General features: G+C 47.5%; 43 protein-coding genes and 1 tRNA gene (1 of these 44 running past the window's edge). 26 read left to right on the top strand and 18 right to left on the bottom strand.

Annotated features, from left to right (window positions below):
* The 4 genes from AAC052_RS25945 to AAC052_RS25930 all read left to right on the top strand — a co-directional run.
* A protein-coding gene (locus tag AAC052_RS25945; protein WP_339816066.1) for an orotidine 5'-phosphate decarboxylase / HUMPS family protein crosses the window boundary here: on the top strand, positions 1–314 show its final stretch. 406 nt of this gene lie to the left of the window's left edge; 314 of the gene's 720 nt are visible here — the last part of the coding sequence; the start codon falls outside the window, past its left edge; its stop codon occupies positions 312–314.
* A gap of 118 nt (positions 315–432) precedes the next feature.
* Entirely contained in the window at positions 433–1,458 is a 1,026-nt protein-coding gene (locus AAC052_RS25940) for a zinc-binding dehydrogenase (RefSeq protein ID WP_317489621.1), read from the top strand.
* Between the two features lie 2 nt (positions 1,459–1,460).
* Positions 1,461–2,264: an SDR family oxidoreductase gene (locus tag AAC052_RS25935; protein WP_339816065.1), complete on the top strand. Its 804-nt coding sequence runs from the start codon at positions 1,461–1,463 to the stop codon at positions 2,262–2,264.
* A gap of 4 nt (positions 2,265–2,268) precedes the next feature.
* Positions 2,269–3,156: a sugar phosphate isomerase/epimerase family protein gene (locus tag AAC052_RS25930; protein WP_339816064.1), complete on the top strand. Its 888-nt coding sequence runs from the start codon at positions 2,269–2,271 to the stop codon at positions 3,154–3,156.
* Between the two features lie 28 nt (positions 3,157–3,184).
* Here AAC052_RS25930 and AAC052_RS25925 read toward each other — a convergent pair whose 3' ends face one another.
* From AAC052_RS25925 to AAC052_RS25905, 5 genes are all read right to left on the bottom strand, one after another.
* The gene (locus tag AAC052_RS25925; RefSeq protein WP_339816063.1) at positions 3,185–4,306 is read right to left on the bottom strand and encodes an ATP-binding protein; all 1,122 of its coding nucleotides are present in this window, start codon (positions 4,304–4,306) and stop codon (positions 3,185–3,187) included.
* A 400-nt stretch (positions 4,307–4,706) separates the two neighbouring features.
* The gene (locus AAC052_RS25920; protein WP_339816062.1) at positions 4,707–9,506 is read right to left on the bottom strand and encodes a T9SS type A sorting domain-containing protein; all 4,800 of its coding nucleotides are present in this window, start codon (positions 9,504–9,506) and stop codon (positions 4,707–4,709) included.
* Positions 9,507–9,637: 131 nt separating this feature from the next.
* The gene (locus AAC052_RS25915; RefSeq protein ID WP_339816061.1) at positions 9,638–10,336 is read right to left on the bottom strand and encodes a response regulator; all 699 of its coding nucleotides are present in this window, start codon (positions 10,334–10,336) and stop codon (positions 9,638–9,640) included.
* A 6-nt stretch (positions 10,337–10,342) separates the two neighbouring features.
* Complete coding sequence (locus tag AAC052_RS25910) at positions 10,343–12,178, bottom strand: histidine kinase dimerization/phosphoacceptor domain -containing protein (protein ID WP_339816060.1); 1,836 nt, start codon at positions 12,176–12,178, stop codon at positions 10,343–10,345.
* A gap of 409 nt (positions 12,179–12,587) precedes the next feature.
* Positions 12,588–12,662, bottom strand: a tRNA-Val gene (locus AAC052_RS25905).
* Between the two features lie 172 nt (positions 12,663–12,834).
* Between AAC052_RS25905 and AAC052_RS25900 the strand changes: the two genes are divergently transcribed.
* Complete coding sequence (locus AAC052_RS25900; protein ID WP_339816059.1) at positions 12,835–15,300, top strand: AsmA-like C-terminal region-containing protein; 2,466 nt, start codon at positions 12,835–12,837, stop codon at positions 15,298–15,300.
* A gap of 47 nt (positions 15,301–15,347) precedes the next feature.
* Here AAC052_RS25900 and AAC052_RS25895 read toward each other — a convergent pair whose 3' ends face one another.
* From AAC052_RS25895 to AAC052_RS25885, 3 genes are all read right to left on the bottom strand, one after another.
* Positions 15,348–16,892 carry an amidohydrolase family protein gene (locus AAC052_RS25895; RefSeq protein ID WP_339816058.1) on the bottom strand — a complete coding sequence of 515 codons (1,545 nt, stop codon included), beginning with the start codon at positions 16,890–16,892 and terminating at the stop codon, positions 15,348–15,350.
* A gap of 44 nt (positions 16,893–16,936) precedes the next feature.
* Positions 16,937–17,389 (bottom strand): hypothetical protein, encoded by a 453-nt coding sequence (locus AAC052_RS25890; RefSeq protein ID WP_339816057.1) that lies wholly within the window; start codon positions 17,387–17,389, stop codon positions 16,937–16,939.
* A 103-nt stretch (positions 17,390–17,492) separates the two neighbouring features.
* A complete protein-coding gene (locus AAC052_RS25885) occupies positions 17,493–20,084 on the bottom strand; it encodes a tetratricopeptide repeat protein (protein WP_339816056.1) in 2,592 nt (863 codons plus the stop codon).
* A gap of 192 nt (positions 20,085–20,276) precedes the next feature.
* Between AAC052_RS25885 and AAC052_RS25880 the strand changes: the two genes are divergently transcribed.
* The 6 genes from AAC052_RS25880 to AAC052_RS25855 all read left to right on the top strand — a co-directional run bounded on the left by AAC052_RS25880 (position 20,277) and on the right by AAC052_RS25855 (position 27,550).
* Positions 20,277–21,692, top strand: a complete 1,416-nt coding sequence (locus AAC052_RS25880; protein WP_317489610.1) for a sugar MFS transporter — start codon at positions 20,277–20,279, stop codon at positions 21,690–21,692.
* A 92-nt stretch (positions 21,693–21,784) separates the two neighbouring features.
* A complete protein-coding gene (locus AAC052_RS25875) occupies positions 21,785–23,119 on the top strand; it encodes a Gfo/Idh/MocA family oxidoreductase (protein WP_339816055.1) in 1,335 nt (444 codons plus the stop codon).
* 23 nt (positions 23,120–23,142) lie between these two features.
* Positions 23,143–24,162 (top strand): Gfo/Idh/MocA family oxidoreductase, encoded by a 1,020-nt coding sequence (locus AAC052_RS25870; RefSeq protein WP_339816054.1) that lies wholly within the window; start codon positions 23,143–23,145, stop codon positions 24,160–24,162.
* Between the two features lie 37 nt (positions 24,163–24,199).
* Positions 24,200–25,672 (top strand): sodium:solute symporter family protein, encoded by a 1,473-nt coding sequence (locus AAC052_RS25865; protein WP_339816053.1) that lies wholly within the window; start codon positions 24,200–24,202, stop codon positions 25,670–25,672.
* Complete coding sequence (locus tag AAC052_RS25860) at positions 25,662–26,405, top strand: glucosamine-6-phosphate deaminase (protein ID WP_339816052.1); 744 nt, start codon at positions 25,662–25,664, stop codon at positions 26,403–26,405. The genes AAC052_RS25865 and AAC052_RS25860 overlap by 11 nt, the downstream gene beginning before the upstream one ends.
* On the top strand, positions 26,405–27,550 hold the full coding sequence (locus tag AAC052_RS25855) for an N-acetylglucosamine-6-phosphate deacetylase (protein WP_339816051.1): 1,146 nt from the start codon (positions 26,405–26,407) through the stop codon (positions 27,548–27,550). Before AAC052_RS25860 ends, AAC052_RS25855 begins: the two co-directional genes overlap by 1 nt.
* 53 nt (positions 27,551–27,603) lie before the next feature.
* Here AAC052_RS25855 and AAC052_RS25850 read toward each other — a convergent pair whose 3' ends face one another.
* Positions 27,604–30,570: an insulinase family protein gene (locus AAC052_RS25850; RefSeq protein WP_339816050.1), complete on the bottom strand. Its 2,967-nt coding sequence runs from the start codon at positions 30,568–30,570 to the stop codon at positions 27,604–27,606.
* Positions 30,571–30,804: 234 nt separating this feature from the next.
* On the opposite strand from AAC052_RS25850, the gene trkA reads away from it, so the two are divergent.
* The 4 genes from trkA to AAC052_RS25830 all read left to right on the top strand — a co-directional run bounded on the left by trkA (position 30,805) and on the right by AAC052_RS25830 (position 36,204).
* Complete coding sequence (gene trkA, locus AAC052_RS25845) at positions 30,805–32,145, top strand: Trk system potassium transporter TrkA (RefSeq protein ID WP_317489602.1); 1,341 nt, start codon at positions 30,805–30,807, stop codon at positions 32,143–32,145.
* A complete protein-coding gene (locus tag AAC052_RS25840; RefSeq protein ID WP_339816049.1) occupies positions 32,142–33,602 on the top strand; it encodes a potassium transporter TrkG in 1,461 nt (486 codons plus the stop codon). Before trkA ends, AAC052_RS25840 begins: the two co-directional genes overlap by 4 nt.
* A gap of 15 nt (positions 33,603–33,617) precedes the next feature.
* Positions 33,618–34,697: a prolipoprotein diacylglyceryl transferase gene (locus AAC052_RS25835; RefSeq protein WP_317489600.1), complete on the top strand. Its 1,080-nt coding sequence runs from the start codon at positions 33,618–33,620 to the stop codon at positions 34,695–34,697.
* Between the two features lie 136 nt (positions 34,698–34,833).
* Positions 34,834–36,204, top strand: coding sequence for an AGE family epimerase/isomerase (locus AAC052_RS25830; RefSeq protein WP_339816048.1), 1,371 nt, complete (start codon positions 34,834–34,836; stop codon positions 36,202–36,204).
* A gap of 71 nt (positions 36,205–36,275) precedes the next feature.
* Here AAC052_RS25830 and AAC052_RS25825 read toward each other — a convergent pair whose 3' ends face one another.
* The gene (locus tag AAC052_RS25825; protein WP_339816047.1) at positions 36,276–37,043 is read right to left on the bottom strand and encodes a DUF6503 family protein; all 768 of its coding nucleotides are present in this window, start codon (positions 37,041–37,043) and stop codon (positions 36,276–36,278) included.
* Between the two features lie 86 nt (positions 37,044–37,129).
* Here AAC052_RS25825 and AAC052_RS25820 point away from each other — a divergent pair, with 86 nt between their 5' ends.
* Entirely contained in the window at positions 37,130–37,945 is an 816-nt protein-coding gene (locus tag AAC052_RS25820; RefSeq protein ID WP_339816046.1) for a sterol desaturase family protein, read from the top strand.
* Here the strand turns inward: AAC052_RS25820 and AAC052_RS25815 are convergent.
* The 4 genes from AAC052_RS25815 to AAC052_RS25800 form a co-directional block, all read right to left on the bottom strand.
* Entirely contained in the window at positions 37,923–38,468 is a 546-nt protein-coding gene (locus AAC052_RS25815) for a hypothetical protein (RefSeq protein WP_317489596.1), read from the bottom strand. The genes AAC052_RS25820 and AAC052_RS25815 overlap by 23 nt on opposite strands.
* A 27-nt stretch (positions 38,469–38,495) precedes the next feature.
* A complete protein-coding gene (corA, locus tag AAC052_RS25810; RefSeq protein WP_339816045.1) occupies positions 38,496–39,470 on the bottom strand; it encodes a magnesium/cobalt transporter CorA in 975 nt (324 codons plus the stop codon).
* Between the two features lie 75 nt (positions 39,471–39,545).
* Positions 39,546–40,055, bottom strand: coding sequence for a hypothetical protein (locus AAC052_RS25805; protein ID WP_317489594.1), 510 nt, complete (start codon positions 40,053–40,055; stop codon positions 39,546–39,548).
* 636 nt (positions 40,056–40,691) lie between these two features.
* A complete protein-coding gene (locus AAC052_RS25800; RefSeq protein WP_339816044.1) occupies positions 40,692–40,832 on the bottom strand; it encodes a hypothetical protein in 141 nt (46 codons plus the stop codon).
* Positions 40,833–40,976: 144 nt separating this feature from the next.
* Between AAC052_RS25800 and AAC052_RS25795 the strand changes: the two genes are divergently transcribed.
* The 7 genes from AAC052_RS25795 (at position 40,977) to AAC052_RS25765 (ending at position 48,465) form a co-directional block, all read left to right on the top strand.
* Positions 40,977–43,160 carry a T9SS type A sorting domain-containing protein gene (locus AAC052_RS25795; RefSeq protein WP_339816043.1) on the top strand — a complete coding sequence of 728 codons (2,184 nt, stop codon included), beginning with the start codon at positions 40,977–40,979 and terminating at the stop codon, positions 43,158–43,160.
* Positions 43,157–43,555 (top strand): hypothetical protein, encoded by a 399-nt coding sequence (locus AAC052_RS25790; RefSeq protein ID WP_339816042.1) that lies wholly within the window; start codon positions 43,157–43,159, stop codon positions 43,553–43,555. Before AAC052_RS25795 ends, AAC052_RS25790 begins: the two co-directional genes overlap by 4 nt.
* Positions 43,556–43,681: 126 nt before the next feature.
* Complete coding sequence (locus tag AAC052_RS25785; protein ID WP_339816041.1) at positions 43,682–44,011, top strand: hypothetical protein; 330 nt, start codon at positions 43,682–43,684, stop codon at positions 44,009–44,011.
* A gap of 898 nt (positions 44,012–44,909) precedes the next feature.
* Positions 44,910–45,398: a hypothetical protein gene (locus tag AAC052_RS25780; protein ID WP_339816040.1), complete on the top strand. Its 489-nt coding sequence runs from the start codon at positions 44,910–44,912 to the stop codon at positions 45,396–45,398.
* 359 nt (positions 45,399–45,757) lie between these two features.
* Positions 45,758–46,087 (top strand): nucleotide pyrophosphohydrolase, encoded by a 330-nt coding sequence (locus AAC052_RS25775; RefSeq protein ID WP_317489589.1) that lies wholly within the window; start codon positions 45,758–45,760, stop codon positions 46,085–46,087.
* The gene (locus tag AAC052_RS25770; RefSeq protein ID WP_339816039.1) at positions 46,084–48,285 is read left to right on the top strand and encodes a DNA/RNA helicase domain-containing protein; all 2,202 of its coding nucleotides are present in this window, start codon (positions 46,084–46,086) and stop codon (positions 48,283–48,285) included. The genes AAC052_RS25775 and AAC052_RS25770 overlap by 4 nt, the downstream gene beginning before the upstream one ends.
* Positions 48,286–48,465 (top strand): hypothetical protein, encoded by a 180-nt coding sequence (locus AAC052_RS25765; RefSeq protein ID WP_317489586.1) that lies wholly within the window; start codon positions 48,286–48,288, stop codon positions 48,463–48,465. It begins immediately after the preceding gene.
* A 102-nt stretch (positions 48,466–48,567) separates the two neighbouring features.
* Here AAC052_RS25765 and AAC052_RS25760 read toward each other — a convergent pair whose 3' ends face one another.
* The 4 genes from AAC052_RS25760 to AAC052_RS25745 form a co-directional block, all read right to left on the bottom strand.
* Positions 48,568–49,578 (bottom strand): hypothetical protein, encoded by a 1,011-nt coding sequence (locus tag AAC052_RS25760; RefSeq protein WP_339816038.1) that lies wholly within the window; start codon positions 49,576–49,578, stop codon positions 48,568–48,570.
* Between the two features lie 401 nt (positions 49,579–49,979).
* The gene (locus tag AAC052_RS25755) at positions 49,980–50,165 is read right to left on the bottom strand and encodes a hypothetical protein (RefSeq protein WP_339816037.1); all 186 of its coding nucleotides are present in this window, start codon (positions 50,163–50,165) and stop codon (positions 49,980–49,982) included.
* A 2-nt stretch (positions 50,166–50,167) separates the two neighbouring features.
* Positions 50,168–50,923, bottom strand: a complete 756-nt coding sequence (locus AAC052_RS25750; RefSeq protein WP_317489583.1) for a hypothetical protein — start codon at positions 50,921–50,923, stop codon at positions 50,168–50,170.
* Positions 50,923–52,482 (bottom strand): hypothetical protein, encoded by a 1,560-nt coding sequence (locus tag AAC052_RS25745; RefSeq protein ID WP_339816036.1) that lies wholly within the window; start codon positions 52,480–52,482, stop codon positions 50,923–50,925. The genes AAC052_RS25750 and AAC052_RS25745 overlap by 1 nt, the downstream gene beginning before the upstream one ends.
* Positions 52,483–52,785: 303 nt before the next feature.
* On the opposite strand from AAC052_RS25745, the gene AAC052_RS25740 reads away from it, so the two are divergent.
* The 3 genes from AAC052_RS25740 to AAC052_RS25730 all read left to right on the top strand — a co-directional run bounded on the left by AAC052_RS25740 (position 52,786) and on the right by AAC052_RS25730 (position 57,527).
* Positions 52,786–53,118 (top strand): hypothetical protein, encoded by a 333-nt coding sequence (locus tag AAC052_RS25740; protein ID WP_339816035.1) that lies wholly within the window; start codon positions 52,786–52,788, stop codon positions 53,116–53,118.
* A gap of 146 nt (positions 53,119–53,264) precedes the next feature.
* Positions 53,265–56,555, top strand: coding sequence for a hypothetical protein (locus tag AAC052_RS25735; RefSeq protein WP_339816034.1), 3,291 nt, complete (start codon positions 53,265–53,267; stop codon positions 56,553–56,555).
* Positions 56,556–57,527, top strand: coding sequence for a hypothetical protein (locus tag AAC052_RS25730; protein WP_339816033.1), 972 nt, complete (start codon positions 56,556–56,558; stop codon positions 57,525–57,527).
* The last annotated feature ends 144 nt before the right edge of the window (positions 57,528–57,671 follow it).

The following is a 57,671-nucleotide window of genomic DNA, read 5'->3' as shown; positions in this document are numbered from 1 at the left end:
ATCACATAGGCTACGATGAACGAAGAGGCATAGCGGCGGCAGGAAAAAGGATGCCGAGTCCGCTGGACCAGCTCAGAGAAGTAGTGGAAGCAGTGAACATTCCAGTGCAGGCAGTTGGTGGATTAAGTTTGGAGCAGGCCATTCGGTGCCCTGAATTTGGAGCTCCGTTGGTGGTTTTGGGGGCGCCATTAACGATCGACGCCGACGCCTTTAAAACAGCGGATGGGAATCTAGAAAGCTCACTGAGGCTGATTTGCGAAAAAGTGCACGGTTATGGGGAGGTGGAAATCAAAACGGCAAGCAATAGACGATAGTGCAAAAGAAATACAATACCGATATAAGTACCCGGAGGCGTGTGGAGACACCCGCCCCAACCAAAGAATTAGAGGTGGCGTGTGAAGACACACACCATAACATAAAAATAAGGGAATTATGAAATCTGCGGCAGTTGTCAATTACTCAGAAGTAAAGGGATCGGTAGAAATCAGGGAGGTTGAACAGCCGGTAATCGGAGAAGACGAAGTGCTGCTCGAAGTGGCCAATGTGGGTGTTTGTGGCAGCGACCTCCACCAATGGACGTCGGACCACAGCTGGGCGGTTAACTACCCGGTGGTGCTAGGCCACGAATTTGGCGGGCACATTGCCCAGCTTGGGAAAAGAGTCACCGGCTGGAAAGAAGGAGACAGGGTAGTGAGCGAAACCGCTGCGGTAATAGATCAAAACAACCCCATGTCAAGAAGAGGTTTTTACAACCTTGACCCTAATCGCAAGGGCTTTGGCTATGGTGTGAATGGCGCTATGACAAAGTATGTGAAGGTGCCCGCCCGTTGCCTCCACAATGTGCCCACTCAGCTATCCTTCGAAGAGGCTTGTCTTACAGAACCTTGCTGCGTGGCATACAACGCCGTGGTGGAAAACAGCCGCATCAAACCAGGTGACAGAGTGGTCGTAATTGGCCCGGGAACCATTGGTATCCTTTGCGCCGCTGTGGCTCAACTTTGTGGGGCTGATGTAGCCATTATTGGGCTGGAAGCAGATAAAAAGAGGCTGGAGATCGCAAAAAAATACGGCCTTCAAACAATTATTGGAGACGCCGCCGAATGGGCGAAAAAGGTCGATGGCATGGGGGCCGATTGTGTGGTGGATGCAGCTGGTGTCAGCGACTCTCTTCAAATCGCTCTTGATTTGGTACGGCCTAAGGGCCAAATTACGAAAGTCGGCTGGGGGCCTACCCCTCTTGGCTTTTCACTAGATCCTATTGTGCAAAAGAATGTAACACTGCAGGGAAGCTTCAGCCACAACTGGCCGGTTTGGGAGCGGGTTATCGCCTTACTGGCTAGCGGCTCGCTCAATGTAAAACCTATCATCGGCGGTGTGTGGCCCGTCACCAATTGGCTGGAAGCATTTGAAAAAATGCACCACCACGAAATTGTGAAAAGTGTTTTGAAACCTGTTTAAACATGAGACTACAGGACAAGGTAATAATTGTAACAGGGAGCACCACAGGCATAGGCAAAGCCATTGCGTTGCGCTGTGTGGCTGAAGGCGCATCGGTCATCCTTCATGGGTTGGAGAAGGACTGGGGCGAAGCTGTGCTAAAGGCCCTTGGCAAGGAGCATGCGAGACTGCACATAGAAGACATCAGCAAGGAAGGAGCGCCGCAGCGGCTGGTAGATTTTGCCATCAAATCGTTTGACAAACTCGACGCCGTGGTGAACAACGCAGCCAGTGTTGTCTCTTCCAACATTCACACGACCGACGCTGCCTTTCTTCGCAAAGTGATCGAAGTCAATACCATCGCACCATTTAATTTGATCAAAGCCGCTTTGCCAGAGCTGAGAATGAACAGAGGCTGTGCACTTAATATTGGCTCGGTGAATGCCTGGAGTGGCGAACCAAATCTCCTTGCATACAGCATTTCCAAAGGAGCGCTAATGACCATGACCCGCAACCTGGGCGACACACTCCACCGGGAGGATGGAGTGAGAGTGAACCAGATCAATCCTGGGTGGGTGCTCACAGAAGTTGAAACCATCCGCAAGCGTGAGCACGGCCTGGCCGACGACTGGTACAAAGACCTGCCAGAAGTGTATGCGCCGGCAGGAAGAATACTGGCGCCGGCTGAAATTGCCGCTGCCGCCATTTACTGGCTTGCTGATGAAAGCGGGCCTATCAGCGGACAGGTGGTGGACCTGGAGCAGTATCCCTTCATGGGCAGAAACCCACCTAAAGACACAACCACCATTAAGCCGAAGAAAAAATAAGCTTATGCCTCAACTCGCAGCCTTCCCCAAAGCCTTTATGCAAGCCCTTTGCAAAGACGGAACAATGACGGTTTCGGAATGGATTGAACTGGCTTCCAAACTTGATATCGACGGGCTGGAGTGGTACGCTGGCTTTCTGGAGATGAATGACCAGAAAAACTGGCCTAAGTTCCGGAAGCAGGTTGAAGGGTATGGGAAGGTGATTCCGATGATGTGCTGCTCGCCCGACTTCACCCATCCTGACACGGCCTTTCGGGAGAAGGAAATCGTGAAACAAAAGAATTGGATTGACATGACCTATGCCCTGGGGGGAAGCTACTGCCGTGTTCTTTCCGGACAAAAAAGGCCCGGGCTAACCATTGATGAAGGTGTGAAGCTGGCTGCCGATTGCATTGAAGCCTGCCTGCCCTATGCGCAGGAAAGAGGCATTACGCTGATCATTGAGAATCACTATAAAGACGATTTCTGGGAGTATCCCGAATTTGCACAAAAGGCTGATGTTTTTTGTCAATTAGTTGAAAGCATTGATCATCCTTGCTTTGGCGTCAACTACGACCCGAGCAACACCTACCTGGCCGGGGAAGACCCCATCGAGCTACTGAAGCGGGTCTCTCACCGGGTGGTGACGATGCATGCCAGCGACCGATATTTGAAGTATGGCTCCATTGATGATTTACGAAATGAAGAAGGAGGAGCCATTGGGTATGCCAAGCGACTAAGTCATGGAGAAATTGGCAAAGGGCTGAACGACTATGACGCCATTTTTACTGAATTGAAAAGAGTAGGCTTCGATGGGTGGATCAGTATTGAAGATGGCGTAGACGGCATGGATCAACTGGAAAGGAGCGTGGCTTTTGTGAGGAGAAAGATGAGAGAATACTGGGGAAAGTGATGACCTGGCCAAAGGTTAGTGTTCTTGGTCACAGATTTTGCAGCCAGCGCATAAGTAAAGTATCGTGCAAGGTATATCTTCCATCATTTACAATGACGAATTCCTTTTTTGTCAGCGCCTGTAAGGCCGAACTCACTGAGCTTGCCGCTCCAAAGCCATGTTTGCCCAAAAACTCCTGAGAAAGTGGATTCTCCACCTCTTCAGATTTAGCAATAGCAATCAGCAATTTCCATTGAAAGGCTGTAAGCAATTGCTGGTACGTAGAAAAAATTGGCACCTCCTGATAAATAATTTCTGCAAGCACTTCATCAAGTACCTTCTGGTCGACAACATTACTCCTTCCATACAGCTTGTTACAAATCAGCTGTACATAGTAGGTTTGCCGCCTCGTCCACTCAAAAATACTATCGATAAAAGCCGTGTCAATCGCCTTCCCAGCGTTGCTAAATCGAACCAAAATAAAATCTGAATACTCTGCAAACGGAAGAGCCTCTAGTTTCAGCATTTGGGCACTTCTATAAAAAGGCCTCGATGCTTCACTGAACATCGATTCCATCATCTGCCGATGGCTTCCACTGAATACGAAGCGTACCATCGGAAATTCCTGCATCCAGGTGCGAAACGTGGCCTCTGCGTGCTCCTCTTGATAATTGACTACTTGTTGAAATTCGTCAATGCAGATCATTACGGGTTTCTTCCTTGCTTCAAGGTATTTGCCCATAGCTTCTAAAGAGGATGGCACAGACTGATCTGGAACAAGGCCAAATGTAACCTGAGGGGTTCCACTAAGTGGATCAACACCAAAAGTGGCGCCAATAGAGCCAATGAATTTGAGCAAACCCGCTCCTATTCCTTTGCTGGTATCATTTAGTTGATGGACTATGGCAGTTGCAATCCGCTTGTTAGCTTCACCCAGTGTTGAGGTTCCCAAAAGATCAACAAATACGGTGTCTGCCTTTTTGTTCATATTCAAGTGGTAGAAAAAATGCCTGATTAACGACGTCTTCCCCATGCGACGCCACGAATAAAGCACTGTGTTTCTCTCGTTATCAAATTGCTCCATCATCCAGGCTAACTCCTGAGCCCGGTCACAGAAGTGCTCAGGGCTATGATAACCCGAAACAATAAAAGGGTTCGCTGATGGCCTCATACTTCTCTATTCATTACGAATCATTCGTTACGTAAAGTTCGTTACGTAAAGTTCGTAATAAAGATAAGAAATACCAAATAGCTGGATATAGAAGTGAAAATGTGTTTGGTGTGGTGAAGCGCAGATGCGGGATCAAGCGGAAAATTTGGGGGATTACCTTCTAACCCCAATATCTCGAGTCGCCATAAAAAAGCAAAAGATCCAAGCCTGTCCGACTGGAGAAGCCCGGCCGGGCGAGACGCATTAAACCGGTTTTGCTTTTTTATTTAACCACACAGGAAACATCCAACACCCCAGAAATACAGATTGATCCCAGATGTGGGCTATTTTATTAAAGGCAAAAAAAAGAAGGTGTTCTACCAGAACACCCCTTTCAACGCTGCCTATTCGCACAGTATTTCTACTCTACGATCAAACGGCTAATATTTTTAACACCTCCGGGCGTCCTCACTATGAGGAGATAAGTACCCGAAGGTGTTGAGGCAAGGTCGATTGCGTTGTCGTCGGATATAATGTCTTGTTGCAAGATCAGGCTGCCTGCTAAGTTTCTTATTTCTAACTGGCCTCCCATCGGTTCATTCCACTCAACTGTAAGCAGCTCATTCGCAGGATTGGGATAGAATTTTAGGTTGCCTTTGGAAATTTTCACTCCGGTTGCGAACGAAGAGCTGGTCACGGAAAATTCGACGACCACTACCGGAGCGGCATTATAGTTATCATTTCCAGCCTGAGAAGCTGTTATGGTTATGGTTCCAAAATCTGTCGGAGTCAATTCCACACCGTCAAGTGTAGCAGGGCCGTCCACAGCAAAACTTACCCCGAGGCCACTTGAAGCAGTGGCCTCTAAAAAAATCGGGGTAACACCATTATCCAGGTCAAAGTCATCTATGCTGGAAAAGGTAATTGTTTGATCTGCTTTACTGACAACAAGGGTTCGTTCAACACTTTCAGCTGCCATGTAGTTGTCGTTTCCGGCTTGGCTGGCGGTGATTGTGGCCGTCCCGGCACCCGTAATGGTTACAGTTGTGCCGGATATCGTCGCTACCTCATCATCAGACGATGTGAACAAAACGGCCATACCAGAAGCCCCTCCAGTAGCAGGAAGCTCAAAGGCTGCAGCGCCAAATGTTTTAGATGGAATTTCTTCGAAACTAATCGCTTGAGCAGCCTTAACCACAATCAGGGTTTGTTCCACCGACGTTGCTGCCTGATAAGTATCATCGCCAGCCTGGCTGGCAGTAATAGTAGTGGAGCCGGCACCTACAATGGTAACAGTTGCACCTGAAACTGTTGCAACGGTTTCGTCACCAGAAGCATAGGTTAGTGGCAATCCTGAATCTCCTCCAGTGGCAGTCAAATCAAAGTCTGCATCACCAAATGTTTTGGTTTCAATTTCACCGAAAGTAATCGCCTGAGGTAGTTTCGCTATTGCCGCAACCGTGAGCACCCGCTCCACCGGTTCGGCTGCTTCATAATTATTGTCACCTTCCTGGCTGGCGGTTATCGTAGTTGTTCCAACGCCAACGATGGTCACCGTGCTACCTGATACTGTCGCAACAAGCCCGTCGGATGACGAAAAAGTAACGGGGTTGGCTGAGGCTCCGCCTGTAGCGTCTAATTCAAAGGGATCGTCTCCAATCGTCTTTTCTAAGAGTTCATTAAACGTGATGGATTGTTCGGCTTTATTCACAGTAAATGTTCGCTGTATTACGGCAGTGGCGTAATCGTCGTCTCCGTCCTGGCTGGCCGTAATGGTGGTTGTGCCAGCGCCGACAACTGTTACAGTCGAGCCAGAAATTGTTGCTACCGTGCCATCGGAGGACTCAAAAACTACCGTATTACCTGTGGCTCCAGCTGTGAAGGTGAGATCAAATGCACCATCTCCGTAAACTTTTGAGGCTGGCGTATCGAAAATAAGCCCCTGACTGGCCTTTGAAACGCTAAAGGTGCGAGTTACAGACGGTGCCGGATCATAATCAATATTACCTGCCTGGGTAGCCTTCACCTGGACAGTCCCTGCTCCTGTAATCGTCAAAGTTGTACCATCTACTGTAGCTGGGCCGGAAACAACTTCGAACGCTACTGCGAGTGAAGATGTGGCGCTGGCAGTGAGCTCAAAGGCCGGATCACCAAAGGCCTTGTCGGCTATTTCAGGAAAATCGATGGTCTGTTGCTCTTTATGGAAAGTCCAGCCGATAACATTGCCGTTGTTTACCGAATTGTAGGCATTAAAAGTGGCTCCGCCAGTGGCAGTGATGTCCTGCAACTCCAAAAAATAGGCGTCGACAGTACCTGACGATTTGCTGATGGTCGATGTCAAACCACTGTTGACGGAAATAAGTACTATAGGGTCGTCGGCAGTACCTACTGCCACCAGGTCGTCAACTGTTAACGTAGCTCCTGTTTGAATTTTCAGCTTCTTGCCGGCTTCTATGCTAAGGGTCGCCAAAGTAAGATTTCCATAAACTGAAGATTCGTCGCTGAAAGTGAGAAACTCGAAAGACACATTGCCAAGACTAATGTCGTTGGTCAAGTTATCATAGAAATCAAGCTGAGAGCTCACCTTCAATTCAGCATCTGCGCCATCGAAAGAAAGGTTTGTGGCAGAACCGACAGCTAAAGTCCGTGTAGTGAAATCAGAGGTGCCCAGTAGCATTGTTTTGTTTTCACTCCCGAAAAAATAAAGGGCAAAATCAATCCAAATATCTTTGCTGTTGAAGTCGATCGTGCCACTATGGTGATGGAGTTCTCTTGTAAAAAGTGCAGATTGAAGCTCCCAGGATCCTGCCCCCGTGAAGTACATGTAAGAATTGTTTCCGGGAGCGGTGGCACTGGCAGTAATGGTCTCTGCTTCGTCCGACAGAAAATAGTAGTTCTTTACATTCACGATCATTCCGTCGTCCAGCGTAAGTGAACCGTAAATGTTCATTGTTTTGGTTGTCCCAATAAATGATGGGCTGCTGGTTACGCCCGTCCATGTCATGTCGTGGAAGTTGGCATTTTGATCCAGCGTGACCGTTTGTCCGCCGGAGGTGAATGAATTTTCATCAAATATCACATCGTCCAACACACCAGGGACCGTGGTTTGAAAGGTACTTCCGCCAGAAGTGGTTGCCCAATGGTTGGCGAAGTCCGACCAGTTGCCTCCGTCTCCCACCCAGTAGTATTCAGACCCGGTCAGTTCTGAGATGTTCCAACCTGTGTTATTCCCGTTGTCAATGGTTTCGGCCGCATTGAAGGTTGCTCCACCAGTAGCGGCGATGTCCTTCAGCACCAGGTAGGTGGCGTCTACCGTACCGGAAGACATAGAAACAGTTGCCTGAGAACCGGAAAGATCGGAGCTAAAGTTGATCGGGCTGGCCTTGGTGCCACTCATGTTGAGCGCCTGATTAACCGTTTGAGTAGTACCCGACTGAAGTGCTATCGATGCACCAGCTTCAATAGTTAGTGTCTCAAAACTATTAGAACCTTTGATCGTGCTGTTTCCATTAAAAATCACTTGGTTTAGCTCAATACCATAGCCATAAAAATCACGCTCTACTGTAATTGTGGAGGTGCCGACGTTGACTACTGGAGAGGAAGAAGAATTGACAGACAGGTCTCGGCAACTGATGCTCGAGCTACCCAGGTTCAATTCAACTGCTGCGCCGCCATTACCGATGCTGTAGTCTATAGAGCAATCGATGACAACGTCACCATAGTTAACTGTACCTTTGTAGTGATTGAAGCTACCGGTACTAATATCATCCATGAGGGTATAGCTGCCTGTGCCATTGAAAGTCACATAGCTGTTGTAACCGGTGCTTGCTGCGGTAAAAGTGAGCCCTGTTTCCTCTCCAATAAAGTTGATAGAGTACACATTTTTGTTCATCCCATCGTCAAAAGTCACCGAACCGTGGGCGTAAATCGGGTATGAATAAGGAGCGCTGAAAGTAGGCAGGTTGGTCACACCTGTCCAGTCCATATCGTGAAAGTGTGCAGTATTCAGGTCATTCAGAACGGTTTGCCCGGTAGTGGTAAATGAATTGGCATCAAAAAACACATCGTCCAGTGGCCCGGGATAGTCGCTATGCATAGATGATCCACCAGAGGTGGTTGCCCAGTGGTTGCTGTAGTCGGTCCAATCGCCTCCATTTCCAACCCAGAAGTAATCTGACCCCGTTACATCGTTGATTGTCCACCCGGTATTGTTGCCATTGTCCACAGCATCGTTGGCTGTAAATGTGGCGCTGCCAGATGTATGGATGTCTTTCAGTTCAACCCAGGAAACAGTTACCGAACCAGAAGCTTTATTTAATGTCGCCTCTGAACCTGCAGATGTTGTTTCAAAAATAATAGGCTCATGTTTTGTGCCGTCCGCAACAAGGCTACTCAGGGTAAAAGTATCTCCACTTCTCAATTCAACCTCCAGGCCTGCCGGGACAGTAATTTCATTGAAGGCAGAAGGATACCTCAGATCTGCGTAATTAAAAAACTCAATGTCGTGGTACGTGTAGGGGCCCGCACCTGTCATGTCGCTATAAAACGAAGAGACAATGATTTTTGAAGTACCTGCGTTAATGGTCAGGTTAGTGCCGTTCATCCACCACCTTTCCGAGGTTATTTCTGATGAGCCAAGGTTGAGCACCTTTGTGGCAGCACCGTCGGTTTGAAAGTAGGCACCTGAGTTAATATTGTTGTTATTTGTGTTCAGAGTGCCCGCTAGCATATACAAGTTGTAGGTGTTAAAGTTGTCCTGAAAACTCCATTCTCCACCAATACCATTGAACCGGGTGATAGAAATTGAGCCCAGCGAAGTGCCATTGGTTGTGATGGTGTTGCCTGAGGTGGTCGACTCAAACTCTACATATTTGAAATTGGCCGTCATGTCAGGAGACAGTGTCAAAGAGCCGAAAATGTTGAGTGTGTTGCCGTTGCCGACAATGGAAGGGAAGCTTGTCACGCCGGTCCAGTTCATCGACAAACAATTGGCTTCGGCATCGAGGGTTACGGCCTGCCCTGAGCCGGAAAATGAATTAGCGTCGAAGAATACGTTGTTAGCAGAAGTGGGCGACTGGGTGTGAAAAGTTGAACCACCCGAAGAGGTGGCCCAGTGATTAGCATAGTCAGACCAATTGCCGGAGCCACCCACCCAATAATAACTCTGCGAAAAGGCAGCGAGAGAGGAAAAGGTAAAGATTAACGTGGCCAGGAACTTCATCGAACAGCTTTTAAAAAATCTTAGAATACATTTAACTATTCTAAGTTGCCCAAATGAATGTTGCGCCGGTAGCGCTATTTAGTCAACGACACTATTTTTTTAGTGATCGACAACCCCGGCATGAGAAATGTCTAGAGCATGGATATTTTTGCCATAAAATCAGTCTTAAAGGCTCGCCCGATTGGCACTTTCATTTTTCCAAAAAAAATATAGCCTTCACTGATCATGGTGATTTTTGCAAAGTTAACCAGATACGACTTGTGGACACGCTCAAACCCAAAGTTCAATAGCTTGTCCTCAATGCTTTTCAAAGTGTGGCTGATAATATAAGCCTGGCCGGCAGAGTAGATTTTCGCATAGTTATCAAACGCCTCCACGTAGTCGATCTCGTCAGGATCTATTGACACCAATCCCTCTTTGTCCTTGATAAAAAATTTTTCTGGTTTGGTCTGGCGGGAGGATAGTATTTTATGAAACGCCATTTCCACGTTGACCTGAATATCCTGCTGATTAAATGGCTTCAGTATATAAGCGACAGGTGCCACTTCTTTGGCCCTGTTAAGGGTGTCAGCATCGTAATAAGAAGTGATGAATATAAAAGGAGTCGGGTTGGTTCGGTTGATGAACCGGGCAACGTCAATTCCATCTTTTTCGCCGGAAAGGTTGACATCAAGCAACACCAGATCAAACTGATGCTCTGTGAGCTTCTTCAAAGCATCTTCATATTTAAGAGATATTTTGATGTCGCTGACGCCAAGATCCTGCAGATGAAAAGAAAGGTCATCGGCTATAAGCGGTTCATCCTCTACTATAAGCACCTTTTTCTCCATGATCTTTTAAGCCAACTTAAAACTAGAAATAAGCAAAGACGCTTCTGTGCCTTTATCGAAACTAAAGCTAACAGTGGCTTCCAGTTTCATTGCAAGTGATCTGATCATACGGATTCCAAAAGAATCAGACTTATTAATATCCTTTTTACTACCCACTCCGTTGTCACAAACCTTCAATTCAAGCTGGTTGTTGGCTCTTTTCAACGCAATCGAGATGTTTCCTTCCTTATCGTTGGGGAAGGCGTGCTTGAATGAATTGCTTATCAATTCGTTCAGGATTAGCCCGATGGGTATGATGGTATCTACATCAATGTTAAGGTTTTCGATATCATAGGTCACCGACACCCGCTCAGCCCCGACACCATAGGAGGAGCGGAGCGTGCTGGTGAGATTTTCAATGTAATCCAGGGCTTCTACACCGGCCAGGTTTTCGTTTTGATAGAGCTTCTGATGAATAAGCGCCATTGACTTTACCCTGTTCTGCCCTTCATTCACTGCATCCTTGGCTCCTTTGTCCTCGATGTACCTCGATTGCAAACTCAACAGGCTCGAAATAATCTGCAGGTTGTTTTTGACCCGATGGTGAATCTCCTTCAGAAGCAGTTCCTTATCCTTCAATGACTTGGATATTAACTTATTAGATTTTGTCTTGGACCGAATGAGCACTCCAAGAAAAACTGCCCCGACAATTACTATCAGTGTAACAAAAAGATAAATATTCCGCTGATTGACCGACTGCTGATTTTCAAGCTTGAGCTCTGTAATCTCCTGCGCTTTCTTCTCGTTCTCATACCTGGCTTCCAATTCTGCCAGCGCCTTCACCGATTTCTCATTGATGAGCGAATCATTCAAAGCCACGTATTGATTCAGGTATTTGTTGGCTGTTTTATAATCCCCAGTGGCTTGATACGATTGATACAGAAGCTGTGTAGCGTCCACCGCAGAGGGAAGTGTTGCCGTTTCATTCGCAAGGCTCATGAGCCTCTCCGCATAGTCTATCGCTTTCACAAAATCTTCGAGTATCAAAAGTATCTGACTTGCGTTTTTCAGCGAGGTAGTTTTGATATCAACATCAGGGTTTGTGCCTTGCAGCATCTCATCATATAGCGACAATGCCTGGGTCAGCTCGCCCCTATTTTCATACAGTTTTGCCAAATTAACCTTATTATAATCTCTCAGGTAAGGATCGCTATTCTCCCTTTCCATTAACAAAGAAGCTAATTGATGATACTCAAGTGCTTTTTCATATTCTTTCGTCTTGTTATAAATTAAGGCCAGGCCAACATAGCTGTATTCCATTTGCGCCGTGTCACTGATCGATTTTGCATGCTCAAGCCCACGCAGGCTGTATTGCTCGGCTTTCTCATTGTCGCCCATGCTGAAGTAGATGCTTGCCAGGTTGGCAATAATGGAACCTTCAAAGCTTTGGCTCATAAAGTCTGATTTGCCTTCCACAGCCTTCAATGCATTTTGAAAGCTCTCAAATGCCATCTCATTATTTCCCTTTTGCCGGCTTACGTTGCCTATACCGTTATAAGCCCTGGATTTAAGCAAATGCTGCGACTCACTTCCGAATTGCAGCGCCTGGTTGAAGAAGTATATTGAAGAGTCGGCTTTCCCGGAAATGCCATAGGTAATGCCACATCGGAGAAAGAATTCAGCTTTAACGGAGTCGTCCCCCTCCTTCTGGAGTAGGTTTTCTCCAAGTTTAATAAGCTTCAGTTTATCTCCGGGGTTTTGAATGGTGTCTATCTGACTGATCACTTCAGGAAGCGATTCCTGTGCATTGGCGATAGTGCAGCTAAGCAGCAACAGTGCTAAGAAGTGAGCTTTCTTTAACATATAATAAAGGCAGTCGGTCGATTGAGTCATTCTGAAGAATCTCTCAGCAGCGCCTAAGATAGTAAATTTGAGTTTTAGAGGATCAAGCAATATTTCTGGGGATTGTTTTTTTTTGCAAGAGTATCTTCTCATTACATAAAGAAGCAAAAGGTCCAAGCCTAACCCGGCCGGGCGAGACGCATTGAACCAGTTTTGCTTCTTTATTGTCTATCATTCGCCAAATGGTACAACGTTATTTCAGCGTCTTACTCCCCAGATTTTCCGCTTGATCCGCCATAAGCGGCGGCGGCCCGTCGTTAAATAGCAAGCCTGTCCCAGATTTTCCGCTTGATTCGGTTTTCCGTTTGATCCAAAAGTGGCAGGTCATGGGTGAAAATAAAAAAAGTCACCCATTTCTGAGTGACTTTTGTGGGCCCACAAGGATTCGAACCTTGGACCCCCTGCTTGTAAGGCAGGTGCTCTGAACCAGCTGAGCTATGAGCCCCTTTTCAAAAAAGCCTGCTGTTTTCACAACCTGCTTCCCGGTTAGGGAGTGCAAATGTAGTACCCTTTTGTATTTTTGCAAATAGGTTAATAAAAAATATTTCTTCTGTCATAAAATTTATATCGTCAGCGTTGTATCGTAGAAACGCCTTTGATTTGTTTAATTTTATCCTGTGAAAATTCCAAGGCTAGCCGCACTGATACTTACCGGAGTAATTGCTTTTGTCACTGCCACGCTATTGGCTTGCCTGCTGTACATTCAAATCAACCGTGATGAGTTTATTCAATACTTTCTGGACAATGTGAACGAGAGACTCACCACGCCGGTAAAGGTGGGCCACATAGACATTTCGTATTGGGACAGTTTCCCCAACATATCGATTGTCTTGCAAAAAGTTGAAGCGGGCACACCCGAAAGCCCATTGGTAAGCATTGGGCGATTATCGTTCAGTTTTCACCTTTGGAACTTCCTTGATAAAAATTACCACATTCGTCAGCTCAATGTGGACAAAGCCGAGATCAACCTGCTGATAGATGAAAATGGAATCAGAAATTTCGACGTGTTTAAAAAGAAGGTGGTGGATGAGGAGTCGCCTCAGCTAACGATTGGTAAGGTGAGAATTTCCAACAGCAAAATCCGCTACGAAGACATACCTGCGGAGCTACTAAGCTATTGGGAGTTCAGCCAGGCGCACTTCGATATCCAATCCATCAATAGCCCTCAGCTTTTCTCGGGACATTGGAAAGGCACCAATCTGAAAACGGTTTATCAGGGCTTTCCCTACCTGGAGGGAAGATTGCTGGAAATAGAACTTCTGGGAGTGAGGATCGACAAGGGGCATTTGGCCGAAATCAAGGCTTGGGAGCTAAAGGAGGCCAGCCATAACCTGACCGGCACGCTGTCGTCATCAAGCCCAGACGACCTGCTTCTGGAGTGGGCTGGCAACACAAAATCACTGGCAGATCTACTTAGCAATATACCTGCCGGATGGCCAGCTGACTGGGCCAGTTACGATTTAGAAGGCGAAGCGACATTCACAGGAAGCTATACAAAGCAAAATGGGAAGCCCACCCTGGTCACGGACTTTAGCGGACAGCATGTCCGGTTCCTTTACCCTAGTCGCCCGCTAGCCTTTTCGGACTTTAGTTTGGATGGTCGGCTGACAACGAACCTTCAGTCGGAAGGCACGAGCCTCCAATTGAAAAACCTGTCAGGCACGATGAACAGCTTTCCACTGAAAGGCAATGCTACCATCACCAATATGGCCACCATGCACACCAGGGCTGAGCTGGAGGGCAATATGACGCTGGCACAGTTTGAGAAAATTGTACCCGAGTGGGGTATCAAAAGCGAAAGCGGCACGCTGAGCTACCTGCTTGGCTTTGAGGGAAGGCTGGATGAAAAAGCAACAGGCGATTGGCTGATAGATGGAGAAACAACTATCCAGGATGCTACTTTTTCATGGCAAAGTTACCCGCTGTTATTCCGGGAGTGGAGTGGAATTTTACTATTCAACGACCGTGATGTTGCTTTTACAGAAACTACCGGCAAGCTGGGAAACAGTGATCTGAGAATTAATGGGCTGCTACGAAACTTTCATTTTTTCTACGAGGGCAAAAACAACCTTCTGTTGGTAGAAGGGAAGGTGTCCGCCAACAGGCTCGACCTTAACGAATTGCTAGCCAATAAAAATACCACCAACGGAGAAGACGGCGCTTACTCTCTTACAGTAAGTCCAAGGTTGCGTGTGAAACTAACGGCAGAGGCTGAAACAGTTGTTTTTGACCGTTTTACTGGCAAAAATGTAAATGCCGAAGTGCTTATTCAAAACCGTCAGGTATATGTTAAAAAACTTGATTTCTCCACCATGGGAGGCGATATCAAGCTCACCGGCAACTTGTCGGATCAGCCCGGCGACACGCTCCTTACCTACTTCTCAGGAGAAGTGAAAAACCTCTACATCGACAGCGTCTTCTATGTTTTTCATGACTTCGGACAAAGCTGGATGCAAAGCAAGCACATTAAAGGACAGCTCTTTGCCGACTTTGATGTAGACATGGGTGTGCGTAACAACCTTAGTTTCCTCCCAGACCTTTTCAGGGCTCGGATAAATGCCCGTGGCGTCAACGGAGAACTCATCAACTTCGAGCCAATGCAGGAACTCTCCAGGCTTGTAAGAGAAGACAAGCTGGGCCATTTAACCTTCGGTGAAATCACCAACCAGTTCCTTATCGAAAACAGGAGAATCCTGATTCCCAGCATGGATATCAAATCTAATGTATCCAATATCACCCTTAGCGGCACCCACACTTTCGATCAGCAAATCGACTACCGCCTGAAGGTTCCTTTATTCAACAGGCAACGCCGGCGTGACAATGATGAAAGCTTTGGTGCTATAGAAGAAGACGAAAGGGGGAACATTTACGCCCACGTGAAGATCGCTGGCACAACTGACGACTATCGGGTAAGTTATGACGCCCGCAGCGCCGCAAAAAGTCTGATTGAAAACATTAAAGAAGAAGGCAAGGTTCTGCTTGAGGAAATCAGGAAGGATCCGGCAAAAAAGCCTGGCACTTTACAGTTAAAGAAGGATGAATTTTTCGAGTTTGAGGCCGACACTACAAAAAAGGGGAATTAGTAGCGACGAAACCACTCTCCGGCAAAGCCAGTGAACAGCTTTTCCGGCTACTCCCTCCTTAGTAGTTTTCCGGTTCGTTCTTCCGCAAACTCTCCATTGCTTCTCGCCAGCTTACCATTGACCAAAACAAAATCGACACCCTCAGTGAGGTGGTGCGGATGCTGGAAGTCGGCCTTTACCTTGACGTTAGCCGGATCGAAAATTGCGACGTCAGCTTTGTAGCCCACCTTCAGTAGCCCTCTGTCTTTCAGCCCGATTACTTCAGCGGTTTGTCCGCTCATTTTATGAACGATTTGTTCAAGCGTAAAATAATCACCTTTCACAGTGTAAGTCTCAATCATTTTACCAAAGCTGCCATAGCCTCTCGGGTGTCTCATGCCAGGGCTGCCGTCGGACGACACCACCACATAGTCGCTTTTCATCAAAGCCACCTGGAGCGAATCGTTCATCACAAAATAAGCCGCACTTGCTCCCCTCGGCCCAATATCATCAATCAGTATGTCTTCAAACGGTTTGTCGAGCTCTTTTTCAAGGTCGGCCAGCGTTTTTCCTGCATAGGGAGCTGTGCCGAAGAGGGTCGCAGCCGGCCCATTTCTTTGAGCAATCTTATTTCGCAGAAACTCCTCCAATTCACCCCTTCTCGTCTTTTTAACCTTGTTGAAATTGGCCGGAGGAATAGCCCAGTCGGGGAACACAATACCGATGCCTGTGAAGCTGGCCATGTAGGGATAGACATCAGCGCTTACCCTGTAGCCAAGCAATTCATACTTCGCAAGAATGGAAGTAATTTCCAGGGCTCTCTTGGCCCCCTCGCCGTATACAGACTTGAGGTGGGACACGTGCACAGGAGCCCATTGGCCCAGGCTCAAAAACTCATCTAACGAGTCCTCCAGCTTGTCGTTGTCTTCGTTGCGAATGTGTGCCATTAACACACCCTGGTAGCTGCCCACTATTTTTGCCAGCGCCTGCAATTCCTTTTCTCCTGAGTATCTGCCTGGCACATACTCCAGCCCCATGGTCAGGCCGAAGCTACCCAATTGAAGCTGATGATCCAGTTCAGTAGCCATCATCGCCATGTCCTCCTCACTTATCACCTCGTCAAACGGTGTTTCTATCGCCATTCGCAATGAACCATGACCAGTGAACGGAGCAATATTAAGTGCCGGCCCAACGCTATCGACAGAAGCCTGCCATGCGCCAAACTCACCCTCTGAATCACTTGACCCATCCTGCCCCAGGCAAATGGTAGTAACCCCCTGGGCAACAAAGTTGTAAAACTGAGGTGTTTTGATGGGGTCGCCATGTGCGTGAGCATCGATAAAGCCAGGCGTAACCACCTTACCGTTGGCATCTATCTCAAGCGTGGCAGTTCTGGTGGAGTCCAGCTGACCAATAAAAGCAATTGTGTCGGCTTGAATGATGATTGACGCTGGATACCCGGGCTTGCCTGAACCGTCCACCACCAAACCATTTTTTATAATGACGTCAAATTTCTGAAGTGCCTGAAGATTTTCGGGCAATGAGCTTCTGGTGGTACACGAATGCAATACAGCGCATGCAAACAAAATCAGCAACGCTCCTTTAAACTTCATTTCTTATAACATTCGAGTTTCATCAAAGGAAGTGGAACCCAAGCTTAGAACCTGAACAACCGAGCTGATTCTGACCAGGGGATTCTTGAAAGAATCAGTATCAATGCGATGCCGAAAAATATTGCCTGAAGCTTGAATTTCTTCTTATCAACAGAAGTTTTCTTCACCCGGATACTTCCAATTTGGGCGACGATCACGGCCACTATCATTATTGAGATATGTTCAACAGCCCAATATCTCACAGCACCCACTTTCATGGCGATCTTCATATTATCCATTGCTGTAGTAGTGATGGGGCTATATACGAAATAAAGCAGCAACCCAATCAGCAGCTGAAGGTGAAGCGTTCCTATCAAGGAGGTCGTCAGTGTCTTGTCCTTTTTTAAGTATTCCTTGCCTCCATTCATTCCGCCAAGGGAGTTAAAAAGCACGACAGCAAAAAGAATAAGGGTGACCCAACGAAGCCAGGAGTGAGTAAAAAGAAGTATTTCGTACATTATTCGAGTTATTTGGCGGAAAGGTAATTACTATTTGCCTATAGATCAAAAAAGTAGTGTATTGCTGCGACAGGCCGCCACGCAACATGGGCCATCAGATCATTCAAGCTGACACTGCCTGCCCGGAGTCCACACAGTCCGGAATTTCGACGATAAACCTGCTCCCTTTGTCATAAGCTGTTTCTACACGCACCGTGGCAGACAGCTTTTCAGCGGCCTTCGAAACGATATAGAGGCCAAGGCCATTCCCTTTCGACTTCTCAGTCGCTTTGAAATACATAGCAAAAATGTTCATTTTATGGTCGTCGGGAATTCCATGGCCATTGTCTTCCACTTCAATCACCAGGCTGTCTCCCTTCAGGTAAGCATTGACTTTTACATATGGTTCCGATCTGCTGGAGAAATTCAAGGCATTCTCAATAAGGTTGTCCATAATGATTGAAACAAGTACGGGATACGTGGTAATAGCCCCTTCCACCTGAACATTCAGGATGACATCAACACCCAAATCCTCTATTTCTTGCGCATGTTTTTCGAGGCAGTTTTCAACAAGATCCCGCACAATCACATTTTTATAGGACAACTCCATAGCTCCTATGTCAGATATGGACTGCAACTTATACAGCATCTTGTCCAGGTTCTCGGCAGTCACCCTCACCATTTTGAACAATTCGATGGCTTGCTCGTCTTTGACAGTAATTTTGGCAACATCGGCCAGGCCCATCAGCGTTGTAAGTGGCCTTCTGAAATCATGCGATGATCTGTAAAAAAAGGTGTCGAGCTCAGCGTACGCTTGCCGAAGCTGACTCGTACGCTCATTTACTTTTTGTTCCAGATTGTCATTGGCATCCGACACGGTAAGGTTTGCCTCTTTCAACTGGCTATTGACCAGGGCAAGATTGGTTTGCGTTTGATTGAGCTTCCGGTATAGGAATATCATAATTGCTACAAACACGGAAACAACAAAAAGGAAAAAGATTGCAATATAAATCTGCAACTTCTGATCTCTGATTTCTGCATTGCGAAGCTGCAAAAGGTTTTCTTGTAACACCCTTTGCTTTTTCAAAGCTTCAATCTCGTTTTCTTTTTGCCTGAGATCATATGTCGCCTGCAATTCCGCTATTTTGGCCGTACTTTTGTCTGTAAAAATACTATCATCAAGCACTTGATATTTCTTTCCGTAATCCAGCGCCAATTTGAAATTGCCCTTTGCTTCGTGGAGCAAAGAGTACATATGATAGGTGTTTCGCAGAGAAAGTTTTGAAAAGACCTTACTGTCCAATTCGAGCGCTTTGTCCAAGAAGTCTTCCGCCTCATTGTATCTTTTCAATTTCATCAGCAACTGTGCCGCCCCTCTGTAGAGATAGGCAAAACTGAGCGAATTTTTTATCGGTTTGGCTTGCTCGATAGCCACCATTAGTTGGCCCAGCGCTTTTTCATTTTCACCAAGTTTTTCTAAAGCAAGCGCTTCATTAAATATTGTAGCCACCACACCTCTGGTGTGGTTAATCTCTCTTCTTATTTTTAGCGATTTCTGAAACTCCCTGATTGACTCCCTGTATTTTTCCTGGAGAAAATAGACAAGACCAATCGTGTTTTGCACATACGAGATGCCATAGGCACTACCCAATTTTTCATTTAGCTCCATCGACCGCCTGGCGTACTCCATTGCAAGATCAAGTTTTCTTTCTTCCTTGAAGACCCACGCAATTTTCGCATAGATCATGGCCGTTTCTGCTTCGAGCCCGATAGCCTCACTAATTTCCAGTGCTTTGAAAAAATACTCAAGCGAAAGGTCAAACTCACCCAGATTTATATAAACATCTCCAGCCTGGAAATAAATTTTTGCTTGCTGTGCCGGATAGTAGTAGGCTTTAGTAATTTCCATAGCGCTTCGGATCCTTTCCAAAGCCTCTAGAAAGTTTCCACGTTGGTGGTAGAATTCAGCGTGCTGCAAATCGCATTTTATACGGTGGTACCTGTCTTTTAACAACTCTGCAATGGAGCACATTTCATTTAGCGCAGCCTGCGACTTATCAAATTGTAGCACGTTGCTGTATACCTCTCCGAAAAGTGCCAATAGCTCCAGGCGACGATAGTCAATTTGCGACGAATCAATTAGCCTGTCGGCACTGTCCAGATAGACGATGCCTTCCTCATTTCGCCACTGGTTTATAGCAATTCTGGCCATTCCAAGGTAAACCCTTGGCAGCCAATAGGAGTTAGTTTCTTTAGCCAGAGGAAGAGTTTGTTGAAAAACACGTCTCGACTCAGAATATTTTGCGGTTGCAGTCAGGCACTCCCCAATTAACGCCATTGCATAAACGTCATTCTCCCGGCTACCGGCATCTTCAATGGCCAACGATTCATCAAACTTAACAATTGCTGAATCGTACCTCCCTCCTCCATAGAACCCAAGACCGACAAGCAGAGTGGAATATTTAACTCCTGATGAGTAATTTATCTTTTTGCCAAGCGCCAGTGCTTGCTGCGCATAAGAGATTGCAACCGTATCGTTGAAGTCAAAATAATTGTAAGATAGCTCATTCATCAAGTCTACTCGCTTCTGACTATCAGTCTCGATCGTTAGCTTATTAATCAAGTCCATTCTCAAGCTGTCGGGAGCAATAATTGCCCGGACATTAAAGCTTAGCGCAAGCAGACAAGCAGCAACTATGTATTTAGGTTGGGTCAAAATGTCTCCAGGGTGATTAATGGATTGGATAATTTACCAAAAAAATATCAATTTTAAAAGTGCGGGGGCGACAGAGCTACTGATATGCCCCCCGACTTAACTGCGATTCAAATTCAGCTTATGTACATTTGATAATCTTCTCAGCAAAACAGTATATTAGCCCACTTTTGCAACACCTAACAAACTACCATAGTGGCTTCAATCTCCGTAAATTCTACTTCAGGCACATCTCAGGGAGCACCCTCCGGCGGCCAGCTTCAGGCTCAAATTTCGCTCTTCTCACTATTCTTCATGTGGGGTTTTATCACCTGCCTTAATGATATCCTGATTCCTTATCTGCGGGGGGTATTCACACTCACCATCTTCCAGGCAACACTTGTGCAGTTTGCCTTCTTCGGCGCCTACTTTCTCGGAGCTTTGTTTTACTTTCTGTTTTCGGTGCGATTTGGCGACCCTATCAACCGCATTGGATATAAAAATGGAATCATTATCGGGCTGGTTGTGGCTGGTGCTGGCTGTTTTCTTTTCTATCCGGCAGCCATATTTCTACAGTACGGTTTATTCCTCGGCGCCTTATTTTGTCTGGGTTTGGGCCTCACTATGCTGCAAATTGCCGCCAACCCATATGTCGCCTTGCTTGGCAGGCCAGAATCCGCCAGCAGCCGCCTAAACCTGGCACAAGGGTTCAACTCATTCGGAACAACCATTGCGCCGGTCATTGGGGGCTTCTTCATCTTTCAGTACTTTGTAACCGATGCCTCTGCAGGTGAAGTGGCAGTGAAAATTCCTTACATCGTATTGGCCAGTCTTTTCTGGCTCCTGGCTGTGGTTATCTTCTTTATCAAACTGCCAAAATTTGCCAATGAAGATGTGATCGAAAAGGGAGCAAAAGTACTTGGCTTCAGTCATTTGAGAGGAGGCATCTTTGCCATTTTTGCCTATGTGGGTGCTGAGGTAGCTATTGGTAGTCTGCTCATCAACTTTATGGGGCTTGAAAACATTACTGGGCTGGAAGAAGGGGCTGCCAGCAAATTGCTTTCCTTCTATTGGGGCGGGGCCATGATTGGTCGCTTCATGGGGGCTATTATGATGAGCGACAAATCTACGGCCGGTAAGAAACTAGTGGGCATGTTTGCATTAGGTGTTGCCGGCTACGCCATTGTTTCACTCATCGCTGGGGTCGACTTCATGGACTCGTTACCCTATCTAATTGGCCTGGCACTGAACTATGTTATCTTCATGATCTTCGGTGCACATCCTAACAAAGTGCTGGCTGCTTTCTCTTTGTCAGCGATTGTGTTGCTGCTGATTGCTGTGTTCATGAATGGGGCCATATCTATGTGGGTGTTGCTGTTCATTGGCCTTTTCAACTCTATCATGTGGTCGAATATCTTTACTCTTGCCATCAAAGACTTAGGTCGATACACCAGTCAGGGCTCTTCGCTGCTTGTAATGGCAGTGCTGGGTGGCGCTGTGGTGCCACCGGTTCAAGGGCTTTTGGCCGATGAGTTTGGCATACAAATGTCCTTCCTGCTTCCTGTCGTTTGTTACATCTACCTGTTCTATTATGGATGGAAGGGCTATGAAGTAAAACAAAAGGGCACCTAAGCCTGCTTTGCATGGTCAACTGCTTGATAAACGGCCATGATTTTGGATGACCTTTTCAGTATATTGTTGACATCTACTAATACTACAATATTATGTCAGCAAATCAGAACAGAAGAGACTTCCTGAAAAAAACCACGGCAGCCAGTGTTGGCATTGGCTTGCTGGGCAGTAATGGCTACAACGCCTTTAGTACACCAGCCAGCGACAAGCTGGTGGTTGGCATTATGGGTGTCAACTCACGAGGCTCTGCACTGGCGACGGGGTTCACCAAAACACCAGGGATAGAAGTCGCCTACATCTGCGATGTGGACGACAATGCCATGGCCAATGGGCTGAAAGCCGTAGCAAACGCTGGCCAGAAGAAAGCCCCCAAAGCTGTCAAAGATTTTCGCAAAATACTCGATGATAAAGGGGTGGATGCGCTGGTCATCGCAGCGCCCGACCACTGGCATGCACCAGCCTCACTACTGGCACTAAGTGCGGGGAAAAATGTTTACGTAGAAAAGCCCGGAAGCCACAACCCTTATGAGGGAGAAATGGTCGCTTCGGCTTCGATGAAATATGGTAAGGTTGTGAAAATGGGCAACCAGCGCCGTTCGTGGCCTTTTGTGGCTGAAGCACTTGGAGAGCTCAAAAACGGTATCATTGGCAATGTGTACCTGGCCAAAGGCTGGTATGCCAACACCCGTGCTTCTATTGGCTATGGCAAAGTAGCCCCGATTCCCACCGGCCTCGACTACGACATGTGGCAGGGCCCGGCACCACGAATGCCCTATAAAGACAACCTCATTCACTACAACTGGCATTGGTTCTGGCATTGGGGCACCGGCGAGCTGCTCAACAACGGCACGCACTTCGTCGATTTGTGCCGCCTGGGGCTTGGCGTGGAATTTCCAACAAAGGTTAGCTCACAAGGCGGCCGGTATGCCTACAAAGACGACTGGCAAACACCCGACACACAGATGACACTGTGGGACTTCGCTGGCAACAAAACAATCTCCTGGGAAGGGAGAAGCTGCAACGGCCACAAGCTCGAAGGTGAATCCGCCGGTGTTTCCTTTCATGGAGAAAATGGAACTTTGGTGATTGACGGCAACAGCTACGTGGTGTATGACAACCAGGACAAGCTTGTAAAAAGAGCGAGTGCCGAAACCACAGGCAAACCACTGGATGCCACAGGGCCGGGCTTCGACCTGGATGCTGATCATATTGCCGACTTCTACAAATCCATCAAAGAAGGTAAAACGCCCGTTTCAGATTACAAAGATTCCAGAAAAAGTGTGTTACTCTGCCACCTCGGCAATATTTCCCAAAGGGTGGGCCGGTCATTGAACTGCAATCCTGAGAACGGAAATGTGATTGGTGCCGATGAAGCCATGGCCCTGTGGAAACGCAGCTATGAGCCGGGCTGGGAACCAAAAGTTTAACTTTCACGAAAGACTTCCTTTTTATGACACCCCTCAATAGAAGAACATTTTTAAAGAAATCAGCCGTGGCCGGCGTTGGTTTTGGCATTTTAGCCAACGAGGCTGTAGCCTTTAGTCCCGACCAAACAAAGCCAGTGCGGGTTGGTATTATCGGCCTCGACACCTCGCATAGCGTGGCTTTTACCAAACTACTCAACGACCCGGAGGTGGCCGCTGACCTGGCTGGTTACCGGGTAGTGGCAGCTTACCCCCATGGCAGCGCCGATATTGAATCGAGTGTGAGCCGCATTCCAGGATACATTGAAGATGTGAAAAAGCTGGGCGTAGAAATCACCAGCTCCATCAAAGAGCTACTCGAAAAAACCGACGTCATTCTCCTTGAAACAAATGATGGGAGGCTTCACCTTGAGCAGGCCAGGCAAGTAATCAAGGCGAAAAAGCCCATGTTCGTTGACAAGCCAGTGGCAGCCTCGCTTAAAGATTGCCTCACCATTTACAAAGAAGCGGAAGCAGCCGGAGTTCCCATCTTCTCTGCCTCCTCACTTCGTTATATGAAGGACGCCAATGAGGCCAGAGAAGGGAAGCTCGTGGGCAAGGTACAAGGGGCAGACACTTACAGTCCGGCACATTTGGAGCCTCATCATCCCGACTTTTTCTGGTATGGTATTCATGGAGTGGAATCGCTTTTTACCGTGATGGGAGCAGGCTGCAAAGAAGTGACCAGGACGCAAACACCCGACACCGACATGGTGGTTGGTGTATGGAACGACAACCGGATTGGAACATTCAGAGGGATGCGCAAAGAAAAAACTGGTTACGGTGGCACCGTCTTCGGCGAAAATGGCATTGCGCCGGTTGGGCCTTACGACGGATACCGACCCTTGCTGGTGGAGGTCATCAAGTTCTTCAAAACAGGAAAAGCACCGGTTAGCCCGGAGGAAACCCTGGAGATATACGCCTTTATGGAAGCCGCCGATGAGAGCAAACGACGTGGTGGCAGCAAGGTGACCCTGGCGGAAGTAATGAATAAAGCGAGAGGTTAATGACAACAGAATCCTTTCACCCTAATCAACCGCTACTTTGCAACTAAGCACTCCTGACTTTATCGTAATTGGCCTATTCTTCGTGCTTATGCTGGTCATTGGCCTGTGGTCGATGGCCAGGAACAAAACAGCCGAAGACTATTTCGTGGCCAGTGGCCAGCTGCCCTGGTGGCTATCGGGCATTTCGCATCACGTTTCGGGCTACAGTGGTGCCGTATTTGTGGCGTACGCCAGCCTCGCCTACACGCACGGGTTCTCTATTTATGTATGGTGGGCCTTTACTATCGGCATTACTGTTCTTCTGAGTGCCCGGCTATTTCCCGTCCTCTGGGTGCGGCTGCGAAAGCGGCTGCAGATACAGTCGCCGCTGGAATACCTAACGGTTCGCTACAATCTTCTCACTCAACAAATCATGGCCTGGAGCGGGGTGCTGTTAAAGCTTTTTGATGTGGGTGCCAAGTGGACAGCCATCGCTGTGTTGCTCAACGTTTTTACGGGGCTTCCGCTGATTTATGGCATTCTTATTTCCGGAGGTGTTTCTCTCATTTACGTCACCTTCGGTGGCCTGTGGGCAGTAATAATCACAGACTTCGCTCAGTTTATTGTGCAAATTTTGGCTGGTCTTATTATGCTAATCATGGTCGTTCGGCACCTGGGCGGATGGAATGAGATTCTCACCTTTTGGAACGACCTACCAGAAGGCAACAGTCAACCTTTTAATAGTCCATATACTGTTGGTTTTGCACTAGCGTTTCTTTGTATCAATTTCCTCAGCTACAACGGCGGCACCTGGAACCTGGCCACCCGCTACATTTCGTCACCGGATGAAACCCAGGCCAAAAGAGCGGCCTACTTGTCCGGCAGTCTGTACCTGATCTGGCCCTTGATTTTGTTCCTCCCAATGTGGGCAGCACCTCTTATTTTGCCCGGCCTGCAAGACCCAAGTCAATCATATGGATTGCTAACACTAAAGCTCCTACCCGCTGGTTTGGTGGGCCTGGTGGTGGCGTCTCTCTTTGCCAACACCATGACCATGACCTCTTCAGACATTAACACCATTTCGGCGGTGCTCACCCGAGACATACTGCCTGTGCTATCAAAGAGGTTGAAAGAAAAGCGGGCTTCGCTGGTGGTAGCCAGAGCCACCACCTTCATCTTCACGCTGATGACACTGGTGGTGGCCTCCCAAAACGAACGATTTGGAGGCGTGTTTGGTCTTATTGTCACCTGGTTTGGCGCTTTGGTAGGCCCTATTGCCGTGCCCATGTTGTTTGGCATGTTACCTGTGTTCAGGCACTGCGGGTCTTTGGCTGCAATTGGATCAATTGCGGCGGGCTTTGTTACTTTCATTGTCACCAAGAACATTGAAATCACCAGCCTGGCACTTGCTGTGGCCTTGCCATTGATTGTATCTTTATTTGTGTTTATCGGCTTCGGGCTGCTGAACCGGAGCAAACCGGTTTCAGAGGCTGTTAGCGGTCTGTTAAAATCGTTGGAGCATGAAGGTTAAAGTATACAAAAACAGAACGGAGATGGGGGTTGCTGCGGGGAAGGCAGTAGAACTAGAGATACTGAACCTACTGAAAAAACAAGACGAAGTACGGATGATATTTGCCGCTGCTCCTTCACAAAATGAGGTGCTGGACTTTCTGAAAAAGAGTGAATTTATTCCGTGGCAAAAGGTGGTGGCTTTCCACATGGATGAGTACATCGGGTTGCCTGCCGGATCGCAGCAGTCTTTTGGCTACTTCCTGAGTAATCATTTGTTTGACCATGTCCCTTTAAAGCAAATCAACCTCCTCGACGGAAACGGAGGGGACAATGAACTAGCAAGATACACCCAACTTTTGGCTGAGAAACCCATTGACATCGTCTGCCTGGGCATAGGAGAAAACGGTCACATTGCCTTCAACGACCCGCCCGTGGCTAATTTCAACGACCCGGAAACAGTGAAGGTGGTGAAATTGGATGTTCCGTGCCGGCAACAGCAGGTCAACGACGGGTGTTTCCCATCTTTCGACGCCGTGCCTACGCATGCACTTACGCTTACTATTCCCACGCTGATGGCTGGAAAGAATCTGTTTTGCGTAGTGCCCGGATTGAGCAAACGAAATGCCGTGACCGATGCGCTGATTGGACCTATTTCTACAAGCTGCCCGGCCTCTATTCTGAGAAACCACGGCGGCTGCCAGCTTTTTCTCGATCCTGATTCCTTCGGCGAAAACTACATTCCATCTGCTTGATGAAAGAAGCGTCATTTATCGAAGCTATCGACTGCCTTAATGGTCGCCACGTAACAGTGAATGCCATCAACGGAATATCGGCTTTATCAAAATCAAGTTCCGTGTCTGACCAGGTTTTGTTTGTGGGGCCAGGCCTTGTGGACCTCCAGGTGAACGGCGTTAACGGCATCGACTTCAATGATACCTCTCTAACCGCAGACGATCTTTGGAATGCAGCTAAATACCTGTTGAGCCAGGGCGTAACCACTTTCTTCCCTACTATCATTACCAATTCCGACGAAAACATTTGCCAACTGCTGGCCACCATCAACGAAGCCTGCCGTCATCATGATTTGCTTGGCCAGTGCATTGGCGGCATCCATCTTGAAGGGCCTTTCATTTCGAAAGAAGAGGGGGCCAGAGGGGCCCATGATAAAAAATATGTGAAAGCACCAGACTGGGAGCTGTTCATGCGTTTTCAGAAAGCTGCCGGCAACCGGATCAAGATGATTACCCTTTCCCCTGAGTGGGACAACTCGGCAGCGTTTATTTCCAGCGCAGTAAAAAGTAGAGTGCTGGTGTCAATAGGTCATAGCCTGGCTTCACCCGAACAAATTCAAAAAGCAGTTGACGCCGGGGCCACCATGTCAACACATATAGGCAATGCGGTTCCACTCATGTTGCCCAGACACCCCAACATCATTTGGGAGCAACTGGCACAGGATAGGCTCTGCCCGAGCATTATCGCAGACGGTTTCCATCTTCCCGATAGCTTCATGAAAGTTGTCATGAAGGCAAAAGGAAAAAACTGTTTCCTGGTAAGCGATGCCACCCTATTTACTGGCATGAAGCCTGGTGTTTACAACACTCATATTGGTGGCCAGGTGAAGCTCGAACCTAATGGTCGACTGAGTATGGAGGGTGGAAACGGACTGCTTGCCGGTGCCGCCATGACATTGCTTCAGAATGTGGGATATCTGGTAACACATCAAGTGGCAAGCTTAAGCCAGGCCTGGAAAATGGCATCGGTCATTCCAGACAGCCTGATGAACATCTACAGAGAGCCCAATAAAATAGCCTGGGAAGACGCTGTTATCTTTACTTTTGAGGAAAAGATTGCAATTCAAAAGGTCTACAAGTGCGGAGCATTGGCTTTTGAAACATAAAAAACCGGAGCTCCCGACCAGGCTGGCCGAAAGCTCCGGCAATCAAAAATGCTTTACTGAATATTAATCTTCTCTACTTTGTCATAGCCAAATAGCTCTTCCAGGGTCAGCTGCTTCACTTCACCATATTGCTGAAGGCCTTTGAAGTCGATCTTGTCCTTGTCGCCCAGCACCATCATGTTATACTTCTTCCCTTTCACATACTGCTTCTGAAAGGCTACCACATCCTCCATGGTCATGGTCGGAATCTTTTCATAAATATCTTTTCTGATATCGTGATCCAGCTCCATATCCCTAGCACTCTCATAGTTAAAAAGCTTGCTCCAGCGGGTGATGCGCTCGCTCTCGATCTGGCTCATGATCGACTTTTTGGCAGTTGCCAAACCAGTCTCTGACTCAGGAAGGTCCTCAATGATATTGAGCAAAGCCGGCACCGCCTGATTTTGCTTGTCGGCCTGTGTGCCCACGTAAGCAAAGAAGTGATTGTTTTTACCCACCTCATCTGCTGTGGAATAGTTGGCCCAAACCGAGTAAGCCAACCCCTGTGCTTCTCTTATCTCCTGAAAAACAATAGAGCCCATGTTGCCGCCAAAATACTCATTGTAGAGCTCCGTTTCAGGCATCAGGTTCACGTCGAATTCTTCGCCCCTGGTTAAGAACAGTATTTCTTCCTGCACCATGTCATAATCGGCCCAAAAAACTTTTGGCTTGTCAACTTCCTGCTTGGCGAACTCCTTCGGCTCAGGAAGCGGTAACATGGTTTCAGGCAGTTTGTGGTTCGTATTTAAGATGGCTACGAGCTTTTTTGACTCTACCGGGCCATAATACATCACTTTGTGAGTGGTCTTCGTGAAGTTCCGGGTAAGATCAAGCAGCTCCTCCGAATTGAGATTCATCAGGTCCGTGTTCGACACCACATTGGTGAATGGCGACTGAGCACCATAGAGTCCGTAGTTCATCAGTCCGCTGAAAAGTATGGCTGATTTGTTCTTTTTCTGGTCTTCTCTTTCTTTCAGTATCCTGTCTTTCAGTTTGGCAAGTGCCTCCTCGTCCGGCTGGGCATTGGCCAGCAAATCCTCAAAGATCACCATCGCTTTTTCCATGTTTTCAGAAAGGCCCGTTAGCATTACATAGCTTTCTTCGGCAGAAGAAAATACCGAGAAGTTGCACCCCAGTTTGAAAAGCTCCTTCTGTATTTCCTCGGCTGTGTAAGTCGGTGTGCCTACAAACTCGAGGTAGTCAACAGCTACTTTTATTTTCGGGTCGATATTCGTACCAAAGTCTGCCTTGTAGTATAGCCTGAACAAGTCGTTCTCATCATTTTGCGTGTAAAGCACTTCCAGGTCATTCTTCATTGTCAATTTCTCAATGTCCTTGTCGTAGTCCACAAACAATGGCTTCAACTTCGGCGGTTCACTATTGATAATCGCTTCATGAAAAGGTGATTTGGCCTCCCTGTTGAGCTCCACTTTGGTGATCTCCGGCTTTTCCACCTGCAGCGCATTCGGATCCTTGCCCGTCCGCTTGTAAACGAGCGCATAGTTGTCGCCAAAGTTGGCTTTGGCGTAGCCCATCACGTCTTCCTTTGTCACTTTCGACATCCGGTCGAACTCCGACACAAAGTCGCCCCAGGGCATGTTGCTGGTGAAAGCCACGACCAGGTCGTTGGACCTTGCCCAATTGTACTGGTGCTGATTGAGCTGGTTCTTTTTCAAGTCATTCACCACAGCAGAAATCAGCCAGTCATCGAAGTTTCCTGTTTTGATTTTCTCAAGCTCCTCCAGAAAAAGGTCTCGAAGCTGATCAAGCGTTTGGCCATCTTTGGGGCTTGCCATCAGCACTTGCATGCTGTAGTCGTTCATGTCGTACACGAAGGTGGATGCCTCCAACACCTTCTGCTGTTTCACCAGGTCGAGGTCTACCAAACCAGCCTGACTATTGCTCAGTATATTGTCGATGAGTCTGACCATGATATAGTCTCTACTCGACCTCCCTGGCAACCGGAAGCCCATCATGATGCGTTCCGCATCGGGCCCCAACACCTCTGTCACAATTGGCGCTGTGAGAGGCGCTTCCTGCACTGGCGTCCATGTGGGCAGTGTTTCATTAGGCTTCCAGCTTCCAAAGTATTTGTCGATCAATGTGATGGTGGCATCGAGGTCCAAATCACCACTTAGGCAAATGCCCACATTGTTGGGGACATAGTATTTATAGAAATAATTTTTGATCTCAGTAATGGAGGGGTTCTTAAGGTGATCAATAGTACCAATCACCGTTTGGGTACCGTAGGGATGCTCTTTAAACAAAGCACTTAGCATCGCCTCAAACCCCTTCCAAATATCGCTGTCAAGGCTGCGATTTTTCTCCTCATACACTGCTTCCAGTTCCGTATGAAAAAGGCGATTGACAATCATTTGAAACCTATTGGATTCAATTTTCAGCCAGTTTTCCAGCTGGTTAGCTGGTATGTCGTTGATATAAACTGTGCGATCATTTGTCGTATAAGCGTTAGTGCCTTTGGCGCCAATGCCCGAAACCATCTTATCATATTCGTTGGCAATGGCATATTTGGATGCTTCAATGGACACCTGGTCAATGATGCGGTAGTGCTTTTTACGTTCTTCTGGGTCGGAAATTTCTTTATATTGATTAAAAAGTGCCTCCACACTGTCGACCAGCACGCTTTCGGTTTCCCAGTCTTGCGTGCCGAAAGTGGCCGTGCCCTTGAACATCATATGCTCCAGGTAGTGAGCCAGGCCAGTATTGTCGGCCGGGTCATTTTTGCCACCCGCTTTCACGGCTATGGCTGTTTGAATGCGGGGCTCATTCTTGTAGTCACTCAAGTAGACTTTGAGCCCATTGCTCAGGGTATAAATTCTGGTTTTTAAAGGATCGCCGTCAACGTATTCATACGTGAAGCCGCCGCTCTCCGCCTTTTTTATTTCGTAATTTGTTTCCTTGTTTTGCGTGCAAGCTGCCAGGGCCAACAGGCAAATAATAATTCCAAGCTTGGTTTTCATGGATTTTTATTTGGTTAATGAATGAGTATTTGAATGTAGAGTGTTCTGAAAAAAGTAATTTTTGTCACGTGCTAAACCATGAAGATAATATTTTCTGAACTATTATTAGTCAATTAATGTCCCGTACAGACTGGTTCGCACTGGCTCAAATGCGCCACATTAACAATCAAAAGGTTTTACACAGGCTATGGTTTATTTTCTATATTTGCAGTCACTTTTTGATCAGAGTATCAAATGAGAATAATAATAGCAGGGGCAGGAGACGTAGGATTTCACTTAGCAAAGCTGCTCGCCTACGAAGAACAAGACATCATTCTGATTGATCTTGACCAGGAAAAACTAAAGTATGCTGCCAACCATCTGGACGTGGCAACTATCAGGGGAAGTTCGACCTCCTACAGTGTTTTACTGGATGCCAACATAAGCAAAGCAGACCTCCTGATTTCGGTTACTTCCAATGAGGAAACCAATATTGCCACATGCATTATCGGCAAAAACCTTGGTGCCAAGCGCACTGTCGCCCGGATCAGCAACATTGAGTTTCTTCTAGGCAAAGACATCCTCGACCTCAAAACAATAGGCATTGACGAAATCATTTCTCCTGAATCGTTAGCTGCAAAGGAAATCAAACGACTCCTTCGTGAGTCGGCCCTCACCGACACATTCGACTTCGACAACGGCCTGCTTTCGCTTGTCGGCATTACTATCGACGACAATGGAGAGCTGGCTGAGAAAACACTGAGCGAAACCGCTTACCTCAACCCCGACAACAGCTTTACCACGGTGGCCATTTTGAGGAACAACGAGACCATTATTCCTCATGGTGAAAATGCCTTCAAAGCCAATGACCACGCCTATTTTATCGCTCAGCCCGACGGCGTCGACAGGGTAATGGATCTTTCGGGCAAAAAGCGGACAGACATTAAGAATATCATGATACTTGGTGGCTCCAAAGTAGGTATCAACACCGCCAGGCGCCTTTCTAAAAAGTATAATATCAAGCTGATTGAGCAGGACAAGGAGAAGTGCTTTGAGCTGGCCGACATGCTGCCCGACACCCTGATCATCAATGGTGACGGACGTGATATCGACTTGCTGATGGAAGAAGGCATCACCGATATGGATGCTTTTATAGCCGTAACAGGGAACTCCGAAACCAATATTATTTCTTGTCTTGTGGCCAAAAACCATGGCGTGACCAAGACAATTGCCCTGGTAGAAAACATCGACTATATCCACCTTTCGCAGAATATCGGTGTGGATACGATGATCAATAAAAAGCTGATTGCTGCCAACTTTATTTTCCGGTACATCAGAAAAGGAGAAGTGCTCAACCTAACGAGTATTCATGGAGTGGATGCGGAAATCCTGGAGTTTGAAGTAAAGCCAGAAAGCAAGATATTGGCAGATGAATTGCGCAATCTTGACTTTCCTAAATCTGCCGTTGTGGGTGGTGTGATCAGAAGAGGAAGAGGACACACTGTGAGAGGTTCCTTCCGTTTCGAGCCCAAAGATCGGGTCGTTGTTTTGATTCGTCCCGAATGTCTTCATAAAGTAGAAAGCTTCTTTAAATGAGATTCAATGTACCGGTGATGGCGAATATCCTGAGCGTTTTGCTCATTATGAACGGGATATTGATGCTACTGTGTATTCCGATTTCGCTTTCTTACAATGAGGGCGACCTGGCCGGTATATCGCTGGCCAGTGCCATCACACTTGGCACGGGCTTTATGATGTGGTTTTCGACCCGGAAAATCAAAGACAAAGAGCTAAAAAAACGAGACGGCTATCTCATAGTAACGCTGGGCTGGTTTTTGATGTCCCTTTTTGGCTCCCTTCCCTACATCCTTAGCGGCGCCATTCCCAATTTCACCAACGCCTTCTTTGAAACTATCTCGGGCTACTCTACCACAGGAGCCTCCATTCTCACTGACATTGAGTCGGTACACAAAGGCATTCTTTTCTGGCGAAGCCTCACTCAGTGGATCGGTGGCATGGGAATTATTGTGCTAGCCGTGGCCGTTTTGCCTATATTGGGTATTGGCGGTATGCAGCTATTTGTAGCGGAAGCTCCGGGCATTTCTCCTGACAAGCTGCAACCCCGCATCAAGGAAACTGCCAAGCGCCTCTGGCTGATTTACATCGGACTTACCGGTATAGAAACAGTGTTGCTTTGGGTAGGAGGCATGACCTTCTACGACGCCATCAACCATGCCCTGACAACCATGGCCACCGGTGGCTTTTCTACCAAAAACGCCAGCATCGCCTATTACACTTCACCTTTTATACAGTATGTGATTATTGTGTTCATGTTTTTGGCGGGCACCAATTTCACAATGACATACTTTATTTTTAAAGGATACTTCAAAAAGGTTTTTTCCAACGAAGAGTTTAAATACTATGTGCTGTTTTGCTCTTTCAATGCACTCCTGGTGGCGTTTACCATCTATTTTGTCAGCGATTCCTCTTTTGAAAAGTCCTTTCGTGACGGGCTCTTCCAGGTAGTGTCGGTGGTGACAACCACCGGCTATGTATCAGCGGACTACACCTCATGGACACCGTTTCTCACCGTGCTCTTCTTTGTGCTAATGTTCTTCGGTGCCTCGGCCGGTTCCACAGCTGGCGGAGTAAAAATTGTGCGCCATGTGATCCTTTTCAAGAACAGCGTGCTTGAGCTAAAAAGACAAATTCACCCATCGGCAGTTATTCCTGTACGGTTCAATAAAAAGGCCGTCACCCGAGACATCACCTTCAACATCCTGGCCTTTATCATGATCTATATCAGCGTGTTTGGTGTTGGGTCGGTGGTTATTGCCGCCACCGGAGTCGACTTCATGACTGCCATTGGCTCGGTGGCCACCTGCCTGGGTAATATTGGCCCAGGACTGGGTACCGTTGGGCCGGTCGACAATTTCGCTCACCTGCCCGTCGTTGCTAAGTGGATACTTTCGTTTTTAATGCTTGTGGGCAGGTTGGAATTGTTTACTGTTCTTATGTTATTTACGCCCTACTTTTGGAGAAAACACAGTTAAATCAATATCGAAAGAATGCTATCATACCTTATTTGGAATCCCGACCCGGCCATTTTTAATATTGGAAGTTTTGACGTGCGCTGGTACGGATTGCTCTTCGCACTCGGCTTCATTGTGAGCCAGCAGGTGATGTACAAGGTGTTCAAAGCCGACGGCCGGGATGAGAAAGAAGTAGACACGCTTACCCTTTACATGGTGGTGGCCACGATCGTTGGTGCGAGATTAGGGCATGTGCTTTTTTATGACCCGGTGGAATACTTAAGTGACCCCATCAGAATACTTTATATACGAGAAGGCGGACTGGCCAGCCACGGTGGTGCCATCGGCATTTTCATCGCTTTGTGGCTGTTTGCCAGAAAAATGAAGGGCATGTCCTACTATTGGATCCTCGACAGGGTGGCCATTGTAACGGCACTGACAGGAGCGTTTATTCGGTTTGGTAACTTTACAAACTCCGAAATTCTTGGCGAGCCAACAGAGTCCAATTACGGGGTTGTGTTTGCCACGCCGGCGGCAGATTTCCTCAAGCAGTACATTGTTCGCTCTGAAGAAATAGACATCAGCCGCACCACAAAAATCACCAGCGACGTGCCTGGCAGAGCGCCTATCGATGTGCTGGTGAAATACAACGAGGTGCCGGTGGACGAACAGGTAGCCCACAGCTTCTACCAAACAAAAATGCCTACAATTCTCGGCAACTCCGGTTATCTGAGCGAATACATTTGGCACAACCCCGGCGATGGCCTGAAATACGAACTCTACAAAGCCAATGGCACTACCTATGCCGAATTCTACACCTATGGCATTGTGCGGCATCCGGCTCAGCTCTATGAGTCCATTTTTTGCGTGTTTCTCACCATATTCCTCTATTATCTCTGGAATAAAAAGAGAGCCAAAATGCCGGAAGGGCTCCTTTTCGGTATATTCATGACGCTGCTCTTCACGTCCCGCTTTCTGATCGAGTTTGTGAAGGTGTGGCAGGAGGAATTTAATAATCCGCTACCGATCAACATGGGACAAATTCTGTCTATCCCAATGATACTGGCGGGACTGATAATTATCTGGAGGGTGACGAGAAAGAAGAACCTGGCCTAGCATCCTGAAATAAGACCTCATTTTTCCGACCCGCCTGACAATTGTCCGGCGGTGTATTATGCTTTCCCTGTGTGTTCATATGCGCAATAGTCTTAGTATATTCACTTACCTAAGCAATACTCTGACTACAATGACAATGAAATTTCATCTTCCCAAAGCGCTGTTCGCCCCATTTGTATGGCTCCTGTGCTTGTATTCCTGTTCTTCCCCCGACCCCATCCAAAAAGAAAAGCTTGAAATTGCTGATGCAATGGAGAAGTCGCTTACTACCGAGCTGCTCGACAAATGGTACCCGATGGATGTCGACAAGGAAGACGGCGGTTTCCTGAGCAGCCTCACCTATGACTTCAAGCCGGGAGAAAATCAGGACAAAATGATTGTGACGCAGGCCCGCCATGTATGGACCAATGCCAAGGCTTTTCAGCGCTACCCTGAGAAAGCCTATTATAAAACAGGCGCCGAGCATGGTTTCAAGTTCCTTCGTGATAAGATGTGGGACAAAGAAATGGGCGGTTTCTACCAGCTGGTAGACAAACAAGGAAACCCCAAAACCATGGACAAAACTGCGTACGGCAATGCGTTTGGCATCTACGGTCTGGCTGCGTATTACATGGCTACCAAAGATGAGGAAGGCCTGGAGCTGGCAAAGAAAGCTTTCTACTGGCTTGAGGAGCATAGCCATGACCCCGATAAGCTCGGCTACTTCCAACACCTGGAGCGTGATGGCACCCCGGTGGTGAGGCCTGACACCATACCCTCCACCTCTGACCTGGGCTACAAAGACCAGAACAGCAGCATTCACTTGCTGGAAGCAATGACAGAGCTCTACCAGGTGTGGCCCGACCCGCTGGTAAAAGAACGATTGGCCGAGCTGCTCTACCTGATCAGAGACACCATTACCAACCCGAAAGGCTATCTGGTACTTTTCCTCACGCCGGACTGGCAGCCCATTTCTTTCAAAGACTCGACGGAAGAGGTAATCCTTCGCCATCACAACCTCGACCATGTGTCGTTTGGGCACGATGTGGAAACAGCCTTCCTGATGCTTGAAGCAGAGCATGTGCTGGGCGTGCACGACGATCCAAAAACGCTGGCACTGGCCAAAACCATGGTCGATCACGCACTGAGTATTGGCTGGGACAATGAGGTCGGCGGGTTTTACGACGAAGGCTATTATTTCAATGATGGCTTCCGCATTATCCGGGACACCAAAAACTGGTGGGCGCAGGCGGAAGGACTTAATGCACTGCTGATGATGTCGCAGCTATTTCCCGAGGATGAGCACCAATACTATGAAAAATTCAAGCTGTTGTGGTCGTACGTCGACACCTACCTGATCGACCACGAAAACGGTGGCTGGTACTCTGGCGGCCTCGACAAGCAGCCCGACATGAAGCCACGTGGCAAAGGCAATATCTGGAAATCTGCCTACCACAATTTCAGAGGCATGTCGAATTCAGTGGATATGCTGAGAGGGAAGAACTTGCTGGAATCAACGCAGCATTAAAAGGCCAAAGCTGTCATATCGCAGAGCCCAGGTTTAAACCCTGGGCTTTGTTTTATGAAAGTGAGTCACCATCACTTCAAACTCTCCAGTTTCTCATTTTCTATCCTGGAAAGCTCTTTTAGCAACCCCTTTTCAAGCTGTTCGTCCGTTTGGTGAACACTGATGGTTGAATCTATTGGTTCATAATTGACATAATCCTGGAAAAGAATGCCGTCGACAGTCTGTCGGTTGTACGCCTCCCGGAAGCGGATACCTGTTTCGTCGGTATTATAGTAGTAAGCCAGGTAATCCAGCTGATAGGTGTCCTTATCGAACCAGTAAATGAAGACATCTTCGAAGTCTTTACCACCACCCTCCTGCTGGAAAGTGATCTGTACTTTGTGATAAGACTTGCCTTTGATAGTCACCTCACCCAGATATTTTTTTATGACTGCGGCATCGTTGAGGCCGTAGGGCAGGAGAGCGAAGTAGAGTACTGAATTCACTGAGTTGGCATATTTGAATGCCCATTCGTCGGTGAGCTCCACTGTGTCGCCATCCACCGTGCGGGTAAGCCGGGTGCTATTGATTAGCACATCTTCCACATAGCCAATGGAGTCCTGCCACGACCGGGTGTAGACGTATCGGTCAGGAAACCTCTGAACAGTGTAATGCTTTTCCCGGAAGTCGAAACCCACGGCAGCAGATTCGTAGGCAGCGCCGCCATGCTTTGCGATAGCTTTGTCTACGATCTCCTGTGCTTTTGGGTCAGCGTTGGATTGCGCTTGCTCCAACCTGGTAGAACAGGATGTCACGTAAAGTGAGATAATCAGGCTTACGGCTAGTGTATTTCTAAACATTCTTTTTTCTTTCTTAACGGAAACGTTTCGGGTCAAATTTAGTTAAGTAGTTATAGTCTTGCAGCAGACAAACCGTATTTCTTCCAGTGGACGAACGACTTCAAATCATCGACTTTAGCCAACCTAAGGAGGTAATAGGTTTCACGCTATTATTATTCCTGATCGTTTTTATCCGTTATGTGATCGTCTCTGCCATCTTTTTTGGAGTCTTCTACCGATTGGGTGGGCAGAAGTTTGCCGCCAGAAAAATATCCATAGGCACCTGGAAGAAAGGTCAGTTCAAAAAAGAAATCATTTATTCGGCCCTTACCTCATTTGTCTTTGCCCTCTCAGGCGTGGGCATGCTGTGGGCATGGCAAGCCGGGAAAACAGCCATTTACACTGATCTCTCAACCTACGGTTATTGGTATTTGCCCGTTAGTTTGCTCATTGCTCTGTTTATACATGAGACTTACTACTACTGGGCGCACAGGCTGATGCACCTGCCGGGGCTCTTCAAAGCCGTTCACAAAACGCACCACGAAAGCCTGATTTCCTCTCCGTGGACTGCATTCTCTTTTCATCCGTGGGAAAGTCTGCTTCAGGCCATCATTGTGCCGTTGATCGTGTGGTTTCTGCCCATGCACATCTATGTCATCCTTGCCATGTTAGTGGTCATGACGGTGAGCGCAGTTGTGAACCACCTTGATATTGAGATTTTTCCTCAGAATTTTGATCAGCATTGGCTGGGCAAATGGCTGATTGGTGCTACCCATCACAGCCTGCACCATTCGGAGTTCAACACCAACTATGGATTGTACTTCACCTTTTGGGACAAATGGATGCACACCGAAAGCGGGAAATACGAAAGGCTTTTCAGAGAAAAAACATCAAAAAAAACTAGCGTGGCCTCTCACCAATAAAGGTGACGCAAGGGAAGGAATTCCACGAACATGGTTTGTGAAAAGTAACACTCAGTGGCTCATTGGCCTCCGCCGAAACCTCAAACACCAGGTTGGCTTCTGCCACCCATTTATCCAGGCAGGCTTTATCCACAGCCGTATAATTCTCTGTCTTCTCAGCAAAATTCGACATCATGTAGTTGTACGAGGCTTTGTCCACTCTTTTCTCGTCTACCATTACATAAAACCCTGGTTCCAGGTTGACCGAAAACTCCCCTCTTTCGTCTGCCGTCACCTCAGCCACCACCGGTGCCTCCGGGTCGTTGGCCTTTCCTGACTTTATGTAAATGACTTTCCCGGCAAGTGGTTTTGGTATTTTCATTTGGGCCAACCTGTCTTCACTTGGCGCAGCCCCTCCGCAATACGACTGCGTTTCGAATACTGTGCCTGTGACGACAACGGCATTTGATTGTTTTGCCGCCGGGCGTTTGCAACCAAAAATAGACAGCGCTAACGCCAGGGAGAGAATTTTGAAGAATTGCATGGCCTCAAGATACTAAAATAGATCGCTTTACAACCACTTTTTGTGTTTCATGTACACCACCATCACCACACTGCTCACAATCATAAAAGTCCACAGCATTGGGTAGCCATAGGGCGAATCAAGCTCCGGCATGTACTTGAAATTCATGCCATACACCCCGGCGATAAAGGTGAGTGGAATGAAAATAGCGGCCACCACCGTCAGGGTTTTCATTACCTTGTTCATGTCGTTGCTGAGGTTGGACAGGTGCAGGTCCATGATGTCTTTCAGCATTTCACGGGAAGTTTCAAAAGAGCTGATCAGGTAGTGAATGTGGTCGGCAACGTCCTGAAAATAATTCACAGAAGTTTTCTGGATGAAGTGAGAGCCCTCCACCCTCATCTTATTGAGGGCATCCCGCAGCGGCAAGGTGTATTTCCTCAGCGTGTTGATCTCCTTTTTGATCTCCATGATCTCCTCCACCACATGGAAAGAAGGGTCTTTGATAATCTCAGCTTCCAGCTTCTCTATTTTGTCACGCAGGCGCTCCATAATAGCCATGTAATTGTCCACCACAGAGTCGATGATGTTGTAAAACAGGTAGTCGGCACCGTACTTTCTGATTCGCCCCTTGGCCAGTGCTATGCGATTTCTTAGCTCATCAAACACGTCGCCGGGCAACCCTTCCTGAAAGGTGATGATGAGGTCTTCGCCCATCACAATGCTGAGATGCTCCTGGGTTATTTTATTGGATTCAGGGTTAAATACCAGCATCTTCAAAGTAAAGAAAAGGTACTTATCAAACACCTCGAACTTTGGCAGCTGTTCCAGGTTTTGAATATCCTCAGCCATCAGGTGATGGATACCAAAGAACTGAGCGGTGTCTTCCACCAGGATCTTATTGGTGATTTCCACATCAAACCAGTTGATGTGATCGGGCTTTACCAGCTTTGAGGCTTCGGCGGGGCTAAGCCCATCCCTTGTGGTGTAGCCAGGGTCGTTGTATTGAATGAGTGTTATCAAGGTTGGTGAGATTAGGCTGTTAATTTACACCAACGATTTGGAATCCGTGCTAGCCACTATTCCTCCGGGTGTAATTTATTTTTGCGCCCTTTGCAGGGGCTGGCATTTGTAGAATTGACAATCAGAAAAATCGTCAAGTACCTCATCTTCATCTATATAGATTTTCCACTCCCCGTCAATCCGTTTAAGGGTGGCGTGAAACATTCCATAAAGCACCTGAGGGGGGCTCTGGGGCTTGTGCAGACTGACACGATAATAACCGACCTCATAGGCTATGGCACCTTCTACCAGCCGGTCAACAAACCGAATCTCCAGATTTCTTTCCCAGTCTTTCGATTGAGAAATCGCATTACGCCGATACTCATTTTTCCGGTAGGCCGTACCCACCATGATCTGGCTACTCTCCCTTTTTACCCTGATTACATCCGGCGTGTGCAAAGCCATGAAGGCCCGGGTGTTAAATTCATTGTAGGCCTTGATATAGGGTATCCACAACTGTTCATCAATTTGCTCAAATACTCTGTCCTGTTGCGCCCAAACGTCAACGGAAAGTATACATAGCAAGACCAATACCGTGCTCTTCATTCTTTCCTCCTTCTTCTGCCTGTGTGTTCTACAACAATTAAAGGACGTAAAGTCAGCACAATACAACCCATCGGACTGGGGGGAATTTTAGGGGGATATGTGGAGGAGAGGATTTGCGGCCTCGAATTGAGGATTCTGAAAGCCCGGATGGGGCTTCACCGCCATCCTCTGGCTATTCCGCCCCTACAGGGCTTTGAGGAGTCTGCATGGCCGCTAGCCACACTGCAAGTGCCGTTTATTAACCTTGGTGTCTTCGTGTCTTCGTGGCTCCAGAAATGGTCGTTAAGGTGCCGTGTCTTCACGCAACTTGTCCGGATGGAACAAAACGCCTTTTGAGGTCTCTCGCAGAGGACCCTGAAAGAGCGTTTTACCCTTTTTCGGATGGGGCTTCACCGCCATCCTCTGGCTATTCCGCCCCTACAGGGCTTTGAGGAGTCTGCATGGCCGCTAGCCACACTGCAAGTGCCGTTTACTAACCTTGGTGGCTTCGTGGCTTCGTGGCTCCAAAAATGGTCGTTAAGGTGCCATGCCTTCACGCACCTTGTACGGATGGAACAAAACGCCTTTTGGGGTCTCTCGCAGAGGACCCTGAAAGAGCGTTTTACCCTTGTACGGGGCATCATTTTACCACCATCGCTAGCCCACCGCAACCCTCAGCATAGGTGGGCGGCTGACGGCTCCAACGCTACTGGCCCCTTGCCGTACCAACGCCTCCAGCTCCTGTCTTCGGCCTTCCGTCTCCTCTCCGAACCTCCGAACGTCTGTATATCCGAACATCTGAGTGTCCGAGTGTCTGAATATCTAAACGTCCGAACATCCGATCGTCCAACCCGCCTCCCACTTTCCTACCCCGCCCTTTCTTTTAAAACTAATTCCTCCCCATTTTTGTCTTAACCAAAAGCAAACTCACTCAAAACCCTTTTGCGCCTTAGTTTTCTCCATATCATACTCATAGCCCTGCTCGCCCTGGCAGAAACCGTCGTAGCCCAGGACATCCCTGTTTTCCGGCCGACGGAGGATCTCACACTGACCGCCAAAGGCATTCAGCTGCGCCAGCCCTTCGCTGGTGGCATGCACTCCGGACAGTTTTTTATGCTTGATGTCAATGCCGATGGCGACGAAGACCTCGTCGTTTTCGACCGGGCAGGCGACGTCGTTAAAGTGTTCACCACCGAAGCCGGGCAGTATGTGTACCAGCCCGACCTTGCTCAGTTTTTCCCGTCTGACCTTGAGAACTGGATCATTCTGATCGACTACAATTGCGACGGACAAAAAGACCTGTTTACCTATTCTTCGTTCGGTGTTCGTGTCTTCACGAACACCTCCAACGCCGGCGAGTACCCTGCCTGGGAGCTGACAGAAGATCCGCTCTTCACGCAATCGGGTAATAACACCGTGAACCTCCTGGTCAATCCGTCAGACATCCCCTCCATTCAGGACATCGATGGCGACGGCGATGTCGACATCCTTGCCTTCAACTTCAGCTCGGGGCAAACGGCGGAGCTGTATGAAAACCGCAGCGTCGACAACACAGGCAACTGCGGTCTCGACTACGTACGTACTAACCAGCGCTGGGGCGGCTTTTCTGAGTGCAATTGCGGCAACTATCAGTTTGAGCCCTTCACCTGCGCCGACCCGTCCAGCCGGACGATGCACATCGAAGGAAAGGCCTTCCTGGTTGCCGACATCAACGGCGACGGGAAACGGGATGCGCTCATTGGCCAGGAGACCTGCGAAGGATTGACCTACCTGATCAATCAGGGTACCGATGCCGATCCCAGCTTCGTGGAGCGGAACCTGTACCTGCCTGATTTCTCTCCCAGCCAGGGTGCCTTTTTCCCCTCTACTTTTCTCGCCGACTTCAACAAAGATGGCCTGGCCGACCTGATCCTCTCCTCCAACCACCGGGAAGACCTGACAGGCCTCGACTATAGGCAGTCGAGCTTTCTGCTTGCCAACAACGGCACCAGCGCAGTGCCTGACTTCGCCGCCCCGGAGCCTTTTTTGCAAAATGAAATGTTTGATGTGGGCGAAAATGCAGTGCCCGTTGCTTATGACGCCACCGGAGACGGACGGCCTGACCTTCTCATCGCCAACAAAGGCCTGCCTGCCACCGACGGCAGTTTCCGGTCAACCATCACCCTGCTCCAAAACAAATGCAATGGCAGCTTTGAGCTAAATACCTCCGACTGGATGGCCCTCAGCCAGCTGGGCCTCACCAACCTCAGCTTTCAGCTGGTGGACATGAACGGAGACGGTCACGCCGACCTGGTGCTCAAAGGGTATGGCCTCAATACTTTCGGACTCAAAATCTTCTGGATTCCTAGCCAAGACGACACCTTCAGCGCTTCTGCTGCCCTGCCTCTCGCCATCGAAATCAACGCCACCGACTACCCCTATTTCTACGACATCAATGGCAATGGCAGGCTGGACCTGCTCCTGGGCCAAAGCAACGGCCGTCTCTCGCTGTGGCTCAACAGCGGAAGCAATACCTCCCCTAGCTTCAACACCAAAACTGACGCCTACCTGGGCATCGACCGCACGCCTGACCGCACCTTTCTCGTGCCTATAGTGGTCAATGAAGATGGCAACGGCTCGCCCGACCTCCTCCTGGCCGACAACTCCGGTGGGCTGCGGCTGATTCACGACTTTAACGTAGCGGGCACCACAGCACCGCAGGTCATCCAGCTTTACAATGCCACGCTCGACGCCACCCAGCTGCTGAAAGCCGGCCGCAGGCTGTGGCCAGCCCTCACCGACCTCACCGGCGACAATGCCAACGAGCTGATCATCGGCACCGCCCAGGGCGGACTTTTGGCCTTCACCGCCACCAACGAGCAGGGCAATCCCGGTGAGGAAGTAAAGCTTCAGGTCAATGTATTCCCCAACCCGCTTGAAACACTCCGAACACTCCGACTAACCACCAACCTCAATGCCGTGGGCATACTGTACAACGTGTCAGGCCAGCGATTAAGTGGGGAGCTGGCCTTCAGCCGCACTGCCACGGCGGAGATTGACCTGAGCAACTTTCCCACTGGCCTCTACTTGCTAAGGATCAGGTCTGGCAGCCAGGCCATAACCAAACGCATCATTGTAGGGCCATGACGAAAGCACTGTTTTACATTCAGCTGGGCGCCAGGGAGCAAATTGGCTTCGGCCACCCCTTTGGCCCGTTGCCAGCCTGGCAGGTGTACGACCTCGACAACCACGCCGACGCTACCACCCTAAAATATGCCAGCCGGTTGCTCGGTGAAGCCGAAGAAGTAGTGCTGGTATTCAAACAACACGGGCCATACCAATCCCTGGGTGGCATCACCGGTTTTCTGGAAAGTGTGATGCGAAGTAAAAAGGCAAACCCAACCGCCTACTCGTTGGGGCCGGTCACGCTGCCCGTTCTTGTCAATAAAAGGTTTGGGGTGCAGGAAAAGGATATTAAAAGCATAAAAGCACTGCTCGATAAACCTCTCGAACCGCCACAAAACACACCGTCCGCCCCTTAAAACAAAGACTGCAGCGCTAATTTTTGCAATAAGCCAAAGAATGGTACATCTGTAGAAAGTACAGCACTTCTCCGAAAAAGGCCGAAACGAGGCCTGTTAACTTTGTCATACACCAAAGGAAAGCACATGAAGGTAACCTATACCTTACTCACACTTCTTATCGCTACTCAGTTGTCATTCGGCCAGAACATGGCTGCCGAAGCTGTCCAACCCGACGCTCTGCCCGTGGCTCCCCATACCAACGCCACCGCCGCCCAGGAAGATGACCAGAGCGCAAAAACGATTGACTACAGCCGCTATAGCATGCCGAAGAAGGCAGCTGCCGAAGAAACCGTCACCCTAAGCCGCCAGGGAAAACGAAGGGCCATTCAGACACAGGAACGCTACGCCATTGCCCACTCTAAAACTTCACATAAGAAAAACAAAAAGAAGAAAAAGCAAGGAGCGATAAGATAAACGGCTTGCATGCCGATCGATTACCCGTCGGTTGCTGCCACCCCTAAAAGTAGCCGACCAGCCCTCGCCATTCGAAGCAACCCCCTTCCGCAACGCCATCAAATTAAAGAGGTTAATCTCTGCGCCCCTGCAAGTAGTAACCTCTTTAATCTCAACGCAAACGAAATAAAGAGGCTCTGCGCTTCCGTAACGCTATCAAATTAAAGAGGTTACTCTCTACGCCCCCGCAAGTAGTAACCTCTTTAATCTTAACGCAATCGAACTAAAGAGGCTCTGCGTTTCCGCAACGCTATCAAATGAAAGAGGTTACTCTCTACGCCCCTGCAAGTAGTAACCTCTTTAATCTTCCCCGACGAAATGAAAAGTTGCACTCCAATCCCTCCATCACCCAATCAAAAAATACTTCAATTGCTTTGGGCGTGCCCCCTTTGCCGCCGGAGTGCTAGCACTCTCCCGATAATCCGTGCCGTCGGCAGGGGTCGGGCCTTCACCAGTCGCCGCCCAACGCACAAAACACCAACAGCGGGCTCCAACAATGGCTCTGTCCCTCACGCAAGGAGGCACCGGTGGAAAAAGATGGAATTAGAGAAGCGATCGCATGGACGTTTCATTATCAACAATATTCCATATTACGATATGGAATAATCCGTCTGTGTCCGAAACGGAATCACCAGTCAGCGAAGCGTTTTCGCAGCCTTAGCGGAGAAATCCCCTAAGACAAGAAGAACCTGTAGACCAACTGCCATTACTTCGAAGTGACGTCGGAGTGGGCCGACGTAGAACTCGACGAAGGAATGAAGCCCCCTTCCATAGCACATTCTCTCCCTAGCTGCATTGTTACAATTCCTCGCTTTTTTCTGCCACTTAGGCTTATATTACCACCGAAAAACCGCTATCCGTGACACCTGCCAAATTCATCAAGCGTTGTAACCTCGCCATCTTCTTCATTGCCTTCCCCTTTGTGCTGGAGCAGGTGCTCCCCCTTTCCAAAACTGACGCAGAAGTCACCAAAACCTCCCGCCCGGCTAACTATGTAAGGCACAAAATCAAGTATTCAAGTGAAGAAGTCATCATCCACACCTCTGAAGGCAATATCAGAGTGCCGCCCAACCATCTCAATATCATTAGACAAGGTGACGACGTCGTGGTATACAAAACGGTGTTCTTCAGAAAGCTGAAGCGGATTCACCTGCTGAGACAAGACAAAACCATCGACAGCATCAACCTGCTCTATCGCTGGTTTATCTTTTTACCCGTGGTCATGACCATCCTCGCCGTCGCCACGGTTCGGGTTGCCGACAATGAATTGGCAATGAACCTCGGCTCCGGCAACCTTGTGATAGGCCTCGTAGCCCTTTATATGCTGCTGAGAGACTATGTCAGTTGATTGAAACACGTTGATTCTTCCCTCCCGTTAAAATGTATGCCTTCACACAGATTGACACCAACACAAATGGGGCGAGTCTTCGCTAATCGAAGCAAGCACCGCCACCAGACAGTCATTCTCTTGGCCTTAGGTGGCCTCGTGCGGGTGAGAAGTCTCTAACTACTAGCGATAATACTCTTTGATTGTTTTCAACGACGATGCAAAAAAGTAAAGTGAGTCTTACGACACAAAGCACATGGCCACTTTCGATAAATCCACGAGTCAAAGTATCGACATTGCTCCTCAAATATTTACTTAAGAGATTCTTTGCGGTATATTTAAAAACGTAAAGAATCGTATTGCTTCCAACTAATAAGTCAATGGCAGAAATTCAAAAAATTATCAGCGAATTGATTCAATTCAGAGATGAAAGAGACTGGGCCCAATTTCACAACCCAAAGGATTTAGCTCTTGCAATTAATGTGGAAGCTGGAGAATTGTTGGAACTATTTCTTTGGAAGACTCCGGAAAATGCTAACAGGAATAAGGTTAAGGAGGAATTAGCAGATATTCTTGCTTATGCTTTTCTGCTTGCTGAAAAATACGAGTTTGATGTCAAGGAAATTGTCCTTGAGAAAATCAAGATCAATGGTCAGAAATACCCTGTGGATAAGGCAAAGGGAAATGCAAAGAAATACAATGAGCTATGATATTACCCAATAGCTTCGAAATCAAGCGATACGAATTTTCTTCAGATTTAACTAGAGTTCTAAGCAGTGAATACTTCGCTAAAGACCTTTGGCCAATTGTTTACATTATAAGTGATGATAACGTCAAAGAAGCCTATGTGGGGGAAACTACTGACGTGGACGCACGAATGACTGCCCATTTAAAAAATCAGAGAAAAAAGACGCTTACCACTGTTCACTTAATATCAAGCGTCAAGTTTAATAAATCTGCCACACTTGACATTGAATCAAATCTCATCAAATACATCTCAGGAGATGGTGTATACACATTACTTAATGGCAATCTGGGATTGGCAAATCACAACTACTTCCAGAAAAGAGAACTTTACTGGGATACCTTCAGGTCGATTTGGAATAAACTACGGGGAGAGGGAATAACAGAACATTCTATTGAATACATCGACAATTCAGACTTATTCAAATATTCTCCCTATAAGACGCTTAACAAAGACCAAAAGGATGGGCTACTGGCAATAATTAATAGCTTGCTCAGCGAGACCTACAAAAACACGATTGTTCAGGGCGGGGCTGGGACAGGAAAGACCATCTTAGCTTTGTTCCTTTCTAAAATTCTAAAATCACCTGACAACTCGTTCAATTTTAGGGAATTTCAGGAAGTAGAGGAGTTTACTGACCCTTTAAGCGAATTGAGAGTCAAGTTCCCCGATCCAAAAATTGGACTTGTTGTTCCAATGGCTTCATTTCGCAACACCCTAAAGAAAGTTTTCAAGAATGTAAAGGGACTCAATTCGTCAATGGTCATTGGGCCCGCAGAAGTTGTAAAACAGAAGTATGATATTTTGATTGTTGACGAGGCACATCGATTACGCCGAAGAGTCAACTTGGGTACGTATTTTGGCTCATTTGATTCAGCATGCGAAAAATTGGGACTCGACAAAGCGAGTTGCAGTGAATTAGACTGGGTGCTCCTTCAATCAAGGAAGTGTATACTTTTCTACGATGAGGCGCAGTCGATCAAGCCTTCGGATGTAAAAACAGAAGACTTCCAAAAGTTGAAGAACAGCCCAGACACCACTTTCTTAGGGTTGAAATCGCAGCTGAGGGTAAATGGAGGGAATGACTACGTCGAGTTTGTCAGTGACTTGTTAGACTGTCGGCTAGCGACTATTAATCAGTTTCAGAACAACGAGGAATTTGAGGTCTTGCTTTTCGAAAGTATAGATGATCTTGTAAGCGAAATAAAAGCCAAAGAATCACAATACGGTCTGTCTCGCCTGGTCGCCGGCTATTCCTGGGAATGGGTATCCAAGGGTGATGACACTAGAACCATGACTGATATCGAGATTGAGGGCACCAAGCTTCGTTGGAATAGTGTCGCATCCGACTGGATAACTTCCGAAGGTGCTATCGACGAGGTGGGCTGTATTCATACGACCCAGGGATATGACTTGAATTACATTGGAGTGATTTTTGGAAACGAAATCACCTACAATCCAATCAAGAAAGAGATCGAGGTAATAAAAGAAAATTATTTCGATCGAAACGGCAAAATGTCAATCAACAATATCGAGCAGCTGAAGGCATACATTATCAATATCTACAAGACTATTATGCTAAGGGGAATTAGAGGTGCTTATATATTTATCTGTGATGCTGAACTCCGAAAATATATGGCTCAGTACATTCCAGAGGCCCTTCACCATAAAAAATCGCCCCTGAGAATATTGACACAAGATGAAGCCAAGCCGTTTGAAAACTGCATCCCGATTTACAATCTGAGAGCAGCGGCTGGCAACTTCAGTGAATCCCAAATAGTGGACGAGTTAGATTGGCTTGAGTTGCCTTCAGATTTGCGCCCGAAAACGGATATGTTCGCATGTCAGGTTGTAGGCCGGTCAATGAACGTTGTAATACCTGATGGCGCCATATGTTTGTTTCGTAGATACCAGGGCGGATCGAGAAACGGAAAGATTGTGCTTGTCGAAAGCACTTCCCTCCAAGATGCTGACACAGGCTCTAACTATACCGTCAAAGAATACCATAGCGGCAAAACCATCGACGGAGATGGTTGGCAACACAATTCTATTACCCTAAAACCGTTGTCCGACGATCCTAACTATTCTGATATTGTACTGACCGCAGATGCCGCCCAACAGCTTAGAGTGATTGGAGTCTTTGATCGGGTTTTGGATAGTTGAATGAACATCAGCAGCAAAGGCTACGACACGCCTGATGAGGTAGGTAACTACAGCATAAAGCGCAACAAGATCAGTTTCTTGCCCAGTGCAGAGATGAGAGAGAATATGGGAAGAGTTAGCTACTCCAAGTATGTGGACACTACTGCTCCTCTATTGTTCAACGAACCTGATGAAGTATGAGAAGTACCCTTAGGGGTAAAAACCCAACCTAGAATCCCGCATGCGAGTGCGGGATTTTTTTTTGTGGTTGTGCTCCTCCGTACGCCGGCGGACACGGAGTATTTATACCGGCGCTTCTTTCTTCTTCTTCTTCCGACCTTTCCACCATCCCACCAGGAAGGTAACAATGGGGATGATAATGGATGTCAAAGCCCATTCCGGGTTCTCTCTTATAAACACCCACACGTTAACGAAAAAGCTACTGGCCTTTACGCCCACCTCTATCTCTCTGCGCTGAGCGGGGATCCTCTGTAGCCATTCCCCGTTGCTGCCCAGATTCTCCAGCACAAACACCAGCTGCTTATTGGAACCGGGGCGCAGCGGCTTGATGTACCAATCAAACCACTCTTCCCTGTCCTCAGAAAGTGTTCGCTCAAAGCTTTTGGCCTCACTCAACAATTCGAAATCAGCCGGATCGAACTCAACGGAAAGGCGAATTTTGTCTGTGAGCACGACCCTAAAGGCAGTGGTATTGTCAGCCGATTCATCGATAGTAATATTTTGAGCCGTCGCAATAGCCCCAATTATCTCCTGACGGTTTAATACCTTGCTCACTACTGCAGTAATAGTTTCCGGCACTGTCTCCAGCATTGTCGAAGGGCAATTCACCAATAGCTCTCCATCAAATTCCACCTCGCTTAATTCGCTGATCTGCTGTCTAAGGCCCATTTGCCTGGCAGCCAGTGTGTCTGCCAGGTGTTGCTCCTGCCTGCTAATTTCGCCATTAGCCACCACGTATCGCTGCCGGTAGAGCCTGGAAACAGCCAGCAGGGAATCATACACCTCATCTATTGGGTTGCGGGCAACTATTGGTTCTGCCAATTCATTTCTAAAGCGCTCCATCATTGCCCTTGCCTCGTCTAATTCCGCTTCAGTGGCTAAAAGCATGGCCTCAACCGCCGCTTTTTCAGTTTTAGCAGCATCAAGCTCAATCAAACGAATGGAATCGTTCTCCATAAGGAATCGGAGGTCTTTCGCATGCGCCTCGCTCACATCTCTCTGCATTCTGGGGCTTGCACAGCCGATTAGCAGCAAGGGCAGCAAGGCACGTGTAAACAGTTGTGACAATTTCATAGCTGTAGTGATTTTAGGTTATCAATTTGCAAACGAACGCACACCTGCAACAGGCTAACAGAATGGTATTGGTTTGGTGTGTTTACCCAGGACAAACCGCCTTATCCCAATGGGTACAGTGACATAAAAATAACGTCTCTTCTAAATCGACCCAGGGCCAGACTCATGGGTTCGATCAATTGCTTATCAACCAGGCATTTCCGAATTTGAAATGAAAATACAAAATATTCAAAACTTGACAGTGGCCTTCGCTGCAAGATCAGTCCCCTCCCCAGGAATTTCGCCAGGGCATTGGAACGGATCCGCAGTTCACAGTCAATAAGACAGACGGCCCCCCGACACCTGCCGACGACATTCTCCGCTTTGCTGCCCCATCCCTCACTTTCCCATGCCCAATAACCTCACATGCACACATAGGTTACCTTGCCGTCAGGCCCCACCACCCTTACCTTTGTCTGGCCTTCCGGGCATTCAACCGCTGCAGTGGCTCCTGCTTTCTTTTTTCTGGATTGTACCACAGCTACGCTGCTGATACCATGCTTTTCCAGTAGTTTTTTGTAATCTTTGATTAGCGCTTCCATGTTCATGGTCATTCAGTTTTTAGCTTTACATATACTTTTAGCGAGTCTTTTACATTTTCAAGCTCGTTGCCGGCAGCGTCGAGGGCGGTAGCCACCAGCCATATATACTGATCGGGCGAAATAGTTCCGGGGGAATAGATGGCAGAGACTTTTGACTCTCCGTCACTGTTGAGCGACTCTGCCCTGAACGAACCACCCGGACTGCCGCCAAAGTCTTCGAAGTAGTCCATCAACTGCACTTTTGTGCCCTTGTCCACCCCGTTGCCCTCTTCGTTTCGCAGCCGGCCCGATAAGGTGAGCTCACTATCAAAGTTGGTATAAACGCTGAAAGCATCGGCCGTTAGAGAAATAGTTTTGGGAGGAGAAGCAACCACGGCGATGGTGTCGCTTACCACGTAAAGCCCTCCAAACTCAGGCAGCTCAGGTTCGGCCCAAATGCCCACTTTGCCTGATGAAGCTGGCGCCCGCCAGAATACCTCTGCCAGTACTTTTTCATTTCTCTTGATGGCCTTCGTAGAAATCTTGATCCCCTCACCATCGACAAAGCTGCCTCCAGTGGACTTTACCACTACCGTTCGCAGTGTGGGATCGGTATCGGCATTTAGCTCAAGAGTAACTTTTACGGTGGATGACCCATCGGCCTTCACCTCCGACTTTGAGAGCTTCATGGTGATGACGTCACTGATGGCTGGTGCCTCGTCCTCAACACAAGCGGTGGCGAGCACGCAAAATAACATCATGGGGTAGTATATATTCTTTTTCATCAGAGACCGAATTTTCCTGTTAGTTTCGAAAGTTGTGCGCCAAAATCCACATCGAGGCTAATACCTGCATAGTATCGCATCACCAGGTCGTTGTCGATAATGAGAGGAATTGGGTTTTTCTTGTTGAGCAAGGCCACGCCGGTGGTGAATGAGAGTGAACGAGTCAGTTTATAGTTGGCACCCCCCAGTAATGACATTTTGCTATAGAAGTCGCTATACTGATCATCTTTTATTTCAATGGCAGAAAGCGCAAGGCTAAATGAAAAGCGGTGCAAAAATTGGTTTTTCAGGTGCTTATAGGGAATCTCCTTGTTGACTTGCCTCAGGTAGAAAGATACACCAAACGTGGGCCTGACAAATAGCTGGTCGGCATTGGTGCCATTGGCAAAGATGCTTACCAAGCCTATTTCCGGAATAATGAAATAGGTGCCTCTTGTTTTCAAGCTTAGCACTTCATTGGTGCCCGAAAACCAGGTGGTATAGCGAATCTGGTCGCTTGAGTCCAGTATCTCCATCAGGTCCCCGTTGAGGTCGGACAAAAACTTTTTGTTGGATGTCATCTGCACAATGATCGCCCGTAAATCAGTGAGCAGGCCGGTGTACACTGAGGTGTTGACGTTGTCTCTCAACTGAAGCCACTCAGTCATCGCCCTCAGCTCGTTGAAATATTTCAGGGAGCTGGAGAGGTTGCCTATTCGCTTTTCAAGTTCGTAAATTTTGGCTGGCTGCCCACCGGTGCTATTGATGGGGCCATAGCTACCCTCGTAAACCCCTGGAAGCTTGCCGGCATCGAAAAGACTCCAGAGCAATGCCACCAGCTCGGGGCTAAGCTTTCTGAGCGCAGCATCTTTTTCAACAATGGCGAGATTACCTTTATTCAGGTGGCTAACCGCTGGTGAAAAAGTGGCGGAATATAAAGAATTGAAGGCGGGCGCAATATTGGCACTGTAGAAGTCCTTGATTGCTTTGTGATAGGCCTTGCGCAACTCCTGACCTCTTGCCTCAGGCGAAAGGTTCAGTTGGGCCACTTCCCGGTTGGCGTCAGTTATCCACGTTGATCCAAATGATGTGACAGGGGCATCTTTAAAGGTAGGTTGTAATTTTGTAAGAAGGGCATTCAACTTTTTGTATGCCTTATCGTCCTCACCATTCTTGAATTCATTAAAAACGCCATAAAGCTCCATGAGGGGGTCTTTCCTGAACTTATGTATCAATCTGACCTCCAGTGTGAGGTCTGGAGGAAGCGCTTCAATATCCAGGAAGGCATAATTTTCAAAATGCCTGGCCTCTTTCTGGTAAAAGGGCTCAACGGTCTGGGGTTTTATTTGAATTAGGGGATTCTTTTCGTCGGTTAGTTCGCCATTTTTATAATATCGTCGATATAGCAAGACCTTCTCGATTGACTGGTGCTTGTCTTGTACTTTTAAAATAAAAGGTTCATCAAATGGCAGCTGTCCCTTTACAGTTTTTGTGAGCGAGTCCACTACATACACTTTCTGTCCGGGCGAAAGCAGTGGCAGAAGCAAAAGGGTAAATAAATAGGTTAGCGCTGGTTTCATTTTTTACCTTTAAGATACTGGGAGTTCCTTTCAAGGTCAATACTCATTATTCTGTATTTAATTGAGACCCAGCTGAATTGATGGCCAAAAGGCGCTTCTATTTCGATTGGCTCGGGTTGACAAGGCATCGTTCCCTCTTCTGTTGCGCCAGGTGGCGCTTCTATATGCCGTACCTACGGCACTCGCTCTGCGTTGCTTCTCTGCTTTTGGCGTTACCGCCATGCCGTCCCTAACGGGACTGGTAGTGCTGCTATGGCAGGTCGAATTCGAGCCCTGAAGAGGCCCGGACGGAGTGCAATAACCATGCGAAGGGTGCTAGCCCTTCGCACCAAAGCAGCCACACCAAGGCGATACTTTATATGCCGTACCTACGGCACTCGCTCTACTGCCTTACTCGGCTTTTGGCGTTACCGCCGTGCCGTCCCTAACTGGACTGGCGATGCTATTGCATGCAGGTCGCATTCGAGCCCTGAGCCGGGCGCCCCTAAGCAGGACACCCCTGTAAGGGCCCGGACGGAGTGTAATATCCCTGCGATGGGTGCCAGCCCTTCGCACCAAAGCACCATCACCTCAAACCTCACCTACCGTTTTTATCGCTACTTTCTCTCTCAAAACCTAACTCCTATTTGCAAATAAAAAATAAGTACGTATTTTAATATCTCATTATATTATTTCAGCCTAGAACCTATTTTTAGCCGGATGGAGTTAGTTTTTCAAGGGGTTTTGTATAAATCATTTTTTAAAATAGCGGGATACTATCTATTAATTTCATCTCCCCTGGCATGATATCGAAGGTATATATCCCTGTATTTTACCTGATTTTATGGGTGCTTCTGCTGGCAATTGTGCCTCAAAGCCATGCCCAGCAGCCTTCAGTTCCCCCACAAGAAGGCGACACCCTCGACAATGTCACCATATCGGAGGACGAAGCCCGCAACATCATGAAGGGCCTGTTCGACCTGCCCCGGCTCACGCACTCCCTGGCCCTGGGCCGCATTGCTAAGGACGAGCGACTCACAGCCTTCACCGACGGCTTTATGCAGCGCAACAATATCCAGGTGCTCACCATCGGCTACATCGAGAGCGACGAGTTCTGGCCCAGGATTTTCCGGCAGCAGCGGCTTAACAAAATCAACAAGGCCGACATCGACAACCTGCTGGCCGCCAAAATCATCTTTGTGCCTGTGGCCACCGATGGCCCCCCAACGGGCTATACCACCACCCTGGAGCTAACGGGCAAAACATCACAGGTCTACGAGCTGCTCAGTATCAGCCAGGCCGAAGTAGATTCCATTGCCGCCTCCACCAGTCAGCAGCAGCTGGGCAACACCGCCTTCGCCACGCCCAACGAAGCCAAAGAAACCGTGGTGAGTGCGCTGATAGCGGCGCTGCAAAGGGTGGAGCTCAAAGCCTCGCCGCAGGATGCCCTGGCACTGGTGACTTTTCAGGCAGCTCCAGCGGGTGAAGACGGCCTGCCGACTTACGGATTTGACCAGATGGTATACGAGCAACTGGCAGCTGACTACCCCACAGCGACCATAGCCGGCCAAACAGTTCGCACCGCCTGGAAGTCGCTGAAAAGCAATGCACCCGACAAAGTAATAGCCGTGGCAGGCGGCGACGTCACACCTGTCTTCCAAATGGATGGCGCAACCCTGGCCGCCACCCCAGGGAATGCCAATACCTATAAAGTATCGCTGATGGGCGCCAGCGACGGCACCACCAGCGAGGTGCTGGCCCTCACCTCGGCCGACAACGGATTAACCATGGGCTTGCTCAATACCATCAGCTATGATGAGGAGCACACAAGTGTAAAGATTGTGCCGGTAAATGGGGCCGGAAGCACGATAACGCAAGCCGCCTTGCAGCAAGCATTGAACGACATCTACGCCTCAGCAGTAGCCAGCTGGGATGTGGAGGTGCTCCCCGGCGTGCAGCTTGGGATGGCGTGGGATGAAGACGGCGACGGCAAGCTGAACGATGGCGAAACGGGTATGCTCTCCAACTACACCGGCGAGATGAATGCCATGATCGCTGAGTTTCGAAAAAACCACAACAGGGAAAAGGATGCTTATTACATTTTCCTGGTAGACAAGCCGAAAACAGCAAACAAGCTGGGGTATATGCCTCGCAAGAAGCAGTGGGGGTTTGTGTTTGATGGCAACCACACCAACACCGAAGCCCTCACCAAAACCATTGCCCACGAGCTGGGCCACGGTGTGTTCCGCCTTGAGCACACGTTCAGCGAGAAGGGCCTGCCCCAAAGCCAGACCACCAACCTGATGGACTATGCCCCTACCACCACGGCCCTCTACAAATACCAGTGGGACTACGTGCACGACCCGGTGAATGTGATGACGCTGTTTGATGATGATGAGGAGGGGGCTTTGGTTGATGATTTTGAGTCACCCAACTGTTTGGTTTTGTTAGATGATTCGAACTACCTAATTGGGATAAAACAACTCACGTTGTCATATAAGTTAAACAAATGGGAGCAAGCAATAAACTCCAATAGCCTGAATCCTAGCAACTTCAATATTGTGTTGTTTGTAATGCGAAATGGCCAAGTGGTGTATGCAACAAGTCAGCCTCTCAGCGCAAAAGGTGCTTTAAATTGGCACGGGCTTGTTTTTCAGGGGGATTCAATTTTAACGAGTAAGAATAAAGATCAGTACAAGTTGTTTCTAGGGATTGCGCAACAAAACAGAATAGGCGAAACCTACAAACATTGGTTAATAGACTTCGGAACTAGGCCATTGAGTACTGTACTTAAGTCTCCTTCCGACGTAAATGGTTTTATAACTTTTGTAGACCTGATACGAGAAATCCCTTTTGAAGTGGAAACAGCTTGGGAAGATTGGAAGGAAGTGTCTGATGATGTAAAGAAGTTAACCGATGGGTATGGGAATTATAAGAAAGTAGAAGGTTTGCTACGGAGCGAATCGGATGGGATTGGAGAGGTTTTTTCGGAAATAGAAAACCCTTTACAATTTTTGTATGACAACTCGGAGGAGGTGGAATTCCTTGGCAACAACATTCGAGTTCACTGGACATTTGCAAAAAAGCTTAGGTCAATTGAAAAAAACATTGCAGACATTAAATCCAGTGACCGCTATGTCAGTGGAGATATCTATGGGATAGGGATAAGGCCTCAATATGGGGCAAGTAAAAATACTGTAAGCAATCACAGTTACGGACTAGTTGTCGATATAAAATCAAATCACAACCACTACATTAAAAATGACCAGACTGAGTTATTATTTTTAATAAAGCACATAACTAATTTAGATCTTTTTGATAGAAATGCACGCTCCCCAAAAACTATAAATGAGGCAAGCGTGCTTTTCAAACAGTCGACAGAGGGGTTTAGGTTTGATAGCTTAGAAAATATATATTCTCGAGTAGATGGCTACTTAGGGATATCAAATTCGTATAAAATACAGAACTTAGTTGAAAGGAATCCATTTGAGGATTTCATGAAAATAAAAGCTAGAGTTGACCTTGGCATAATTGACAAAACTGAAATCAGCAATTATTATGTATTACTAGATGGTTTGGAAAAAATCATCTATTCTGAAACCGGAATGCCAGATTTTGGCTACTTGCTATTTGATGAGATCGCTCAACAAGAATTTGCTGAGTTTTCGGAAAGGGTACATTTTTTGAAGGATCATTTATCTCCTATGGAGAGCAGCTTTGCAGATGAAACAATTACTTCGGTATTTTCATCGATTGACAATATTAGGATGCCAGTTATCGCATCGATGTTAGAGGATTATGAAGAATTTAGAGAGGGAATCGTAATGAATTTTGTTCCAAACGGCGACCTCTCAAACTCAGTTTTTAAAACATTTGCTGGTCAACTAAAATCGAAGGCTGCCGATGAAGACTTTATTAAATATATTTTTGTTAACGGCTTTTGCGAAGTTCCGGTGGAATTGATTGAGTCATTCATTTCAGAGGAAGATGTCCAGTGGGGTGGATTGTGGAATTCGACTAATGTTGACTACATGCATTTCGAGATAAAAAAGGATGCAGTTTCAAAGTATCTCAATCAAAAAAAGGTAGACTAGATGACTAAAAAACAGATTGTATATTTATTTCTTGTCTTTCTAAAATTACCTCTTGAAGCAAATGCACAAGAAAGACCGAAAAACCTCCGAGATTCACTTCTTCAGCAATTTACAATCGAGGAATTAAAGAAGATGAGTACTGATGAAATGTGGGAAGAGGTTAGGAGAATGAGAGGGTTTCCTCCAAAAGAAACTTCCGAAGTAGGTGCTTCAAAATTAGATGAGAATGGAGTTCCGATAATTAGGAACTTCCCAAGGCAAAATTTAGTGCCCAAAATAGAAAAGATAGTTCAGGAAATTGACGAGGAAAAACAGAGCTACTTTCAGGAGATTTACCCTAACAATTGGGTAGACATTATTAGTACTAACTTCCAACAGTTTTACCAGGATTGGCGGAAAAGAGAAGTAAAGGAAGAGTTTAGAAATCTTCTGAACATAAATAGCGATACGACTATATATAGCAATATTTCTAAGAGGGTGTACTATTTTAGTAAACAAGGTGAGCTAAGGTTAATCTCTATTGTATATGGTTTCAACATTAACACTGGTAATAAATGGGGCTGGGAGGACAAGGTTCCGTACCAATACGACGAAAGGCACTACTACGTTTGGAATGATTCATTGATCTATTTTAAGCAAATTGAGGCAAAGCAATACTACGACACTGAGCCATCTATGTATAACTTGGTAACAATTGACACAGCAGATGTCCACGTCACTAGGAGAGTTTCCTATTTCTATAGGAACCAGGGCTTTGATTTGTATTTTAATAGAGGACAGTTTAAAAGGTGGGATTGGAGGGATAAATTAGCGGAGATGCCTAATGAATATAAAGAGGTTGGAAACAGTTATCAGGTGATTGTGTTCCGAAATCTCTTATTGGAGAGAAACGAATATTTCCGAGAAGAAAATGACTACCTTTTTCCTGTTCCTGGTTCATTCCTTGAGCCTTATGTGATCGAATCTAAATAACACTATTTGCTTCTGTTCACATTGGGGCTGTGAAAACAGTTAGCCAGGAGCATCCTATGCCCGGCTGATGATTTTTGATGCAACAGAGTGAGAGTGTTACAATAACTGTGTCAAGTCATTGATTTAGTAAAAATCGATAACTTG

The organism is uncultured Imperialibacter sp. (assembly GCF_963974565.1).
Lineage (GTDB): Bacteria > Bacteroidota > Bacteroidia > Cytophagales > Cyclobacteriaceae > Imperialibacter > Imperialibacter roseus.
This window is presented reverse-complemented; position numbering and strand designations above follow the sequence as displayed.

What these genes read in the sequence shown, in the direction of transcription:
- AAC052_RS25830 (WP_339816048.1), top strand. Translation starts at nt 34,834, where the DNA reads ATGAAATTTCATCTTCCCAAAGCGCTGTTCGCCCCATTTGTATGGCTC.
- AAC052_RS25790 (WP_339816042.1), top strand. Translation starts at nt 43,157, where the DNA reads ATGACGAAAGCACTGTTTTACATTCAGCTGGGCGCCAGGGAGCAAATT.
- AAC052_RS25910 (WP_339816060.1), bottom strand. Translation starts at nt 12,178, where the DNA reads ATGTTAAAGAAAGCTCACTTCTTAGCACTGTTGCTGCTTAGCTGCACT.
- AAC052_RS25760 (WP_339816038.1), bottom strand. Translation starts at nt 49,578, where the DNA reads ATGAAATTGTCACAACTGTTTACACGTGCCTTGCTGCCCTTGCTGCTA.
- AAC052_RS25925 (WP_339816063.1), bottom strand. Translation starts at nt 4,306, where the DNA reads ATGAGGCCATCAGCGAACCCTTTTATTGTTTCGGGTTATCATAGCCCT.
- AAC052_RS25870 (WP_339816054.1), top strand. Translation starts at nt 23,143, where the DNA reads ATGACACCCCTCAATAGAAGAACATTTTTAAAGAAATCAGCCGTGGCC.
- AAC052_RS25895 (WP_339816058.1), bottom strand. Translation starts at nt 16,892, where the DNA reads ATGAAGTTTAAAGGAGCGTTGCTGATTTTGTTTGCATGCGCTGTATTG.
- AAC052_RS25755 (WP_339816037.1), bottom strand. Translation starts at nt 50,165, where the DNA reads ATGAACATGGAAGCGCTAATCAAAGATTACAAAAAACTACTGGAAAAG.
- AAC052_RS25805 (WP_317489594.1), bottom strand. Translation starts at nt 40,055, where the DNA reads ATGAAGAGCACGGTATTGGTCTTGCTATGTATACTTTCCGTTGACGTT.
- AAC052_RS25745 (WP_339816036.1), bottom strand. Translation starts at nt 52,482, where the DNA reads ATGAAACCAGCGCTAACCTATTTATTTACCCTTTTGCTTCTGCCACTG.
- AAC052_RS25840 (WP_339816049.1), top strand. Translation starts at nt 32,142, where the DNA reads ATGAGATTCAATGTACCGGTGATGGCGAATATCCTGAGCGTTTTGCTC.
- AAC052_RS25850 (WP_339816050.1), bottom strand. Translation starts at nt 30,570, where the DNA reads ATGAAAACCAAGCTTGGAATTATTATTTGCCTGTTGGCCCTGGCAGCT.
- AAC052_RS25765 (WP_317489586.1), top strand. Translation starts at nt 48,286, where the DNA reads ATGAACATCAGCAGCAAAGGCTACGACACGCCTGATGAGGTAGGTAAC.
- AAC052_RS25770 (WP_339816039.1), top strand. Translation starts at nt 46,084, where the DNA reads ATGATATTACCCAATAGCTTCGAAATCAAGCGATACGAATTTTCTTCA.
- AAC052_RS25775 (WP_317489589.1), top strand. Translation starts at nt 45,758, where the DNA reads ATGGCAGAAATTCAAAAAATTATCAGCGAATTGATTCAATTCAGAGAT.
- AAC052_RS25915 (WP_339816061.1), bottom strand. Translation starts at nt 10,336, where the DNA reads ATGGAGAAAAAGGTGCTTATAGTAGAGGATGAACCGCTTATAGCCGAT.
- AAC052_RS25860 (WP_339816052.1), top strand. Translation starts at nt 25,662, where the DNA reads ATGAAGGTTAAAGTATACAAAAACAGAACGGAGATGGGGGTTGCTGCG.
- AAC052_RS25740 (WP_339816035.1), top strand. Translation starts at nt 52,786, where the DNA reads ATGCGAAGGGTGCTAGCCCTTCGCACCAAAGCAGCCACACCAAGGCGA.
- AAC052_RS25930 (WP_339816064.1), top strand. Translation starts at nt 2,269, where the DNA reads ATGCCTCAACTCGCAGCCTTCCCCAAAGCCTTTATGCAAGCCCTTTGC.
- AAC052_RS25750 (WP_317489583.1), bottom strand. Translation starts at nt 50,923, where the DNA reads ATGAAAAAGAATATATACTACCCCATGATGTTATTTTGCGTGCTCGCC.
- AAC052_RS25825 (WP_339816047.1), bottom strand. Translation starts at nt 37,043, where the DNA reads ATGTTTAGAAATACACTAGCCGTAAGCCTGATTATCTCACTTTACGTG.
- trkA (WP_317489602.1), top strand. Translation starts at nt 30,805, where the DNA reads ATGAGAATAATAATAGCAGGGGCAGGAGACGTAGGATTTCACTTAGCA.
- AAC052_RS25785 (WP_339816041.1), top strand. Translation starts at nt 43,682, where the DNA reads ATGAAGGTAACCTATACCTTACTCACACTTCTTATCGCTACTCAGTTG.
- AAC052_RS25920 (WP_339816062.1), bottom strand. Translation starts at nt 9,506, where the DNA reads ATGAAGTTCCTGGCCACGTTAATCTTTACCTTTTCCTCTCTCGCTGCC.
- AAC052_RS25890 (WP_339816057.1), bottom strand. Translation starts at nt 17,389, where the DNA reads ATGTACGAAATACTTCTTTTTACTCACTCCTGGCTTCGTTGGGTCACC.
- AAC052_RS25800 (WP_339816044.1), bottom strand. Translation starts at nt 40,832, where the DNA reads ATGTTCGGATATACAGACGTTCGGAGGTTCGGAGAGGAGACGGAAGGC.
- AAC052_RS25835 (WP_317489600.1), top strand. Translation starts at nt 33,618, where the DNA reads ATGCTATCATACCTTATTTGGAATCCCGACCCGGCCATTTTTAATATT.
- AAC052_RS25735 (WP_339816034.1), top strand. Translation starts at nt 53,265, where the DNA reads ATGATATCGAAGGTATATATCCCTGTATTTTACCTGATTTTATGGGTG.
- AAC052_RS25730 (WP_339816033.1), top strand. Translation starts at nt 56,556, where the DNA reads ATGACTAAAAAACAGATTGTATATTTATTTCTTGTCTTTCTAAAATTA.
- AAC052_RS25940 (WP_317489621.1), top strand. Translation starts at nt 433, where the DNA reads ATGAAATCTGCGGCAGTTGTCAATTACTCAGAAGTAAAGGGATCGGTA.
- AAC052_RS25815 (WP_317489596.1), bottom strand. Translation starts at nt 38,468, where the DNA reads ATGCAATTCTTCAAAATTCTCTCCCTGGCGTTAGCGCTGTCTATTTTT.
- AAC052_RS25875 (WP_339816055.1), top strand. Translation starts at nt 21,785, where the DNA reads ATGTCAGCAAATCAGAACAGAAGAGACTTCCTGAAAAAAACCACGGCA.
- AAC052_RS25935 (WP_339816065.1), top strand. Translation starts at nt 1,461, where the DNA reads ATGAGACTACAGGACAAGGTAATAATTGTAACAGGGAGCACCACAGGC.
- AAC052_RS25855 (WP_339816051.1), top strand. Translation starts at nt 26,405, where the DNA reads ATGAAAGAAGCGTCATTTATCGAAGCTATCGACTGCCTTAATGGTCGC.